At 45.9% G+C, this 57,671-nt stretch carries 58 protein-coding genes, 1 tRNA gene and 2 other RNA genes (1 of these 61 running past the window's edge); 57 read left to right on the top strand and 4 right to left on the bottom strand.

What is annotated here, in order from left to right; genetic code table 11:
* The 17 genes from HMPREF3090_RS03445 to HMPREF3090_RS03365 form a co-directional block, all read left to right on the top strand.
* Positions 1-148 carry the end of a phage portal protein gene (locus tag HMPREF3090_RS03445; RefSeq protein WP_067976448.1) on the top strand. Its footprint begins 1,043 nt before the window's first position, so the window shows 148 of its 1,191 coding nt (coding positions 1,044-1,191); its start codon lies off the left edge, out of view; the stop codon is at positions 146-148.
* Complete coding sequence (locus HMPREF3090_RS03440; RefSeq protein ID WP_067976447.1) at positions 148-747, top strand: HK97 family phage prohead protease; 600 nt, start codon at positions 148-150, stop codon at positions 745-747. The genes HMPREF3090_RS03445 and HMPREF3090_RS03440 overlap by 1 nt, the downstream gene beginning before the upstream one ends.
* Positions 716-1,897, top strand: coding sequence for a phage major capsid protein (locus tag HMPREF3090_RS03435; RefSeq protein WP_070485938.1), 1,182 nt, complete (start codon positions 716-718; stop codon positions 1,895-1,897). Before HMPREF3090_RS03440 ends, HMPREF3090_RS03435 begins: the two co-directional genes overlap by 32 nt.
* A 24-nt stretch (positions 1,898-1,921) precedes the next feature.
* Positions 1,922-2,194 (top strand): hypothetical protein, encoded by a 273-nt coding sequence (locus HMPREF3090_RS03430; RefSeq protein WP_067976442.1) that lies wholly within the window; start codon positions 1,922-1,924, stop codon positions 2,192-2,194.
* Entirely contained in the window at positions 2,184-2,486 is a 303-nt protein-coding gene (locus HMPREF3090_RS03425) for a phage head closure protein (protein ID WP_067976440.1), read from the top strand. Before HMPREF3090_RS03430 ends, HMPREF3090_RS03425 begins: the two co-directional genes overlap by 11 nt.
* Positions 2,476-2,841: an HK97 gp10 family phage protein gene (locus tag HMPREF3090_RS03420; RefSeq protein ID WP_067976438.1), complete on the top strand. Its 366-nt coding sequence runs from the start codon at positions 2,476-2,478 to the stop codon at positions 2,839-2,841. The genes HMPREF3090_RS03425 and HMPREF3090_RS03420 overlap by 11 nt, the downstream gene beginning before the upstream one ends.
* The gene (locus HMPREF3090_RS03415; protein ID WP_067976436.1) at positions 2,838-3,161 is read left to right on the top strand and encodes a hypothetical protein; all 324 of its coding nucleotides are present in this window, start codon (positions 2,838-2,840) and stop codon (positions 3,159-3,161) included. Before HMPREF3090_RS03420 ends, HMPREF3090_RS03415 begins: the two co-directional genes overlap by 4 nt.
* On the top strand, positions 3,151-3,732 hold the full coding sequence (locus HMPREF3090_RS03410; RefSeq protein WP_067976434.1) for a major tail protein: 582 nt from the start codon (positions 3,151-3,153) through the stop codon (positions 3,730-3,732). The genes HMPREF3090_RS03415 and HMPREF3090_RS03410 overlap by 11 nt, the downstream gene beginning before the upstream one ends.
* A gap of 9 nt (positions 3,733-3,741) precedes the next feature.
* Positions 3,742-4,149 carry a hypothetical protein gene (locus HMPREF3090_RS03405; RefSeq protein WP_067976432.1) on the top strand — a complete coding sequence of 136 codons (408 nt, stop codon included), beginning with the start codon at positions 3,742-3,744 and terminating at the stop codon, positions 4,147-4,149.
* Positions 4,150-4,334: 185 nt separating this feature from the next.
* A complete protein-coding gene (locus tag HMPREF3090_RS03400; RefSeq protein WP_070485936.1) occupies positions 4,335-6,542 on the top strand; it encodes a phage tail tape measure protein in 2,208 nt (735 codons plus the stop codon).
* Complete coding sequence (locus tag HMPREF3090_RS03395) at positions 6,539-7,588, top strand: hypothetical protein (RefSeq protein ID WP_067976428.1); 1,050 nt, start codon at positions 6,539-6,541, stop codon at positions 7,586-7,588. The genes HMPREF3090_RS03400 and HMPREF3090_RS03395 overlap by 4 nt, the downstream gene beginning before the upstream one ends.
* Entirely contained in the window at positions 7,588-8,661 is a 1,074-nt protein-coding gene (locus tag HMPREF3090_RS03390; RefSeq protein ID WP_067976426.1) for a hypothetical protein, read from the top strand. The genes HMPREF3090_RS03395 and HMPREF3090_RS03390 overlap by 1 nt, the downstream gene beginning before the upstream one ends.
* A complete protein-coding gene (locus tag HMPREF3090_RS03385; RefSeq protein ID WP_067976424.1) occupies positions 8,661-10,217 on the top strand; it encodes a peptidoglycan amidohydrolase family protein in 1,557 nt (518 codons plus the stop codon). The genes HMPREF3090_RS03390 and HMPREF3090_RS03385 overlap by 1 nt, the downstream gene beginning before the upstream one ends.
* The gene (locus HMPREF3090_RS03380) at positions 10,217-10,417 is read left to right on the top strand and encodes a hypothetical protein (protein WP_067976422.1); all 201 of its coding nucleotides are present in this window, start codon (positions 10,217-10,219) and stop codon (positions 10,415-10,417) included. The genes HMPREF3090_RS03385 and HMPREF3090_RS03380 overlap by 1 nt, the downstream gene beginning before the upstream one ends.
* 1 nt (position 10,418) lies before the next feature.
* A complete protein-coding gene (locus HMPREF3090_RS03375) occupies positions 10,419-12,458 on the top strand; it encodes a hypothetical protein (protein WP_070485933.1) in 2,040 nt (679 codons plus the stop codon).
* Between the two features lie 18 nt (positions 12,459-12,476).
* The gene (locus HMPREF3090_RS03370; protein ID WP_070485931.1) at positions 12,477-12,899 is read left to right on the top strand and encodes a phage holin family protein; all 423 of its coding nucleotides are present in this window, start codon (positions 12,477-12,479) and stop codon (positions 12,897-12,899) included.
* Between the two features lie 8 nt (positions 12,900-12,907).
* Entirely contained in the window at positions 12,908-14,170 is a 1,263-nt protein-coding gene (locus tag HMPREF3090_RS03365; protein ID WP_067976416.1) for a peptidoglycan amidohydrolase family protein, read from the top strand.
* Between the two features lie 276 nt (positions 14,171-14,446).
* On the opposite strand, the gene HMPREF3090_RS03360 is transcribed toward HMPREF3090_RS03365, so the two are convergent.
* A tRNA-Arg gene (locus tag HMPREF3090_RS03360) sits at positions 14,447-14,518 on the bottom strand.
* A gap of 134 nt (positions 14,519-14,652) precedes the next feature.
* Between HMPREF3090_RS03360 and clpP the strand changes: the two genes are divergently transcribed.
* The 36 genes from clpP (at position 14,653) to HMPREF3090_RS03180 (ending at position 50,833) form a co-directional block, all read left to right on the top strand.
* Positions 14,653-15,249: an ATP-dependent Clp endopeptidase proteolytic subunit ClpP gene (clpP, locus tag HMPREF3090_RS03355; RefSeq protein WP_067976413.1), complete on the top strand. Its 597-nt coding sequence runs from the start codon at positions 14,653-14,655 to the stop codon at positions 15,247-15,249.
* Positions 15,250-15,469: 220 nt separating this feature from the next.
* Entirely contained in the window at positions 15,470-16,306 is an 837-nt protein-coding gene (locus HMPREF3090_RS03350) for a helix-turn-helix transcriptional regulator (protein WP_067976412.1), read from the top strand.
* A gap of 43 nt (positions 16,307-16,349) precedes the next feature.
* Positions 16,350-17,519: a Gfo/Idh/MocA family protein gene (locus HMPREF3090_RS03345; protein ID WP_067976411.1), complete on the top strand. Its 1,170-nt coding sequence runs from the start codon at positions 16,350-16,352 to the stop codon at positions 17,517-17,519.
* 15 nt (positions 17,520-17,534) lie between these two features.
* Positions 17,535-18,536: a Gfo/Idh/MocA family protein gene (locus HMPREF3090_RS03340; RefSeq protein WP_067976410.1), complete on the top strand. Its 1,002-nt coding sequence runs from the start codon at positions 17,535-17,537 to the stop codon at positions 18,534-18,536.
* Positions 18,537-19,400: a sugar phosphate isomerase/epimerase family protein gene (locus HMPREF3090_RS03335; protein ID WP_070485929.1), complete on the top strand. Its 864-nt coding sequence runs from the start codon at positions 18,537-18,539 to the stop codon at positions 19,398-19,400. It abuts the gene before it with no gap.
* A 43-nt stretch (positions 19,401-19,443) separates the two neighbouring features.
* On the top strand, positions 19,444-20,526 hold the full coding sequence (locus HMPREF3090_RS03330; RefSeq protein WP_198434454.1) for a Gfo/Idh/MocA family protein: 1,083 nt from the start codon (positions 19,444-19,446) through the stop codon (positions 20,524-20,526).
* A 235-nt stretch (positions 20,527-20,761) separates the two neighbouring features.
* Positions 20,762-21,805, top strand: a complete 1,044-nt coding sequence (locus HMPREF3090_RS03325) for a sugar-binding transcriptional regulator (RefSeq protein WP_070485927.1) — start codon at positions 20,762-20,764, stop codon at positions 21,803-21,805.
* A 51-nt stretch (positions 21,806-21,856) separates the two neighbouring features.
* Positions 21,857-22,849, top strand: coding sequence for a type I glyceraldehyde-3-phosphate dehydrogenase (gap, locus tag HMPREF3090_RS03320; RefSeq protein ID WP_067976407.1), 993 nt, complete (start codon positions 21,857-21,859; stop codon positions 22,847-22,849).
* 82 nt (positions 22,850-22,931) lie between these two features.
* The gene (gene pgk, locus HMPREF3090_RS03315) at positions 22,932-24,125 is read left to right on the top strand and encodes a phosphoglycerate kinase (RefSeq protein ID WP_070485924.1); all 1,194 of its coding nucleotides are present in this window, start codon (positions 22,932-22,934) and stop codon (positions 24,123-24,125) included.
* Positions 24,126-24,128: 3 nt separating this feature from the next.
* Positions 24,129-24,890 carry a triose-phosphate isomerase gene (locus HMPREF3090_RS09530; protein ID WP_083272361.1) on the top strand — a complete coding sequence of 254 codons (762 nt, stop codon included), beginning with the start codon at positions 24,129-24,131 and terminating at the stop codon, positions 24,888-24,890.
* Between the two features lie 30 nt (positions 24,891-24,920).
* Positions 24,921-26,219, top strand: coding sequence for a phosphopyruvate hydratase (gene eno / locus HMPREF3090_RS03305; RefSeq protein ID WP_070485922.1), 1,299 nt, complete (start codon positions 24,921-24,923; stop codon positions 26,217-26,219).
* A 903-nt stretch (positions 26,220-27,122) separates the two neighbouring features.
* Positions 27,123-28,136, top strand: a complete 1,014-nt coding sequence (gene argF, locus HMPREF3090_RS03300) for an ornithine carbamoyltransferase (protein ID WP_067976400.1) — start codon at positions 27,123-27,125, stop codon at positions 28,134-28,136.
* Positions 28,129-29,166, top strand: coding sequence for an N-acetyl-gamma-glutamyl-phosphate reductase (gene argC / locus HMPREF3090_RS03295; RefSeq protein WP_067976398.1), 1,038 nt, complete (start codon positions 28,129-28,131; stop codon positions 29,164-29,166). Before argF ends, argC begins: the two co-directional genes overlap by 8 nt.
* Before the next feature lie 12 nt (positions 29,167-29,178).
* Entirely contained in the window at positions 29,179-30,054 is an 876-nt protein-coding gene (gene argB / locus HMPREF3090_RS03290; RefSeq protein WP_067976396.1) for an acetylglutamate kinase, read from the top strand.
* 10 nt (positions 30,055-30,064) lie between these two features.
* On the top strand, positions 30,065-31,252 hold the full coding sequence (gene argJ / locus HMPREF3090_RS03285) for a bifunctional glutamate N-acetyltransferase/amino-acid acetyltransferase ArgJ (protein ID WP_067976392.1): 1,188 nt from the start codon (positions 30,065-30,067) through the stop codon (positions 31,250-31,252).
* 13 nt (positions 31,253-31,265) lie between these two features.
* Positions 31,266-32,468, top strand: a complete 1,203-nt coding sequence (locus HMPREF3090_RS03280; protein ID WP_070485920.1) for an acetylornithine transaminase — start codon at positions 31,266-31,268, stop codon at positions 32,466-32,468.
* Positions 32,469-32,577: 109 nt separating this feature from the next.
* Positions 32,578-32,805 carry a preprotein translocase subunit SecG gene (gene secG / locus HMPREF3090_RS03275; protein WP_067976391.1) on the top strand — a complete coding sequence of 76 codons (228 nt, stop codon included), beginning with the start codon at positions 32,578-32,580 and terminating at the stop codon, positions 32,803-32,805.
* A 232-nt stretch (positions 32,806-33,037) separates the two neighbouring features.
* Positions 33,038-33,802: an alpha/beta hydrolase gene (locus tag HMPREF3090_RS03270; RefSeq protein ID WP_067976389.1), complete on the top strand. Its 765-nt coding sequence runs from the start codon at positions 33,038-33,040 to the stop codon at positions 33,800-33,802.
* Positions 33,799-36,174 (top strand): ribonuclease R, encoded by a 2,376-nt coding sequence (gene rnr / locus HMPREF3090_RS03265; protein ID WP_070485918.1) that lies wholly within the window; start codon positions 33,799-33,801, stop codon positions 36,172-36,174. Before HMPREF3090_RS03270 ends, rnr begins: the two co-directional genes overlap by 4 nt.
* Before the next feature lie 12 nt (positions 36,175-36,186).
* Complete coding sequence (gene smpB / locus HMPREF3090_RS03260) at positions 36,187-36,651, top strand: SsrA-binding protein SmpB (RefSeq protein WP_067976385.1); 465 nt, start codon at positions 36,187-36,189, stop codon at positions 36,649-36,651.
* Positions 36,652-36,927: 276 nt separating this feature from the next.
* Positions 36,928-38,940: a fructose-1,6-bisphosphatase gene (locus HMPREF3090_RS03255; protein WP_230081926.1), complete on the top strand. Its 2,013-nt coding sequence runs from the start codon at positions 36,928-36,930 to the stop codon at positions 38,938-38,940.
* 19 nt (positions 38,941-38,959) lie between these two features.
* Positions 38,960-39,652 carry a histidine phosphatase family protein gene (locus tag HMPREF3090_RS03250; protein WP_067976383.1) on the top strand — a complete coding sequence of 231 codons (693 nt, stop codon included), beginning with the start codon at positions 38,960-38,962 and terminating at the stop codon, positions 39,650-39,652.
* Between the two features lie 149 nt (positions 39,653-39,801).
* Positions 39,802-40,166: a transfer-messenger RNA gene (gene ssrA, locus HMPREF3090_RS03245) on the top strand.
* A gap of 414 nt (positions 40,167-40,580) precedes the next feature.
* Positions 40,581-40,922 (top strand): DUF2187 family protein, encoded by a 342-nt coding sequence (locus HMPREF3090_RS03240; RefSeq protein ID WP_067976381.1) that lies wholly within the window; start codon positions 40,581-40,583, stop codon positions 40,920-40,922.
* Positions 40,923-41,226: 304 nt separating this feature from the next.
* Positions 41,227-41,454: an acyl carrier protein gene (locus tag HMPREF3090_RS03235; protein ID WP_067976378.1), complete on the top strand. Its 228-nt coding sequence runs from the start codon at positions 41,227-41,229 to the stop codon at positions 41,452-41,454.
* A 27-nt stretch (positions 41,455-41,481) separates the two neighbouring features.
* On the top strand, positions 41,482-42,435 hold the full coding sequence (gene fabK, locus HMPREF3090_RS03230; RefSeq protein ID WP_067976375.1) for an enoyl-[acyl-carrier-protein] reductase FabK: 954 nt from the start codon (positions 41,482-41,484) through the stop codon (positions 42,433-42,435).
* 86 nt (positions 42,436-42,521) lie between these two features.
* Positions 42,522-43,457, top strand: coding sequence for an ACP S-malonyltransferase (gene fabD / locus HMPREF3090_RS03225; protein ID WP_067976373.1), 936 nt, complete (start codon positions 42,522-42,524; stop codon positions 43,455-43,457).
* Between the two features lie 4 nt (positions 43,458-43,461).
* Positions 43,462-44,193 (top strand): 3-oxoacyl-[acyl-carrier-protein] reductase, encoded by a 732-nt coding sequence (gene fabG, locus HMPREF3090_RS03220; RefSeq protein WP_070485916.1) that lies wholly within the window; start codon positions 43,462-43,464, stop codon positions 44,191-44,193.
* 9 nt (positions 44,194-44,202) lie between these two features.
* A complete protein-coding gene (gene fabF / locus HMPREF3090_RS03215) occupies positions 44,203-45,444 on the top strand; it encodes a beta-ketoacyl-ACP synthase II (RefSeq protein ID WP_070485906.1) in 1,242 nt (413 codons plus the stop codon).
* On the top strand, positions 45,444-45,929 hold the full coding sequence (gene accB / locus HMPREF3090_RS03210; protein WP_067976366.1) for an acetyl-CoA carboxylase biotin carboxyl carrier protein: 486 nt from the start codon (positions 45,444-45,446) through the stop codon (positions 45,927-45,929). Before fabF ends, accB begins: the two co-directional genes overlap by 1 nt.
* 11 nt (positions 45,930-45,940) lie before the next feature.
* On the top strand, positions 45,941-46,402 hold the full coding sequence (gene fabZ, locus HMPREF3090_RS03205; protein WP_083272359.1) for a 3-hydroxyacyl-ACP dehydratase FabZ: 462 nt from the start codon (positions 45,941-45,943) through the stop codon (positions 46,400-46,402).
* Positions 46,403-46,422: 20 nt separating this feature from the next.
* A complete protein-coding gene (gene accC / locus HMPREF3090_RS03200) occupies positions 46,423-47,793 on the top strand; it encodes an acetyl-CoA carboxylase biotin carboxylase subunit (protein ID WP_067976363.1) in 1,371 nt (456 codons plus the stop codon).
* Between the two features lie 16 nt (positions 47,794-47,809).
* A complete protein-coding gene (gene accD, locus HMPREF3090_RS03195; protein WP_067976359.1) occupies positions 47,810-48,673 on the top strand; it encodes an acetyl-CoA carboxylase, carboxyltransferase subunit beta in 864 nt (287 codons plus the stop codon).
* Between the two features lie 10 nt (positions 48,674-48,683).
* Positions 48,684-49,496, top strand: coding sequence for a carboxyltransferase subunit alpha (accA, locus tag HMPREF3090_RS03190; protein WP_070485903.1), 813 nt, complete (start codon positions 48,684-48,686; stop codon positions 49,494-49,496).
* A gap of 32 nt (positions 49,497-49,528) precedes the next feature.
* A complete protein-coding gene (locus HMPREF3090_RS03185; RefSeq protein ID WP_067976356.1) occupies positions 49,529-50,431 on the top strand; it encodes a hypothetical protein in 903 nt (300 codons plus the stop codon).
* Positions 50,432-50,833 carry a ribonuclease HI family protein gene (locus tag HMPREF3090_RS03180; protein WP_067976353.1) on the top strand — a complete coding sequence of 134 codons (402 nt, stop codon included), beginning with the start codon at positions 50,432-50,434 and terminating at the stop codon, positions 50,831-50,833. It begins immediately after the preceding gene.
* A 1-nt stretch (position 50,834) separates the two neighbouring features.
* On the opposite strand, the gene HMPREF3090_RS03175 is transcribed toward HMPREF3090_RS03180, so the two are convergent.
* From HMPREF3090_RS03175 to gpsB, 3 genes are all read right to left on the bottom strand, one after another.
* Positions 50,835-51,971, bottom strand: coding sequence for a THUMP domain-containing class I SAM-dependent RNA methyltransferase (locus HMPREF3090_RS03175; protein WP_067976351.1), 1,137 nt, complete (start codon positions 51,969-51,971; stop codon positions 50,835-50,837).
* Positions 51,972-52,116: 145 nt separating this feature from the next.
* Positions 52,117-52,466: RNase P RNA component class B (rnpB, locus tag HMPREF3090_RS03170), an RNA gene on the bottom strand.
* A 41-nt stretch (positions 52,467-52,507) separates the two neighbouring features.
* Positions 52,508-52,864: a cell division regulator GpsB gene (gpsB, locus tag HMPREF3090_RS03165; protein WP_067976349.1), complete on the bottom strand. Its 357-nt coding sequence runs from the start codon at positions 52,862-52,864 to the stop codon at positions 52,508-52,510.
* A gap of 183 nt (positions 52,865-53,047) precedes the next feature.
* On the opposite strand from gpsB, the gene HMPREF3090_RS03160 reads away from it, so the two are divergent.
* The 4 genes from HMPREF3090_RS03160 (at position 53,048) to dtd (ending at position 57,320) form a co-directional block, all read left to right on the top strand.
* Positions 53,048-53,542, top strand: a complete 495-nt coding sequence (locus tag HMPREF3090_RS03160; RefSeq protein WP_067976348.1) for a hypothetical protein — start codon at positions 53,048-53,050, stop codon at positions 53,540-53,542.
* Positions 53,542-54,492: a 50S ribosomal protein L11 methyltransferase gene (gene prmA / locus HMPREF3090_RS03155; RefSeq protein WP_067976346.1), complete on the top strand. Its 951-nt coding sequence runs from the start codon at positions 53,542-53,544 to the stop codon at positions 54,490-54,492. The genes HMPREF3090_RS03160 and prmA overlap by 1 nt, the downstream gene beginning before the upstream one ends.
* Positions 54,493-54,625: 133 nt before the next feature.
* A complete protein-coding gene (locus HMPREF3090_RS03150; RefSeq protein WP_067976343.1) occupies positions 54,626-56,854 on the top strand; it encodes a RelA/SpoT family protein in 2,229 nt (742 codons plus the stop codon).
* Between the two features lie 19 nt (positions 56,855-56,873).
* On the top strand, positions 56,874-57,320 hold the full coding sequence (gene dtd / locus HMPREF3090_RS03145; protein WP_067976341.1) for a D-aminoacyl-tRNA deacylase: 447 nt from the start codon (positions 56,874-56,876) through the stop codon (positions 57,318-57,320).
* The last annotated feature ends 351 nt before the right edge of the window (positions 57,321-57,671 follow it).

Below are 57,671 nucleotides of genomic sequence, written 5' to 3'. Positions count from 1 at the left end.
AATGAATGCGATGCGCCGTAATGAACTGCGCGACTGGGTAGGCTTAGATCCTGACCCAGAAATGGAAGAACTGATTGTTTTAGAGAATTACCTTCCTCAAGATCAATTAGGTAATCAAAAGAAATTGAAAGGTGGTGAGGACCTCTAATGTCTAAGAAAGAATTTCGAGCTGGATATTTTCCTGGTCAATTTCGTGCTGTAGAAGATAATGAAAATCTACAACTTAGTGGATATTTTATCCGGTATAACGAACCTACAGAACTTAGTCCCGATTATATCGAATTAGTAACTCGTGATGCCATTAATCGAAGTTTAAAGGAAATAGATATTCGGTGCCTATTTAACCACAATACTGGTCAAGTCCTTGGTCGGTGTGGAAATGGGACTCTAACGCTTAAGTCAGATGATAAAGGCTTATGGGGTACTGTGACAATTAACCGTGCAGACAGCGAAGCTATAGCGGTGTATGAGCGCGTAAAGCGTGGAGATATCAATGGCTGCAGCTTTGGATTTTATCCCGTAAGCACTGAATATACAGACCGTGAAGATGGGAAAGTTGAGGCGAGGTTAACGGATATTGACCTGTTTGAAGTTTCAATTGTAACCTTCCCAGCCTATCCTCAAACAGAAATTAAAGCACGTAATCAAGATCTTGCTGATTACAAATCTGAATTATTAGAAGCTAAGAAGTTAAAAATAAAGGAGACTTTAAATTATGAACCCAATTATTTTAGCGAATCGCATTAAGTTAAAACGTGATGCTTTAACCCCTTTGAGCCAAGAGTTGAACGACCTATTGGATAAGCGGGAGCAACTGTTAAAAGCAGCTGATGAAGCAGAAAGCGAAAAAGATCTAGATGATATTCAGAAAACTGCGGATGATTTAAAAGCAGAAATTGAAGATAAAAAAGAAGAAAAGTCTAAATTAGAGGATGAAATCAATAATTTAGAAGATCAACTAAAAGAAATTAATGATAAAGCACCAGATACTTTAAAAGATGGTCAAAAAGAAGGAGCACGAGCTATGACAACGCCAACTAAAGAAACCCGAGAAGCCATTAATGCTTATGTTCATACACAAGGAGAAACGCGTGATTTCACTAGTGTAGATGGCGGAGCACTAATCCCTGAGGAGTTACTTTCTCCCAAAGTAGTTGAAACTGAAGCTACCGATTTAAGTAAATATGTTAATCGCGTATCTGTTAATTCAGGTGGAGGTAAGTATCCTGTAATTAAACATACCGATAATAAAATGACTTCTGTTGAAGAACTAGCTAACAACCCTAAATTAGCAAATCCAACGATTCAAAATGTAACTTATGATGTCAGCACATATCGTGGTTATATTCCAATCTCTCAAGAAGTGATTGATGACGCTAACTATGATGTGACAGGATTGATTGCTAATGAGATTAATGGCCAAGCATTGAATACTAAGAACCACTATATTGCTGAAGCGATGAAAGCTGCAACCAAGAAGGCTGTAAAAGGTCCCGATGGCTTAAAGACATTAGTTAATACAGGCATCAAACGTATTTATGATGTGAAATATTACATCTCAGCTTCTCTTTACAATGCACTGGACTTATTGAAGGATAAGAACGGACGTTACTTACTGCAAGATGATATTACAGTGGAATCAGGTAAGCGCCTGTTTGGTAAAGAAGTCATTGTTTTAGATGACACCTTAATCGGTAAAAAAGACGGGGATAAAGTTGGCTTTGTAGGTGATTTAAATAAAGCCATTACACTCTTTGACCGTAAACAAGCTTCAGTTAAATGGGTGGATCATGACATTTACGGTCAATTGCTAGCAGGTTATCTGCGCTTTGACGTTAAACCCACTGATACGGATGCAGGCGTGTATGTGACTTACACAGACGAAGCACAAGCTTAATAATTAATTAGGAGGTGATTTGTAATGGACAAGGAGGCGGTTTTAGGCATTGTTAAATCTCGCTTAGGCATTACAAGTCAAGTAAGGGATACTTATCTCTTACCTATTATCTCTGGAGTAATTAGTGAAATTGAAAATCAGCAGGGGATTACTCTTAAGAGTGATCGCCCTGATCATGTTATGTTTGTGGCTGATTATGCTGAATATCGTTACTCCAATAAAGATGATCCGACTCTCCCTAGGCATTTGCAATGGCGTTTGCATAATTTAGTAGTAGGTGAGAAGCATGTGGAATGATGAAGTAATTTTAATCAAGTCAATTCGCTATATGGACAAGACGAAAAACCATCGCTACAAAGATAAAGAAACTAGAGTATTATGCAAAACCAGTTCAATATCTTCTTCCGAGTTCTATCGTGCAGCAGAGCAGGGCTTTAATCCTGAAATTAATATTGTTGTGCACAGTTACGAATACGATGGGGAACGGCGTGTACGTTATAAAGATGTGGTTTATAAGGTTATTAGAAGCTATCGAGCTTCTTTTGAAGAAACAGAACTTGTCTGTGAGGTGGCTAAAGGTGTCAATTAAAATTGATGAACTATCTAAAAAGTTAGCGGATGAAGTGGCTACTTATACAAATGATGTTGTAGAAGGGATTCAGAAGGATCAAAAAGAAATCGCTAAGGAAACAGCGAAAAAGTTGAGAGCAGCAAGTCCTAAAAGAACTGGGAAGTATCGGAAGTCGTGGGGAACGAAAAAAGAAGGCTTAAATACTTATGTACGTAACAGGAAGCACTACCGACTAACCCATTTACTAGAAAAAGGGCATCGCACGAGGAATAGAAAACGTCAAGCCCCAGCTTATCCTCATATTGGTCCAATTGAAAAAGAAGCCATTAGTAAGTTTGAAAAAGCAGTTGAGAAAAGAGTGAAAAAAGGATGACTTATAGTGAGTTAATCGAAGCCCTGGAAACGTTAGGATGGCCAATTGCTTACAATCATTTTGATGAAGCTCCTAAGCCTCCTTACATGGCTATTATGGATGGTGAGGTTATTGAATTTAAGGCAGATAACATTGTCTACCATATGTCAGGAAAATTTGGCGTGGAGCTTTATACAGAATATAAGGATTTCGAAGCAGAGAAGAAGCTAGAGAAAGTTTTAGCAGATGCTAAATATCCATATGATGTTTTAGGGGATTTTTACAACGAAGATGATAATATTTATCAAAGAATTTATGAGGTGATGATTGATGGCAGATAAGAATAAGGTCCAATTTGGGCTAGAGAATGTACACTATGCGTCAGTATCGTTCAATGATGAAACCGGTCAAGCGACTTATGGAAAAGTCAAGAGTTGGCCAGGGGCGGTAGAACTATCGCTTGAACCAAACGGCGATCCTACAGAATTTAATGCAGATAACACTATTTATTACTACAATCAAAATAACCAAGGTTATGAAGGGTCTTTAGAAACAGCAAAAATTCCAGATGATTTTCGGATTGAACATTTAGGAGAGGTCAAGAATACTGATGGGACGATTGCTGAATTTGGAACTTCTCAATCCCAACCTTTTGCACTAATGTTTGAATTTAGCGGTGATGCCAATCAGAATCGTCACTTACTTTATTATTGCAGCGCTAGCCGGTCTAAGATTGGCTCCAAGACAAAATCAGATGGTGAACCTAATACAGAGACACTTGAATTTAAATGCGCTGCACGGCCGGGAGATAAGCTTGTTAAGATTCGAGCTTCTTCAGATTTAAGCATGTATGAAGATTTCTTCAAAAAAGTTTATGAACCTGTCAAAACATCGGATCCATTATCACGTTAGGAGGACAAGATGTCTAAAATTATTCAAATTGATGGGCGAGATGTAAAACTCGCGACAAACGGAGCAACGGCCATTCTCTATAAAAAAGAGTTTGGTCGTGATTTTTTTAGTGATCTTTTGATTTTAATCAAATCACTGAGTGGAGCATATACAGCAACAGAAGAACAACAAAACTTGAATCTTAACGATTTAACTTATGAAGACCTATCACATTTAGATTTAACAGTTTTATATCGCTTAGTTTATATCATGGCTAAAACAGCGAACCCAGACTTGCCGGATTTAATGACTTGGTTAGCAAGTTTTGAAGAGTTCCCAGTAGCAGATATTCTTCCTGATACTTTAGAAAATCTTTATGGATTGCTGCAGCGCTCAAAAAAGTCGAGAACGATAGGAATGCAGGGGATGAATTATTAACCACTGAATCCTATCTTTATATTTGTAAGCAAATTGGTTTAAGTATTGAAGAGTTGCAATATATGACAATCGGAAGCGTGATTGATTATGCTCATGAGTATGTAAATGCCTTAGATAGTGATCAGTCAGGCTCAAAACGTTTAGCAACTCAAGCTGATTTTGATAGTTTTTAGGAGGTGAGACACTTGGCAAGTAAAGATATTAAAGGGATTACGATTAAAATTGGTGCAGACACATCTGATTTGAGTGATGCCCTTAAGGATGTTGAAAAAGCGTCAATCAATTCGACTAAAGAATTGCGGGCTGTTAATTCTGCGATTAAATTTAATCCAAGTAGTGTAGAGTTGCTGACTCAAAAGCAGCAAATCTTAAATAATCAGATTACTGCGACTTCTGATAAGCTATCGATTCTAAAAGGGGCCCAGTCTGAAGTTGAGGCTCAATTTAACTCTGGAGATTTAGGTGAAGAGCAATACCGTGCTTTCCAGCGTGAGGTGATTAATACTGAAAGTCGTCTTAAAAACTATCAGAACGCACTGGAACAAACTAAAAATGAGCAAAGTCAATATGCCCAAAACACCCAACGATTAGAAACGTTACTGGAAGCCACAGGACGGTCTGTAGAAAGTTTTTCAGGAGTATTAGGGGATAAGTTAACTAATGCTATTAAGAACGGTACAGCGTCATCTAAAGACTTAGAGAGAGCTATAGATTTGATTGGCAAAGAAGCTTTAGGGTCTGAAGCTGATATGCAAAAGATGAAGCAGACTCTAGATTCTATTGACGATGGCAATTCTATTGATAATGTTACTCAAAATCTAAAAGAGATGGCAGATACCAGCTCAGACACCAAGTCTAAACTTGACCGGATTGGAGATATTGCTCAAAGTGAGGCTTTAGGGACGGTCTCTAATACGCTTTCTAATGTTTCAAGTAAAATGTTCGATCTTGGGCAGACAGGGATGGAAGCTGCAGGAAAAATGCAAGCGTCTGAAGCACAGTTTTCGCAAGTTTTTGGGACTTTAGAAGCTGAAGCTACTGCGGCGTTAGATAGAATTTCACTAGAAACTAATATTTTACCCGGGCGGCTGCGAGATTCATTCACTAAGATGGCAGCCTTTGCTAAAACAACAGGAATGGATACTGCCGGGGCATTAAGCCTAACTGAACGGGCGACTAAAGCAGCTGCAGATAGTGCCGCTTTTTACGATGTCTCTATTGAGGATGTAACAGAGAGCCTACAGTCGTTCCTCAAAGGAAATTACGAAAATGACGCAGCATTGGGTATTAGCGCTACTGAAACCACTCGAAACGCTAAAGCTAATGAGCTATACGGTAAGTCGTTTAATGACTTAGATGAAGCTCAGAAGCAATTAACGTTATTGGCAATGGTAGAGGATGGCAATAAAGTATCTGGAGCTTTAGGACAAGCTGCTCGTGAAGGAGATTCTTTTGAAAATACTTTAGGTAATATGAAGCGTGCTCAAGAAGTATTTGCTGCAGCTATCGGTCAGCCAGTAATGGAAATTTTTATTGGATTAATGAAGCAATTAGCTCCGCTAGTCCAGGGGTTAGCGAATTGGTTCAATAACTTGAGTCCTGCGGCCCAAAAAGTGATTGCTGTTGTATTGATTATTATCGCAGTTATTGGAGCTTTGCTACCAATCATTCTGTCATTAGTCAGTACATTTGGCATACTATCGGTTGCTGGTGCAGGAGTATCAGCGAGTCTATTGCCTATTATCGGAACGATTCTAGCGGTTGTCGCTGTAATTGCGGTGATAGTAGCCGCAGGGGTTACGCTTTACAACAATTGGGACACGATTAAAGCAAAGGCAGGAGAGTTAAAGAATAATATCTCGACTCAGTTCCAAGCGATGTTGAGTACCATCAGTCGAATTTTTGAAAATATCAAACAAGCTGTGAGAACTAAGTTTAACCATGCAGTTAATACCGTCAAAAGTGGAATTGATAAAATGAAAAGCTTCTTTAACTTTACATGGTCACTTCCTCGTATTAAATTGCCACACGTTACCATTACAGGAGGCTTCAGCTTAAACCCTCCACGCGTACCTAGTTTTGATGTTGCCTGGTATAAACATGGAGGGATTATGACAAAACCTACTGCTTTTGGTATGAGCGGAAGCACGCTTCTGGCTGGTGGAGAAGCTGGGCCAGAGGCTGTTTTGCCGCTTAATGAGCAGAACTTAAAGAACATCGGTAAAGGTATTGTGGAAGCGCTAGGCCCACTTACTCAATCGCAGGAACCAAGTAAGCCAGCTGATATTGTGTTGCATATTGATGGGAAAGAGTTTGTTCGATTAACGAATGGCTATAGCGACCGTTTGAATGGTCGAAATATTGACTTAGTAAGAAGGGGGCTTAGCTTATGATATACAAAGGAATTCGTTATTTAGGCAAGCACTCCTATGATGATTTTGGAATTACAATTGCTAAGCGAGAAATCGGTTATCCCAAAAAAGTGAAGAGAAAACTTGATTTACCTTATTCAAATCGAGAGTATGATTTTTCCGAAATTTTAGGTTTTCCAGAGTTTACAACAAGGGAAGTGTCTTACTACTTCAATATTGCCAATCGAAGAATTCAGACGAAACACGAAATGTATCGAGTAAAAACCGTCCTTGTCAACTGGTTATTGTTTAGCCATGGTAAGCAAGAGTTGCATGACGATTACATTCCTGACTTTCATTTTTTAGCTGAAGTGGAAGATGCTCCTGAATTCACAGAAAATTGGATAGATGGAACTTTAAAAGTGACTTTTAATGCCTACCCCTTTTTGATTGGAGACCAGTATGAAGGTGATGACATTTGGGATTCCTTTTACTTTGAGGGTGGTGTGGCACAAACAACTTCTGTGTCCTTGCCACGAACGAATGGCCAATCACCGCAATTTAAGCCATTAAAAATAGGAACTCAAGTCACATTAACGTCCTGGGCAACACATACGGTTGGAGAATCAACTGCAAATGCCAGGAAAGATAGGTTACGTAGTAGTCAAACCCGAACAGTAGTCAATGGACCTGTAAAAGAAGTTTTAGAAGTCCCTGATGGCCATCAAAATAAGTGGGTAATTAGTAAAAGAATGTATCGTCTAGGTGGTAAAGATAGTAATCTTTTAATTTACGAACAAGATGCTCTTGAAGCACTGCCCGATATAACTTCAATTACTTTAATCAACACCGGCTCAGTTCCAATTTATCCAGAAATTGAAGTTACAAAATTGGATAATAGTGCTTCCAGAATTTTCCATGAAGGGTTCACGATCGTCAACAATAATGGTGGTCCAATAAGTCTACGCATTGATAAGTCAGGGAAAGTAAAAAATCATTCATTGGTTCTTAATCCTGGAGCTAATAAGTTATCAATCTATGGGTATGATTTATTTCTGAACTTTAAATTTAGAAAAGAGGTTATTTAATGTATAACGTTTTCCTCCTAGACGACTATGAGTTCATCAACTTAAATGATCCAGCAGTTGATTATCCGAGAATTTTAAGCGGTCAAATGAATAGTGAAAGTGATAAAATTGACTCTTTTACATTTACAATTAATCAAGAAAACCCAGGATATGATCGTCTAAATACTTTCACTACCCAAGTTTTCGTTATGTCTTATTATGATGGCCAATACATCTTTTATGGACGTGTCATCAATGTAGAAGAAAAGCAGGATGCAGATGGAATAGGGGTAGAAAAAGCAGTAACATGTGAATCTAATAAAGGTTTTTTACATGATAGTTGTGTGTACACCTTTAATACTGGAACTACCATTACTGGCACACCTAAAGAGGTATTAAGTAAGCTACTCGATAGCCACAACATGCAGGTAAATACTGTTCCAACGTCTAATGAATTTTCTGCCGGATGGTGGAAAAATTTCTTTGTTGGCCAAATTGATGATGATGTGGCAAATATTGTTAAAAGTGTTAAAGAAACTAAAAAACAGACCAAGCATAAAACTTTGTCTGTTGGAGACAGCGCTCGAATCAAATCGAGTGCTGTTTATTTTTCTCCGTCACACCATCCTAGTGGCTTGAGAATTGCAGATTTCGCAAAAGAGCGCGTAAATCGTGTAGAAGCATACGATGAACCAAGAAATGCTTATTTTTTATCTTATCAAGGGGTAAAAATTGGATGGATTAAGGGAGAAGATATCTATGAAACAGAGACAGTTATCACTACTCAATCAGGGAACAAAATAATTTCTGAGTCCAGACAAGTTTCGCTAGAGGTTTCTCTTGAGATGGATACTTTTGAGGCGATTTCTAAGCTTTGTGAGATATGTAATTGTCGCTTTACAACTTCTTATATTGATGGCTATTTAAAAGTTAATTTAATTGGACAATCCCATGGTGATTTTAATCAAACGGAAGTTACTGTTGGTGATAATTTAATAAGTATGTCGCGGTTGAATAAAGTTAATGATGTCTATTCAATCATCATTCCAATTGGACGGTATCAAAAAGAAGAGAAGGAGGGTGAGGGGGAATAGTGCAAGCATTTCAAACCGATTTCTTAAATGCCATTAAGCCTGGGGTAATTGCTGAATGGTCTACTTCTAAAGTGCTTCCGTCAGTTACTGCAGCTCAAGCAATTCTTGAAAGTGACTGGGGGAGGTCAAAGCTTGGAGCACCTCCTAACCACAATCTTTTTGGAGTTAAATCCGGGTCTAATTGGACGGGCCAAGTGGTGTATATGAATACTCGAGAGGTCGGCGCTGGTGGGAGTTATTGGGTAAATGCCGGTTTTAGGAAATACGCCAGTTGGGCAGATAGTATTAAAGACCGGACAAACTTTTTCCAAGGAAGTTCCTGGGCACGAAATAATTATCGTGCAGTAATTGGAGAGACTGACTATAAAAAAGCTTGTTGGGCTTTAAAAAATGCAGGCTATGCAACAGACCCTAACTATGCTCCCTCACTCATTCGAGTGATTGAATCCTATAATTTACAATCTTGGGATAAACAAATTGATAAAACTGGATATGTAGAAGTTGTGTCAGGTAAAATCGACAAATTAATCGAGTGGTTCGAACAAAGAAAAGGGAAAGTAGGCTATAGCATGGTGGCCCGGGGAGGACCTAACTCTTACGACTGTTCGAGCGCTGTATATAGTGCCTTAATCTACGCGGGATTTCTACCCCAAGGTACTGCGCTAGGGTCTACAGAAGACTTGTATGCTCTTGAAGGCAGTCTTCTTATCCCTATTAATGCTGACGAGAAACAGAGAGGGGATATTTTTGTTTCAGGGATAAAAGGAAATTCCGGTTGGTCAAATGGACATACGGGAGTTTATTACGGGAATGGTCAAATTATTCACTGTACAGTTGGCCCTGGCACGCAAGGAATCATGATAACTCCTTTAAGCGGTTGGCTAGGCGGTCCTCCAACGTATTGGTATCGTCTTAAGGGAGCAAGAGAACAAAAAATAGCAGGACCTTCAGTAAGTCCTGGGGCAGATAATAAAACCGAAGAAATTACAGTCTCAGACGTTAATAATAGTTTTACGAACATATTTAACAATGAGTTGCTCAGACGTTACGGTGCTATTACTAAAGTAAAGTACTACGATAATGTGAGTGACCCAGCTTTACTTAAAGAGATGGCAGAAACTGATCTGCTCCAACAATTTATTGATCAGTCAGAAGTGAATTTAAGCGTTGCAAATTTACAATTGCTCTATCCAAGCGAATATAAATCAATCAATCTAAACGATTATGTGGTTGTTAACAATCCTCTCTTTGGAGACCAGGGGGCCACTATGCAGTGCGTGAAGAAAACAATTGACATAGTGAATATTGAAAAATCTAATTATGTCTTGGGGCATAAGATAGCTAATGCATCGGACTATTGGTCAGAGCGAGGGGTTCGAGACTTCATGAGCTTTAAGAATGACTTAGCTTACTTAAAAGGGTACATAGCTACCTTGGAGAGAGGAGCAACAGCATATTCCAATCGGTTTACTGCTATCGATAAGCGCATTGACGAAATCAAAGAATTAGCAGAGAACAACAAAAATATAGTAGAAAGAAATGAGGGTGGTCAGTAATGGCGTATGTGGATGGTTCGCCTATGGATCCCAATAAACTTTATTCCATTACCGATATTGCTAAATTCATTAGAACAAAAAAATATGGGCGTGATGTTAGAGAGGCAATTGCGCAGGGGTTCGAAAGGTGGTACCAAGACGAAAAATCTTGGGACTTAGGTAAGTTGATGACAGAAGACGGTCAGGAATGGAGAGTGTAGAATGGCAGATAAAATGATGAGAATTGCGGGCCGTAGAGATGACGGAAGTGCTAAAGCTATAAGTGTTAATGATTTGGGTGAACTTAGAGTTGAATCAAATCATAAAAATCTTATGACAGAAGTTGTATCTAATAGGGATGTTCCAAAAGGAAAAACACTGTCTCTGGGAGTATTTGAAACTATCGGTATGGATACACTTCGAATCTCAGTTTCGGTTTCTAACGCAGCAGGTTATGAATTGACGGTTGAGGAGCTTCAGTATCCTAATGAATCATCTCCTATAGCCAGAACAACAAAAATATTTAATAAAAGTACAGGCGGATATGTTTTTTCTGGCCCTAATACAGTTGAGATTAGTTTATCTAGCTCGGCTATTGTGTTAAAAGCAAAAAATATTTCTAACTCTATGGATACTAGGATGGGGTTCTTTGTAACGGCTTTAAAATCAGGCTCTAATTCTACTGAAATGATGGCATTGAATACCGCTAGAGACAAAGCTGAAATCTTAAAGACGAATAAAAATGGGCGCTTATTAGTTAATTCAAATTTTAACGTAATTGCTAATTTTACTGCAGAAGATGAAAAAATTTCTTTAGCACCTTCTGCTAGTTTTGAAACTTCTAAAATGAGTATGAACGGGTGCAATGTATTAGATTTATCATTATTCTCCAACTTGTATTATGGATATAAGGCCGAAATTCGAGAATATAATTATAATTTTGAAGCAGAAACTTTTGTTTTAACCAAAACCCATAAAATTAAAAATCCTGAAGAAAGTTTATCTTATAATACTGAGAATAAAAAAATTAAGATTGTGTCTCCTTATGTAAGTTTGTACTTGAAGTCCTTATCATCCAATCTAAATAAGATTGGTGTGGAAATGATGGGGAGTGTTCACAATGTTTCTAGTAATAAACTAGGTCAAATAGAGACAATGCTCGAACAGTTACTAGAGATTCAAAAAAATAGTCAGTTAAATCCTAAGAGGGCTATGCTTACGGATGTCAAACTAAGAAAGACATCTGTAAATTACATCCATGAATATCGTAACGGTAAATTCTATGGGACATATGGCCTAGATGTATATACAAGCGAAGATGGTGAGGCTTGGGAAAAGATAACTTCTCTACCACCTAAGGATGGAGCTAACCGTATTATCGAACATCTATTTGTTGGAGGCTATGGAAATCTTGTAGCCTGTTGTTACGGTGGAGAGGTATTTATATCTGATGAAAATGGTGTTTTTAAAGCAGAACCTGACATCGTATCAGGAATATTTAATCACAATTGGGGTTCAACACGGCATGAAAATGTTATTGCTTTTACGACATATGAGAAAGCTGGAATGGAGACATCTAATCGTCATGAAGCATTTTTATCCACGGACTCGGGAAGAACTTTTAAGAGAATCTTTGATAAAAGTATCATTATTAGCCCAGAATTTCCTCCATTAGAAGATCGCCGTACGCATTTACATGACATTGAATATGATCCTCTATCAGGAAGGCTATATATTTGGGCAGGGGATTTCGGTGCAGCTTCCTTGTATTATTCCGATGATTGGGGGAATACCTGGAATATGTTTGCTAACCAACGCAAATTTGCAGGAAATTATACTCAATTAATATCAGGCCCACGAGGGTTATTCTTAGCAGCTGATACAAGTGGAGGTGGCGGAGATTTCCTAAACATCGATAGAAATCGCGTGATTAACCCTCAATTAGAACTTTCAGATTTCACAGAAGGTTTTTGGAGCATGCAAGATCGTAGCAAACGCTATCTGTCGACAAAAAAATTTGTTAATCGCGCGGAACAGATTTACATGTTTTCAGCATGTCCTGAGTATGACGAAAATGGTCGATGTGGATATTTAGCTTTTTCTAGGGACGGATATAGCTGGCAACTCTTGTGGGAAAGCCCCCATACAAAGCACATGTCAGGATTGGATACGGTCGTTTACGGAAATGGCAGAATTGTTGGTTCTTATAATAATAAAGAAGGTGACGGGTATTTAACTTTTACAGCTTTACTCCACCTTTAGAAAGAAAGTGATAGGAACATGATTAATATTGATATTACAAAAGAAATTTTCTTTATGAGTTTAATTAAATTAAGCCATAGTTTTCTATTTCAATCTCTATTATGGCTGATTTTAGCTGATGTTATTTCAGGTTACGGAAAAGCGTTCAAGCTAAAAGTGCTCGACTCTAGCGTTGGTACAAATGGTTTAATAAAGCATACTTTAGTTGTCTTTATAATGACTATTTCTGGAACATACGCTAAAGCGTTAGGGCTAGATTTTGCTTCTAATGCTTTGGGTTTTTTCTTTATCTCAGGTTACGCTGTTAGCTTTATTGAAAATTTAGATGCCATTGGAGTTCCTATTCCTTCTTGGATTTCCCAATATTTCAATAGAATGCGTTCAGATTATGACGCAAAAGTAACTAAATATTTCAAAGAAGACTTGAAAAATAGAAAATAGGTGATTTAATGGAGCTCAAATATAATGGAGCTGTTCTGAAAGAAGAAACGCTCAATGCTATCTTGAAAAAAGCTAGGGAATATCAAATCCTCCCCAGCTTTCTCATTACACAATTACATTATGAAGGCCTTTGGGGTAACTCTGAGGTGGCCCGATTAAATAGTAACCTTGGTGGCATGACATGGACTGGAACGGCTCAACGTCCATCTGGTGTTGTTGTGTCTAAAGGCAGTCCCCGGCCTGCTGCAGAGGGTGGCCACTACATGAAGTATGCCAGCCTATCGGATTTCATCGAGGACTGGACGTATCTGCTTCGCCCTGATGGCTACTACAATGTGTACCAGGAAAATGACTTCAAGTATGCGGTGAAGGGGATTTTCGTTGTGGGTGGTGCTCAATACGATTATGCGACGATGAACGTGGCCACCAGTCAGCAGCGCTATGAGTTATACCTACAAGGAATGACTGCTCGGCGACAAGCGATTAACGTTGCAAACAATAATAGCTTAGATAAATTAGATCAAGATTATTTACACGAAGGGAAGCAAACAGTTATGAAAATTGATATTGATAAAGCAATTTCTTTCATGAGAGATTTGAAAGCAAAAGGAACCACTTACAGCATGTATGGTAGCCGCACTGGCGCAGACGGCTCTGCTGATTGCTCTGGTGCCATCTATGCTGCTCTGCGGTCTGCTGGAGCTAGTAACCTAGGGCAGGTTGCTTCTACAGAAAGTATGCATGGTTGGCTAGTAGCGAACGGCTTCAAGCGGATTGCAACTAATGCAACTTGGCCAGCTCAGAAAGGGGATATCTGTATCATGGGGCAGATTGGTCACAGCGCAAACGCAGGAGGCCATGTATGGATGTTTACCAGTCCCACAACGGTTATCCACTGTTCTTATAAAGACGGCTGGAATGGCGGGGTATATGAGGAACCAGAAACAAATGTTATGGGGACTTATGACTACCTAGGCTACTGGTATGTATACCGCCAGGAAGCTAAACCAGTCCCTCTTAAATCACCTGCTGAGATTGCTAAGGAAGTACTGGATGCTAAATGGGGTAATGGTGCAGATCGAATTTCTAAATTACAATTAGCTGGGTATGATCCAGTTGCGGTTCAGAATGAGGTTAATAAGCTTGTGGAGGCCCGTGATCAAAAAGAAATCCAAGTGGCTGATCACCAACCAGGGCAGGATGGTAAGGTCGAACTGGCTGACAATGAAGTTCTTCTGAATGGGATTGTTTACGTCATTACTGAAAAATAGTATATAAGATTAAAAGAGGAGGCCGTATTGGTCTCCTCTTTTTTTGTGCTTTATATTAAAAAATAACTTCCCAACTTTGTGAAAAGTTGAAAAGTTATAGATAATTTTGTTCAAAACCTTATAACGATGCTGGCTGACGGTTCAAAAAGTTATAGAAATGTTATAGAATTTCGAGTAAAAACTAGCATTTATTAGACTTCACTAGCCTTTAGTAAGTGCGACAAATGCTGATAAATCAACACTGGCCTTTACTAGACCTCACTAGATTTCACAAAATACGCCCAGAGGGAATCGAACCCCCATCTCAAGAACCGGAATCTTACGTGATATCCATTACACTATGGGCGCAAAAATTAACAACAAGATTATTATACAATTTTTCCTTGGAAAATGCAAATCTTTTTTAGGACTTTTTGCTTGACCATTGTTGACCAACCGTGTATGATAGAATTAAACAATGTATAGGGAGGTAGTTTTAATTTATGAATTTAATTCCTACAGTAATCGAACAATCTTCGCGTGGTGAACGTGCTTATGATATTTATTCTCGCTTATTAAAGGACCGTATTATTATGATGTCTGGGGGAGTAGATGACAATATGGCGAACTCAATTATCGCCCAATTGCTCTTCCTGGATGCCCAAGATCCTGAAAAGGATATCTACATCTATGTCAACTCACCAGGTGGTTCTGTCACAGCTGGCCTTGCCATCTATGATACCATGAACTTTGTGAATGCAGATGTGGTAACCATTGTGACAGGTCTTGCAGCTTCGATGGGTTCAGTGATTGCCATGGCTGGAGAAAAGGGCAAGCGTTATGCCTTACCTAACTCTGAAATTCTAATCCACCAACCTTTAGGCGGGGTCCAAGGCCAAGCGACTGAGATTGAAATCACTGCCCGTCATATCTTGAAGACCAAGAAGAACTTGAACCGGATCATTTCCGAAGCAACTGGTCAAGACATTGAAGTGGTTGAAAAGGATACCGACCGTGATAATTGGATGTCGGCTGAAGAAGCCAAGGAATATGGGATCATCGACCATATTATGACCTCCAATTCAGAATTACAAAAATAGTCGCTTGAGTCAAGCTGTGCGAGCTAAGATTTTCTTGCACAAGTTAACAAGTGAGACGAGTTATAGACTGGAGTTTTTCCAGTCTTTTTTTACAAATATTCATGTTCAAAATATCACAAATAGCACTCTCAGTCAAAAAATAAGCGCTTTTAAACAGATTTATCTAATGATTAAAAGCGCTTTCTCGGGTATAATAAGGATGTACGAGGCAGGTGGCAGAATGGATGAAGAAATTTATGCGGGTTATGACCTGCAAGGCGGCGATGAGTGGTTAGAATTCCATACCCACCGCCAATTGGAGATCTACCAGTTTATTGCTGGTTGCTGCTATTTTCAGATTGGCAGCCAGTTTTATGAGCTGGAGCCAGGGGATATTTTACTGATTGATGGCATGCGCCTCCACAAGGCTTTTGTCAAAGATGAAGGGGAGGTTTACCGACGCCATGTGGTGCATTTCACCAGGGAGTCGATCCAGCCCCTCTTGGCCAGCCTGGACGCTAGTCAGCTCCTGGAGCTCTTCAAGGAGGGTCAGGGGAGTCTCTACCGGATGACAAAATCTTCGGACAAGGAAATCGTGGCTGAGAAGATGCGAGCTCTGGCAGAACTCACCCAGCTGGATTCCTCCTATACTTTCCATGAGCAGCAGGTCAAGCTACAGATTGTAGACCTCTTGATGACCTTGGACCGGATGGACCACCAGTCGATTGTGGAAGTGAGCGCCCGCCAGGAAGAGCCCTTGCTAAGGGTCCAAGAGATTGCCTACTATTTGACCCAGCACTACCAAGAGAAGTTAGACTTGGATAAAATTGCAAGCGGTGTCAACCTGAGTAAGTCCTATGTCTCTCACTTGTTCCGTGAGGTGACCGGGATGACGGTGATCAATTTCCTCATGAAGTACCGCCTCTTACAGGCTCGCTATCATTTGATGATGAGCGATGATTTATCCATCCAGGAGATTGCCTTGGCGAATGGTTTTGAGAGCAATGCCCATTTTTCGCGTTATTTTAAGCAGAGTGTGGGCGTGACACCCAGCCAATTCCGCAAGGCTAACCGCTAAGTCAAAGAATATATTATAGAAGATAAATGAAGGAGATGTTATTATGGCAGACAAATTAAAATTCGCTATTATTGGTTTCGGGACACAGGGTTCAGCATACGGACGCTTTATTGATGAGGGCATGGTGCCTAGCATTGATTTAGTCGCTGTTTGTGATATTGATGAGGAACGTACCAAGTTAGCTAAGGAACTCTACCCACAAGTAGAAACTTATTCTGACTATAAAGAGTTAATCGATTCTGGCAAGGTGGAAGCAATTGTGACCACAGTGCCTCACTACCTCCACCCTGAAATGGCTATTTATGCCTTGAGCAAGGGCGTTCACGTATTGAACGAGAAACCTGCTGGGGTTTACACCAAGCAAGTGAAGGAATTAAATGAATACGCTGAGAAGGCAGATGCCACTTATGCGATCATGTTCAACCAACGCAACAACCCACTCTACCAAAAGATTAAAGCCATTGTAGATTCTGGTGACTTGGGCGATCTCCGCCGGTCAAACTGGATCATTACAACTTGGTGGCGGCCACAAGCTTACTATAACCAAAGCGACTGGCGGGCAACTTGGGGTGGTGAAGGCGGCGGCGTCTTAGTGAACCAAGCCCCTCACCAATTAGACTTGATTCAATGGATTGCAGGTGTTCCTGAATCGGTTTACGCCATGGTTCAAGAAGGTTACCAACGTGAAATTGTCGTAGAAGACCAAGTCCATGCCATGCTCCGCTATGCCAATGGGGCAACAGGGGTCTTTGTGACTTCTACCAATGAAATTGCGGGTTCAGACCGCTTAGAACTCTACTTCGACAAGGGTAAGATCGTTGTGGATGATTCTCAAAAAGCAACGGTTTACCGCTTGAAGGAAACTGAACAAGAAATTAACAAGGAATTCGATGCCGCTAAGGTGAAGAGCATGATGGCTGGGGAAGATGTCTTCGGCGACCTCTTCGAAGCCGTTGATACCATTGAAGAAGACAATGTCTGGGGTGCCCAACACTCAGGCGTTATGGAAAACTTCGCCCAACATATCTTACACGGTAAGGATTTAATTGCACCAGGGGCTGAAGGGATTAATGGCGTGCGTCTGGCGAATGCCATCCAAATGTCAGGCTGGACAGGCGAAGAAGTGTCCATTAAGAACTTCGATGATGAAAAATTCCTTGGCATGTTGAACGAACATATCGCTAAAGAAGGCAAATTCGAACAACGCCAATAAGAAAGGAAGCTAGACATGCTTAAGGTTGGAGTTGTCGGATTAGGAACAGTGTCCGTGGTCCACTTGAGAGCGATCGAGAATGCCCAGGCAGCTGAGTTAACAGCTGTCTGTGACCTCGATGAAAGCCTGAAAACTCAAGCGGAAGGGGCCCGTTTCTATACCGACCTAGATAAGATGCTTGACCAGGAAGATTTGGATGTGGTCCACATCTGCTTGCCCCACCATCTCCACGATGAGGCAGCGCTCAAATGTTTAAAGGCAGGGGTTCATGTCTTCCTTGAGAAGCCGGTAACCATTGACGCCGAGCGGACCCGCCAACTTCTAGCTGCCCAGGAAGACCTGGCCAATGACAGCAAGCTGGCGATTTGCTTTCAGAATCGCTTGAATGCTACGGTTCAAGAGCTTAAGCGCATTCTGACAGAGGAAGATACCTCGCCAGTGATTGCGGTTAAGGGGCTTGTTGCCTGGTACCGGCCGGAAGACTATTACACCATGAAGCCTTGGCGGGGACGGGAAGCTGAAGCAGGGGCTGGGACCATTATCAACCAGTCCATCCATACCCTGGACCTCATGCATTATGTGACCGATACGGACTGGCTAGCTTGCCGAGGCATGCTGGGTAATCTAATGGAATACGATATCGAAGTGGAAGATTCGGCAATGGCCAATTATAAACTAAGCGATGGTAGCCACGGCTTCTTTGCGGCGACCAATGCCTATTACGGTAACGATTCCATTGAATTACAGGTTGTGACCCAAAAGACCCGCTATACCATTAAAGACGACAAGCTCTACGATGACCAAATGAACTGCTTGGCTGAAAACGAAAGCTTACCAGGGACTAAGATCTACTATGGACCTAGCCACCAGCGCTGCATCGAAAACTTCTACCAGGCCATTATTGACGGCACAGACAACTATTGCCAACTGTCCGATGCCTTAACCACTATGGAAATGATCGATGCCATGAAAGCATCATCGAAGACCAAGCAAACCATCTATAAGGGGGATATTTAAATGAGTAAAATTGGCGTTCAAGCAATGATGTTAAAGGACAAGTTTGAGGAATTAGGAGCCTATGAAACCCTGAAAAAAGTTTCAGAACTCGGCTATTCAGCGGTTGAAATTTCTCAAATCCCGATGACAGAAGAGAATGTCCAAGAAATCAAACGAGCTAAGGAAGACTTCGGGATGGAAATTGCTTCCTTATCTTGTAACGTGATCGATGAAGGGGTACCAGGCGGAAACGATGCCTTGGATACTAAATTCGACAAAATTGTTAAGGACTGCAAGACCTTAGATGTGGACTTGCTCCGGATCGGTATGCTGCCCTTTAAGAATATGAAGAACAAGGAAACTGCCTTGGAATTCTGCCGGGAAGCGAATAAGTATGCTAAGCAGTTAAAAGAAGAAGGCATCCGTCTCTTCTACCACAACCACCATGTGGAATTCCGCCGCTATGAAGGCAAGTTCCTCTTGGATATCATTGCCGAAGAGTGCCCAGATCTCGACTTCGAATTCGACTTGCACTGGGTGCAACGGGGTGGAGCCAGCCCAATTTCAATTTTGGAACAATATGCGGACCGGACCGACCTTGTCCATATTAAAGACTACCGGATTGGTGAGATTCCGGACGAAGCTTTTGAAGCCCTCGAAGCTGAAGATGTAGAAACCTTCTATGGTTACTTCACGAATATTGTTGAATTTGCGGAAATTGGCCAAGGCTCCATGGACTACAAGGCGATTATCGACAAGGCGGTAGAATTAAACATTTCTTACCTCTTAGTTGAACAAGATATGCTTTATGGTCGCGATCCTTTCGACTGCTTAGCCGATTCACGGGATGCTCTTTATGACTTAGGCTTCAAAGACTTGTTCTAAAATCTAAGAGACGCAATGAAAGAATGATGAAGGAGGAATAACTTTGGGCGCAAATGATGGGATGAATTATGCACCAAAAGGAAAGGTTAACCATGTAGTAGAAGCTGGCGAATTCCAGGTTGGAGTGACGGCTCTCGACCACGGTCATATCAATGGGATGACTAATGGCTTAATTGAAGCCGGGGCTACGATTAAATACGTTTACGATCCGGACCCTGAGAAGGTCGCTGAATACCGGGAGACCTTCCCAGATGTGGAAGTGGCTGATTCTTTAGAACAAATTCTCGAAGATCCAGAGATCAAGATGGTAGCTGCAGCAGCTGTGCCTAATCTGAGAAGTGCCTTGGGTAACCGTGTCATGAAGGCTGGTAAGGATTACTTCACCGATAAGACAGGCTTTACGAGCCTAGACCAATTGGCAGAAACTCGCCGCGTACAGAAGGAAACAGGGCGCCGCTACTTCGTCTACTTCTCTGAACGCTTGCACGTCGAAGCCGCTGTCCTAGCGGGTCAATTGATTGAAGAAGGACGGATCGGCAAGGTCATCCAAGTAACGGGCTTTGGCCCCCACCGCTTGGACAAGGAAAAACGTCCGGACTGGTTCTTCAATAAAGAAGAATATGGCGGTATCTTAGCCGATATTGGCTCCCACCAAATTGAGCAATTCCTCTATTATACGGGTAATGAGGATGCGGAAGTGATCGCTTCTAAAGTGGCTAACTACGACAATCCAGATGTGCCTGAATTAGAAGACTATGGCGACGCGACCCTAGTCGGGGATAACGGCGCGACCTTCTTCTTCAAGGTGGACTGGTTCACACCAGACAGCTTACCGACTTGGGGTGACGGCCGGACCTTTATCACCGGGACCAAGGGCACCATTGAACTGCGCAAGTACTTAGACGTCGGACGCGAAGACAGCCTGGACCATGTGTACCTAGTGACAGAAGAGGGCGTTGAACACCGCCAAGTGACCGGCGAGATTGGTTTCCCCTTCTTTGGCCAAATGATTCTAGACTGCCTAAACGGAACTGAAGAAGCCATGACTCAAGAGCACATCTTTAAGGCCCAAGAGCTTTGCTTGCTTGCCCAGGAAAAGGCCCAAGTCATCCAAAGCAAAATATAAATTCGATAGCTTGGACTAATTATGTCCAAGCTATTTTATTTTTTTGCCCCATATTTGGGGTGGATTTACATACTTTTCACAAATTTTTGCCAAAGTTTTTAAGCTGATAACTTGCACTTTGGACGGAAGCTTGCTATACTAACGGTGTAAAGAAATTGATCGCAAATTTTTTTACAGACACTTGGTCAGAAATTGTCTACCTGGACAATAACTGTCCAAAGAAATGAGGGAGCTTATGGATCTATCTTTAAGTCTAATTGAAGATGTGGTTCCAGAGCTACACACAACTTACCGCTTGCGGATTCGGATGCTGAGTTTGCTCTTAGCTGAGGGGCCCATGGGTCGTAAGACCATGGCCTTGCGCTTGGATCTCACGGAGAGACGGGTGCGAGCTGAGACAGACGTCTTGGACAGGCAGGGGCTTTTAGAGAAATTGGCCTCGGGCATGGTCCTGACTACTAAAGGGGAGGAAGCAATTACGCTTGCCCACCGTTTATTCAGACTCGAAACCGATATCCAAGTCCTGGAAAGAGAATTAGCTGACCTTCTAGGTATCCAGTCGGCCCTGATTGTTAATGGGGTTCTAGGCTTGGATGATGGGACGGAAGCTAAGATGGCCCAAGCCTTGTCAACTTACTTGGCTAACCATCTGGACAAGGGCCAGCAAGTGATTGCTGTGACAGGTGGATCGACCGTCCAAGCTGTGGTGCCTCATCTCTCCAACCGTCTTTTAACAGATGGCCGGTCCTTTACCGTCGTCTCGGCGCGTGGAGGTATGGGAGATGAAGCGGCTAACCAGCCCAACACCATCAGCGAAAGACTCGCTCAACTCTTGGGTGGCCAGAGCATTTCACTCTACGCCCCTGAAAGTTTGAACACAGCAACTTATCAAATGTTGCTCAAAGAGCCACAGATTAACAAAACCTTGCAACGGCTAAAGGAAGCTAATGTCTTAATCTTTAGTGTAGGGAATGCGGATATCATGGCTAAGCGACGCGACTTGGATGCCAAGGCTTGTGACTTTATCAAGTCCAAGGCAGCCATCGGTGAAGCTTTTGGATGCTTCTTTGATAAGGAAGGTAAGATTGTATACCGGGTTCCACGGATCGGGATTCAAATTGAAGATATCCACCAAGTTAAGTGGCCCATTCTCGTGGCCGGTGGCGAAGTCAAAGCAGATGTGATTACTGCCTTCGCCAAAATCGCCCCCCAGCAATTAGTTTTAATTACGGATGAAGGGGCAAGTCATATGGTATTAAATGGAGCCAAGCTCTATTGATATAAAATTGTTGTATAACTGTTGTAGTTCTTACAAGGAGGAATTTACATTATGGCAAAGAAATTAGCAATTAACGGTTTTGGCCGTATTGGTCGTTTAGCTTTACGTCGTATTTTAGAAAAAGGTTCAGATTTAGAAGTAGTTGCAATCAACGACTTAACTGACAACGAAGACTTAGCTTACCTTCTAAAATATGATACTGCTCAAGGGCGTTTCCCTTACAGTGTTGAAGCTAAAGAAGATGCCTTAATTGTTGATGGTAAAGAAATCAAATCCTATGAAGAAGCAGACGCTTCTAAATTACCTTGGGGTGACTTAGGAATTGACTTCGTACTTGAATGTACTGGTTTCTACACATCAGTTGATAAAGCACAAGCTCACATCGATGCTGGTGCTAAGAAAGTTTTAATTTCAGCTCCTGCTAAAGGCGACCTTAAGACTATCGTTTACGGTGTTAACCACGATATCTTAACTGCAGACGACAACATTGTATCAGCAGCTTCATGTACAACTAACTGCTTAGCTCCAATGGTTAATGTATTGAACAAAGAATTCGGTGTGAAACGTGCATTAATGTCAACAATCCACGCTTACACTGCAACTCAAAAAACTCAAGATGCTCCAGGTGGCCGTAAGAACCGTGCTGGCGCTGACAACATCATCCCAGCTTCAACTGGTGCTGCTAAAGCTGTAGGTAAAGTAATCCCTGAATTAGATGGTAAGATCGACGGGACTGCTCAACGTGTTCCTGTAATCACTGGTTCAGAAGTTGAACTTTACTCAGTTCTTGAAAAAGAAGTAACTGCTGAAGAAGTTAACGCTGCTATGAAAGCTGCTTCAAGCACTGCCTTCGATTACACTGAAGATGAAATTGTTTCATCAGACATCATTGGTTACCCATACGGTTCTGTATTCGATGCAACCCAAACTAAGATCATGGATGCAGATGGTGGCCAATTAGTGAAGACTGTTGCTTGGTATGATAACGAATATGGTTTCACCAGCAACATGATCTCTACTTTAGAACACTTTGCTAACCTATAAGAGAAATCTTTAAACTAGCGGGGAGCTTCGCGCTTCCCGTTTTTTTAAAAGTAAGTAGATAAGGATAGAAAAGGGGTTTAGCATGGCTAAAAAAACAATTGAAGATATCGATGTAAAAGGGAAAAAAGTATTAATGCGCGTGGACTTTAACGTGCCAATGGATGGATCAACCATTACCGATGATAACCGGATGGTCCAAGCTCTTCCTACCATTAAATATGTGTTAGAGCACCAAGGAAAATTAATCCTCTTCTCCCACTTAGGCAAGGTTAAGACCGAAGAAGACAAGGCTTCTAAGACCCTACGTCCAGTAGCTGAACGCTTGGAAGAATTACTCGGTCAAAAAGTAACCTTCGTTCCTGAAACACGTGGTAAAGAATTAGAAGATGCTATCAACAACTTGGCTGAAGGCGAAGTTCTGCTCTTTGAAAACACCCGTTTCGAAGACATTGATGGTAAGAAGGAAAGTGGCAATGATCCTGAATTAGGCAAGTACTGGGCATCCTTAGGCGATGTTTTCGTTAACGATGCTTTCGGTACCGCTCACCGGGCTCACGCTTCCAACGTAGGGATTTCTTCAAACATTGACACAGCCGTTGCTGGTTTCTTAATGGAAAAAGAATTAAAATTCTTAGGCGATGCTGTTGAAAATCCTAAACGCCCATTCGTGGCTATCCTCGGCGGGGCTAAGGTTTCTGATAAGATCCAAGTCATCGAAACCTTGCTTGACAAAGCTGACAAGGTATTGATCGGTGGCGGTATGGCCTACACCTTCCTCAAGGCACAAGGCTATGAAGTTGGGAATTCCCTCTTAGAAGAAGACAAGGTTGACCTAGCTAAAGACTTAATGGAACGCGCTGGCGACCGTTTGGTATTACCAGTTGACGTAACCATTGCAGATGACTTCTCTAATGATGCCAATACTAAGGAAGTCGCTGCGGATGAAATTCCTGCAGGTTGGGAAGGTTTAGACTGCGGGCCTAAGACTATTGAAGCCTTCAAAGAAGTGCTTAAAGATGCGAAAACAGTGGTATGGAATGGACCAATGGGTGTATTTGAAATGCCTGCCTTCGCTAAAGGGACCAATGCGGTCTGCGAAGCCATTGCCCATCTTGACGATGCAACAACTATCGTAGGTGGCGGGGACTCTGCAGCAGCAGCCCAAAAATCTGGCTTCGGCGATAAGTTCTCCCACATCTCAACTGGTGGGGGCGCATCCATGAAATTCTTGGAAGGCGCTGAACTTCCAGCTGTTGCCGCTTTAGATAACAAGTAAACCTTGCCTGAGCTTATACTAGGAAGGATCTGCCAAGCCGCGACTTCCGCGCGTCAGCTTGACCAAGCTATCGCTGGAGTCGACCGGATCCTTGGCCAGTCGGAAGGCGTCCAGCATATCCACTTCCTTCCTGCTATATTTATCAGCCAATTTTGCCCCAGTGCGTTTCAGGCATGCGCGCTGGGCAGCCAAAACTGCTCGGTTCAAAGTGACTATGCCGAATTAGGTGAATCGACGGCCTACCAACTTCACCAGGCGGGTATTACGCATTGCTTAGTTGGGAGTGCTAGTCGTCGCCAAGCCTTCATGGAGGATGATTCCGACTTGTCTAGGAAGATTACGAATTGCTTAGACGTCGGTATTCGTCCCGTGCTCTGCCTAAGCCTTCCCCAGATTAGTCGGGAATGGAACATGCAGAGCGTCTGGCTGGCCCAGCAGATTTGGCAGATTTATTCAAATTTGACGGCAGAAGAACAAGGTCAAGTCTTAATTCTCTTCGAAGGGGCAGAAGGGGACGAGCTCTCGGCTCAAGCCCTGGAAAGGGTGGCCCAATTAATCCGCGATACGGTCTTTGAGATTGCGGGTGAGGCCATTGCCCAGTCCCTTGAACTCATCTACAGCATTAAGGCTTTAGATGGGCTAGACTTGGATCTCCTAGCTGACGGCATCTTTGACGGCGTCTGTTCCAATGACCGGACCCTGTCAGATGACGATTGGCTAGCTGTCATTAAAAATTTGCAAGCCCATCATCTTATGGTAAAATGAATTTAATTTAAAAAAAGGAGCAATTAAAGCATGTCATTAATTACTGATGTTTACGCACGCGAAATCTTAGATTCACGTGGTAACCCAACAATCGAAGTTGAACTTTACACTGAATTAGGTGGCTTTGGCCGCGGTATGGTACCTTCTGGTGCTTCAACTGGGGAATACGAAGCTGTTGAACTTCGCGATGGTGACAAAGACCGTTACCTCGGTAAAGGTGTGACCAAAGCAGTTGAAAATGTAAACACTACAATTGCGGAAGCTATCCTTGGTTTAGATGTACAAGACCAAATTGGGATTGACAACACTATGATCCAATTAGACGGTACACCAAACAAAGCTAAATTAGGCGCTAACGCTATCTTAGCTGTTTCTTTAGCTGCTGCACGTGCGGCTGCTGATGAATTAGGCGTTTCTCTATACAACTACTTAGGTGGATTCAACGCTAAAGTTCTACCAACTCCAATGATGAATATCGTTAACGGTGGGTCTCACTCTGACGCACCAATCGCTTTCCAAGAATTCATGATCGTTCCTGCTGGGGCTCCTTCATTCAAGGAAGCTTTACGCTGGGGGACTGAAGTTTTCCATGCCCTTAAAGATATCCTTAAAGGTCGCGGCTTAGAAACTTCTGTTGGTGACGAAGGTGGTTTCGCCCCTCACTTCAAAGGGACTGAAGACGCTGTAGAAACCATTATCGAAGCTATCAAAGCTGTTCACTTAGAACCAGGTAAAGATGTCTTCATCGGTTTTGACTGTGCGTCTTCTGAATTCTACCAAGATGGCAAGTATGACTATACAACCTTCGAAGGTGAAGGTGCGGCTGTTCGTAGCGCTGCTGAACAAGTCGAATACTTAGAAGAATTAGTTAACAAATACCCAATCATCACCATCGAAGACGGGATGGATGAAGATGACTGGGAAGGTTGGAAACTCTTAACTGAACGTTTAGGTGACAAGGTTCAATTAGTAGGGGATGACCTCTTCGTAACCAACACTGAACGTTTAAGCCGCGGGATTGAAGAAGAAATCTCTAACTCTATCTTGATTAAGGTTAACCAAATCGGTACCTTAACCGAAACCTTCAACGCTATGGAAATGGCTAAACGTGCAGGCTACACTAACGTAGTTTCCCACCGTTCTGGTGAAACTGAAGATGCTTCAATCGCTGACATCGCAGTTGCCTTCAACGCTGGCCAAATTAAGACCGGTTCATTATCACGGACTGACCGTATTGCTAAATACAACCAATTACTCCGTATCGAAGATGAATTAGGTGAATTAGCTGAATACCAAGGTCTTAAAGCCTTCTACAACCTTAAAAAATAAGGTCTGAGATTCCCGTCACTTAAAAGTTAATTGTTCATCCACTATTCTTGTTTGTCTTCTGACAAGCGGGATAGCGCCAGGCTCATTAGGGCCTGGCTTTTTTAATTAAACACATTGTGCTGGTGAGCATGCGTTCCGTCTTGAAAGTGATCGTTAAATGTTCAGCGGATCAACACGGCTGAAGCCGTCTTGTACTTTATCCGTAAGTCGCTAAAACGCCAACGGCTAAAGCATAGCACCGGCTCGAGCAGCTTCAGCTCTTGGAGCGAAACGACTTATGCGATAGCTGTTCGAACAGCGTGAGATTACAGATATCGTATGCTGGCCAGAGATGAAGTTCAAGGCTGCGTCAGCAGCGTTGCGACTTCACAATTTAATATCTGTTCATAAAACTTGCTAATAATTCTACTTTTATTTTTATAAGCCTAGTGGAATGAGATGGCGCTGCTATATCTTTTTTTGAAGAAATATAAAAAAGGCTTGACCTTAATATGAAAAAATGGTTAAATAATACTAATCAAATTCTAAGAAACAAAAAGTAGCAGGGGCTATTCTCTTAAGCGAGCAGCTGGTGGTGGAAGGGTTGTGAGAAGCTAACTGTGAAACGTCTTGTTGAGATGGCTGGTGAAATGAGTAACCGGACCCGCAGAAATTGCGTTAACATTAACTAAGTGAAGCTGACAAGCTAAGAATTAGAGTGGTACCGTGGAATTTTCCGCCTCTTATCGTCTGGGACGATAGGGGGCTTTTTTCATAAGGAGCGACTGGCTGGGCTAGGCTTCTGGGTAGTTTTACTTAAAGCTACCAGTAGAGTGGTACCGTGGTCACACCGCCTCTACTGTCCAAGGACAGGGGTGGTGTTTTTTATTTGAAAGCAAGTGTTGAGTTTAAGGAGGACACAAGATGTTACAAGGAAAAGATTTTTTAAAGATTAAAGATTTTACAAAAGAAGAGTTAACTTATTTAATTGATTTTGCGCTTCATTTGAAGGGGCTGAAGCAAGCGGGAATTCCTCATAAGTACATGGAGGGGCAGAATATTTGTCTCTTGTTTGAGAAAACCTCGACGCGGACCCGGGCTGCTTTTACGGTTGCGGGGGCTGACTTGGGAGCGACGGTTGAATTCCTGGGGGCTAAGGATATCCAGCTCGGTAAGAAGGAATCGGTTGCCGATACGGGACAGGTTCTCGGGCGGATTTTTGATGGGATTGAATACCGGGGCTTTAGCCAGGAAATTGTGGAAGCTTTGGCTGAGGCCTCACCGGCACCGGTTTGGAATGGCTTGAGCGATGTCTCCCATCCTACCCAGATGATCGCGGATTATATGACCATCAAGGAAGTCTTCGGCACCCTCCAAGGGATTAAGTTAGTCTACTGCGGCGATGGGGCCAATAATATGGCCAATAGTCTCTTGATGGCTGGCGCTATTCTCGGAGTGGATGTGACTGTGGCTGCGCCAGAAGGCTACCAGCCGGATCCTGCTATCTTAGCTGAAGTCCAAGACCGGGCCAAAGTATCAGGGGCTAAGATTGACGTGACGGCTGACATCAAGCAGGCTGTCCAAGGGGCCCATGTCATCTATACCGATGTTTGGATCTCGATGGGGGATGAAGCGGAGGCTGACCAACGCTTGGCTGACCTTCAAGCCTACCAGGTCAACCAAGACTTGATGGACCTGACAGACCCCACCTGCATCTTCCTCCACTGCTTACCTGCCTTCCACGATGCTCAGACAGACTTCGCTAAGGACAAGGGCGTATCCGAATTAGAGGTTACGGATGAAGTCTTCAAGAGTCCAGCCGCCTACCAGTTCCAACAGGCCGAAAACCGGATGCATTCGATTAAGGCCATCATGGCGGCTACCAACGGCCACCTCTTCGTGCCTCACTTAGAGAAGGGAGGGGCTCTCCATGATTAAGGTTTCGGTAATCGGAGGCAATGGCTATACCGGTCTTGAGCTCTTACGCCTCTTAGCCAAGCACCCCCAAGTTACCCTCTCCCATGTGACGTCCAGAAGCTATGCCAGCCAGGTCATCGGCCAGGCCTTCCCCCAATTAGTAGACCTGGGGGACTTAGCCTTTGAAAACTTAGACCTGGACAAGCTCCAAGCTTCTGACCTCGCCTTTATCTGCCTGCCCCATGGTCATGCCAAGGCTATTGTGGAAAATCTTGACCTTGAAAAGATCCGGATTATCGACCTGGGCGCTGACTTTCGTTTGAAAGACCCGGCGACTTATGAAGCCTACTATGGGCAACCAGCACCAAGAGGCGACTTGTTAGACCAGGCTGTTTATGGTTTAGCAGATATTTATCCTGAGGCCATTCAAAAAGCCCAACTTGTCGCTAATCCGGGCTGCTTTGTGACGTCTGTCTTGCTGGGGCTCTATCCTGCACTGAAAGCGGGTTTGGTTGACCTTCAAGCGATTATGATCTCTTCCGCCTCGGGCATTTCTGGGGCAGGACGGAATGAATCCCTAGATAATCTCTACGCGGAAATGACGGAAAACTTCAAGGCCTATAAGCCCTTGACCCACCGCCACGTTCCGGAAATGGAAGCTGAACTGGGCCGTTTTGCTAAAGAAGAAGTTAAAGTACAATTTGTGCCTCACTTGCTGCCTATTGCTCGGGGCATCCAATCCACTATTTATACTAAATTGACAGGCAGTGAGGATTTGACAGCCATCCACCAGCACTACCAAGCCGCCTACCAGGCATCTGACTTTGTCCAAGTCTTGCCTTTAGGGAGTCTGCCCCAAGTCAAGCAAGTGCGGGGGACCAACCGCTGCCAGATTGGTCTAGCAGCTGATGCGGACGCGGGTCACTTAATTATTTTCTCAGTGATCGATAATTTGATGAAGGGCGCCAGTGGCCAGGCGGTTCAGAATATGAACCTCTTATTTAATTGGCCTGCCAACTTGGGCTTGGACCAGCTGACGGTTTGGCCCTAAAGGAGGAAAGACATGACAAAAGAATGCGATGCAAGAGTGCAGGTCTTACTTGAGGCCTTGCCTTATGTCCACCAGTTCCACCAAAAAATTGTTCTCATTAAATTTGGTGGTCATGCCATGGTCGATGAAGAGGCCAAGCTAGCCTTTGCCCAGGATATCGTCCTCATGCAAGCGGTAGGGATCCTGCCGGTAGTGGTCCACGGGGGTGGGCCTTTCATAGGCAAGATTCTGGAGCGGATGGGGATCCAGTCACGTTTTGAACAGGGGCTCCGGATAACGGATAAGGAGACCTTGGAAGTGGTGGAAATGGTCCTCGATGGTCAGGTGAATGGCGACGTAGTCAAACGGATTAACCAGATGGGCGGACGTGCCCTCGGTTTATCGGGCAAGGATGCCAAGCTGATCCAAGCCGGTCCCCTTGCCCTAAGAAATGATGAGGGGAAAGTTCTTGACCCGGGCTATGTGGGCCAGGTGCAAGGGATTAATACAGATCTTGTCTCAGAAGTTATCCAAGCAGGCTATGTGCCGGTTATTTCCTCTGTAGGGGTGGGCAAAGACGGCCAGGTCTACAACATCAATGCAGACACAGTGGCTAGCCAGCTGGCCCAAGCCCTAGGAGCGGTTAAGCTGGTGCTCTTAACGGATGTCAAGGGCGTCTACCGCGACCCTGAAGATCCCGAGAGCTTAATTTCGACTCTGACTATTGACGAGTTCCTCCAGCTTAAGGAGGAAGGCATTCTCACCGGGGGCATGTTGCCGAAGATCGAGGCTGCCCTTGCAGCTATCCAGGCTGGGGTCGACCGGGTCCACCTGATCTCTGGGAGTGAACCCCATGCCTTATTGGAAGAATTGTTTTTTGATGCTGGTATTGGCACCATGATTGAATAGGAGGAGCGCTATGAGAGATGTATTAAACCAGGGCCTTGCCAGTATTCCCGGCTTGGAAACTTGCGGAGCCCATCTCGGTTTTAAATATAAGAAGAAAGATATGGGACTGATTTACTTTCCCGATGGGGCGGAAGTAGCGGGCGTTTTCACTCAAAATCCTGTCCAAGCCCATCCGGTTCGTTTTTGCCAGGACCAATTGGAAGCATCGAAGCGTTTCAAGTTAATCGCGGTCAACAGTGGCAATGCCAATGCCTGCAATGGCCCGGCTGGCTGGGAAGCTTTAAAAACTTGTCAAGCTAGCTTGTGTGAGGCTTTAAAGATTGGCGAAGATGAATTTCTGATGGCTTCAACAGGGGTGATTGGGGAAGCCTTTGATGTGAGTCCCTTGGTCTCTGCTTGCGACAGTCTATGCGGTCAACTCGGGACGGCTTCTTCCGATGATTTTGCCCAGGCTATCTTGACGACGGATACCTGTACCAAGCAAGTGGCCTACCAGTTCGATCATTATCGAATTGCTGGGGTGGCTAAGGGATCGGGGATGATCCATCCGAATATGGGTACCATGCTGGCCTTTATCGCAACGGATGCTGACCTCAGCCAGGTCCAGCTCGGCAAGGTCCTCCACCAGGTGACCCAAACGACTTTCAACCGGATTACGGTGGACGGGGACACGTCGACTAATGATTCGGCATTCTTAGCCGCTACCGGTCAAGCAGGTCCAGCTGATGTCGACCAATTCGCCCAAGACTTAGAAGTGGTCATGCGCGACTTGGCGCAAATGATTGTACGCGACGGGGAAGGAGCGACTAAGTTTGTCACGGTAGCCGTTGAAGGCGCCCAAGACGAAGACCAGGCCGTGTCCGTGGCTAAATCGGTAGCCACGTCCAACTTGGTTAAGACAGCTCTCTATGGCGAGGATGCCAATTGGGGTCGGGTCTTAGCCGCAGCTGGCTATGCCGAAGGTCTGCCCATCGATCCGGACCGCCTGACCATTGCTTTTGCATCAGCAGGGGGAACGATCACCCCCTACCAAGCTGGGCAGGGGCAAGGCATGGATGAAGACCTGGCGCGGCAGATTCTCCATGAAGAAGACATTCAGATCCACTTAAGTCTCGGTTTAGGCCAGGCTCAGGCCAGGGTTTGGACCTGTGACTTCTCTCACGATTACATTAAGATTAATGCGGAATACCGCAGCTAGAAAGGATGGTTGGATGACGAGTCAAGCAGAATGGAGCCAACGCGGGCAAGAGGTTTTATTGAATTTATTTAACCGGGAGGACCGGGTGATGGTGAAGGGGGAAGGGTCTTATGTCTATGATGCGGACGGCAAGGCCTATCTGGACTTTATGTCCGGCATTGCGGTTAACGCCCTGGGGCATAGCCATCCCGCCCTCGTCCAGACCTTAGCTGACCAAGGTCAAGTCGGCATGCACTTCTCTAATTATTACTGGAACATGCCCGCCATCGAACTTGCGGAAAAACTTGCCGCAAAGACGGGCTTGGGCCAGTCCTTCTTCTGTAATTCGGGGACGGAAGCTAATGAAGCGGCGATCAAGTTAGCCCGTAAGTGGGGCCGCCAGCACAAGGGCGAAAATGCTATTCAAATCATTAGCTGCCAACAATCCTTCCACGGTCGGACCATGGGCTCACTTGCGGCAACGGGTCAGGCAAGCTTGCAGGCGCCTTTTGCGCCCATGCTCGAAGGCTTCTCCTATGTTCCCTATAATGACTGCCAGGCTCTCAAGCAAGCGGTGACCAAGGAGACCTGCGCCATCATTGTCGAAGTGATTCAAGGGGAGGGTGGGGTCCATCCGATGACCCAGGCCTATGCCCAGACCTTAAAAGACCTCCAAGCGGAAGCTGACCTTCTGCTCATTATTGATGAGGTACAGACAGGGGTCGGTCGGACCGGTCATTTCTTAGCCAGTCAGGGCTATGGCTTACAGGCGGATATGGTGACTTTGGCCAAGGGGCTAGCGGGCGGTTTTCCGATTGGGGCCTTGCTGGCGGGAGAAAAGATCCAGGCCAGTGTCCAAGCAGGGGACCATGGGAGCACTTTTGGGGGCAATCCTTTAGCCTGCGCCTTAGCCAACACTGTCCTCGATGTTTTGGACCAGGACCAATTATTGGCTAATGTCCAGGCACGGTCTAAGCAATTACAGGAAGGCCTAAATCATATTCGTCAAGAAGTCGGCAGGATTGTTGATGTCCGGGGTCAGGGCCTCCTGCTCGGCGTTGAGCTCAGCTTACCAGTCGCAGATCTTTGCCAAGCTTGTTATGAAGCAGGACTGCTCTTAGTGAGTGCTAAAGGTAATGTGGTCCGCTTCCTGCCCTCCTTGAATGTTTCTCAGGCAGACTGCGACCAGGCTTTGGCGATTTTTGCCCAAGTCTTAGGCGAGCTCCAGCCTGCTTAAGTATTTTGTCCGACTAGACCTCTGGATCTGAAGAGAAAGCATTGTTTGCTAGACCAAGTTATGGTAGAATAAGGGTTGTATAATTTTATTTATGAGATGAGGGGATGTATTGTACGATATTTTACTAACAGCAATGATTGTCATTGCGATTCTATTAATATTAGTCGTTATTGTGCAACCATCAAAGAATAATCCGAGCAATCTAACGAGTTCTGATGCCTCTGTCGGTAAACGCAAGAAGGCCCGCGGTTTTGAAGCGGCCATGAACCGTTTTACCGTTGTACTTGGTTTTGTTTTTATGGTAATTGCATTATTAATTGCTAAAATTTCATCATAAGATTGACAAGAGCCAGGTTCAACCTGGTTTTTCTTTTGCATTGGAATCCTCGCATGTGTTCTGCTTTTGAATTTAGATAAGATCTCGTCTCGATGCTCGACAAACAGTCATCGATAATCGCAATTAAATTAAAAATATCGAAGCATTCTTTTTTCCTGAAGGCTATGGGTTGTTTTCCCTAGGCAGTCTTCGGTAAAATGAAAGTAAGTGAAAGATCTTGAGGAGGGGTATTGTGAAATTACCTGGACCATTCTATTTTAAAGCCGGTCCCCGTGCGGTTCTCTTACTGCACGCTTATACAGGAACGGCTAATGACCAACGGATGCTCGGTCGCCGACTCAACCGGGAGAATTATACGGTGCTAGGCCCTAACTTTACGGGCCACGCTACAACAGATGTCGACCAATTAGTGGACACGCCTTGCAGCCAGTGGATTGAAGATGGCCGGCAAGCGCTGGCCCAGCTGCGTGCTGACGGTCATGAGGAGATTGCGGTCTTTGGCCTGTCGCTAGGCTCTAGCATCGCGACCCGGCTGCTCTTAGATGACGACGCGCTCTTGGGAGGCGGGGTCTTCAGCTCGCCCTTGATGCTCGATTCGATTAGCGAGAGTCAGGTCCCCCAAGCCTTCATGACCTATGTGAAGAAGGTCTGGCAACAATTAGGCGAAGACCCAGAAGCAATTTCTGCCAAAAGTCAGGCTATCCAGCCTAAGTTGGCCAAGCGTTTAGAAAACATCGACCAAATGAACGCTCAAATTTGCCAGGATCTTACGACTTTGGACAAGTCTTTCTTTATTGCCCAGGGCGAACAGGATGAATTAATCGACGGGACGGCGGGAAGCCAGCTCAAGGCCTATATGGAAGATCTGGGTAAGACGGTTGATTTTGTTTCTTATCCAGATGCAGGGCATGTCCTCACCGTTGGCAGTAACCATAAACATTTAGAAGACGATGTCCTTGATTTCTTAGAAGGACTAGATTGGAAAGATAAGGCATGAATAAAGAACAAGTAAAAGACCAACTTTTACAAGCCATAAAGACTAGTGACCAGGGGCAGACCGCTTCGGATTACAGCAAGCTTTTAGGCTATGATGCGGCAAAGGATTTTACAGATTTTGTCAACCTGGTAGCGGAATTGGAGCGCCAGCACGAGATTGTGATCCTAGAAGACGGGACGCTCGGTTTAAGCCAGGACTATGACCAGCTGACCGGTCGGCTCTCAGTGAATAAGAAGGGCTTCGGCTTTGTGAGTGTGGAGAATATGGAACGCGATATTTTTATCCCTGCCAAGGACCTCAATGGGGGGATGAATGGGGATACAGTCCAAGTTGAGATCACCCAGGAAGCCAAGGAGTGGGAAGATAAGTCGGCCGAGGGTAAGATTAACCAGGTCCTGGAACGGGCCAACCAACAAGTTGTTGGGGAATTCTATCCCTTCTCCGATGACGACCAGAAGAAATACCAAGCGATCGGTTATATCAAGCCGCTCAACCACTCTTTGGGCCAAATGACCTGCCTAGTGACGGACCAGGGCCTCAAGCCTGTTGAAGGGGAGATTGTCCGGGCCGAGATTGTCGCCTATCCAACAGCCAAATTGGCGATGACCTGCCGGGTTCTAGTTAAGGAAACGGTGGGCCACAAGGATGCGCCGGGAACGGATATATTGGCGGTTCTCGCCATGTTTGACATCCCCCATGAATTTCCAGAAGAGGTCATGGCGGAAGCCGAGGCTGTCTCCGAAACGATTAGCTCCGAGGATTTAGAGGGGCGGATGGATTTAAGGGACCAGCTCACCATCACCATCGATGGGGCCGATGCCAAGGACTTGGACGATGCCATTTCCCTCAAAACTTTAGTGGATGGGGGCTATGAGCTGGGGGGCCATATTGCGGACGTTTCCTACTATGTTAAGGAAAACTCTGCGATCGACCAGGAAGCCTTCGACCGGGGGACCTCTGTCTATTTGACTGACCGGGTGGTTCCCATGCTGCCCCAACGCTTATCGAATGGGATCTGTTCCCTCCAAGAAGGGGTGGACCGCCTGGCCATGTCCTGCTTGATGACCTTGTCTAAGACGGGTCAAGTGACGGACTATCAGATTGGGCCAAGTGTCATTCAATCCGACCACCGCATGACCTATTCTGATGTCAATGCCATCCTCTCGGGTCAGGGCCAAGACTTGCGTGGGCAATACCAAGATATCGTGGCCATGTTAGAAGGAATGGCAGACCTCCACCATATCTTAGAAGCTAAACGTAAGCACCGGGGCGCCATTGATTTTGATACATCGGAAGCTAAGATCATTGTGGATGAGACAGGCTTCCCAGTGGATATCCAGCTCCGTGAGCGTGGCCTGGGTGAGCGGATGATTGAATCCTTCATGCTGGCCGCCAATGAGACGGTTGCTAGACACTACACCCTAGCTAAGAAAGACTTTATCTACCGGGTCCATGAACATCCCGATATGGACCGGATGCAGAACTTCCTCCAATTCGTGACGGCCATGGGGGTTAAGGTCAAGGGGACTTCTTCTGATATCAAGCCTAAGGAATTGCAGCAGATCCTCAAGAAGATTGAGGGCGAATCCTATGAGCCTGTCGTTAAGATGATGATGCTCCGGTCCATGCAGCAGGCCCACTATGATACCGAAGCTCTGGGTCACTTTGGCCTAGCAGCGGAAGACTATACCCACTTCACCTCGCCTATCCGCCGCTATCCGGACTTGATTGTCCACCGGCTTATCCGCCAGTATGCTAACCATGAAAGTAATACGTCGACCCAGAAAAATTTAGGTGAGATTGCCGAGCAATCGTCCAAGCGGGAGCGGCGCAGTGTGGATGCTGAGCGAGAAGTGGATAGCCTGAAGAAGACCGAATTTATGTTGGACAAGGTGGGCGAGACCTTCCCAGCCATTATCAGCTCGGTCACAAATTTTGGCCTCTTTGTCCAATTGGAGAATACCATTGAGGGCATGATCCATGTCTCCAGCCTCAAAGATGACTACTATAACTTCATAGAAAGTCACCTGGTTCTGATCGGTGAACGGACGGGACGGACCTTCAAGATTGGCGATCCGATTGAAGTGAAACTGATCAATGCGGACGTGGACTCCCGGCAACTGGACTTCCGCTTGGTAGAAGAGGAGGCTGAGTCCAAGCAAGGTAAAGACCAGCAAGCTGGCCAGTCTAAAGCTAAGAAGAAAGGCAAGGGCAAGCACCACAAGGCCAAGCCTAAAGACTTCAAGTCCCCTAAGAAGGACAAGAAGGGTCATCCTAAGAAGAAACATGGAAAAGGCAAGAAAGGCAAAAAGTCTTCCCAACATAAGCACAAAGGCCAGGGAGATTTTAAGATTCGTAAACGTCAAAAGTAAAGGAGCTATCAAATGGCTAAAGCAAAAGATAACAGTCATGTGGTGGCCCGAAATCGCAAGGCCAACCACGATTTCACCATTGAAGATACTGTCGAATGCGGCATTGTCCTGACGGGGACGGAGATTAAGTCCGTCCGCCAGTCCAAGGTTAACCTAAAGGACGCCTTTGCCCGGATTGAACGGGGGGAGGTCTGGCTCTACCAATGCCATATCAGCCCCTATGAGCAGGGCAACCGCTACAACCCTGATCCTATGCGCCGGCGCAAACTGCTCTTGAAGAAGCGGGAGATCGCTAAGTTAGAAAAGGCGACGGAAAGGGACGGCTACACCTTAGTCGCCCTCAAAATGTATATCAAACGGGGCTTTGCTAAGGTTCTTATCGGCACAGCCAAAGGGAAGAAACGCTACGACAAACGCCAGAGCCTCAAGGAACGCGATATGAAACGCGACATCCAACGGGCCCTCAAGGTGCGCTAGACTTTTCTTCAGGGCAGGCAATTCTGCCGGACTAGCCTTTCGAAATAGATTTTCAAGCTGGGCTGAGCCCGGCTTTTTCTTTTTGGAAAGGCGATTTTATGTCCTCTAATCCTCAACACTAGCTTGATGACCAATAAAAAACTTTATACCGATTCAAAAAGTTGAGCGGATACTGGCCAATACAATTCGCTAAAGAATATTTTTATTGGAAAGTTTCTAGCAGAAAACGAAAAGCATGCTATAATGAATAGAAGATGTAAGTGTTTTCTTACAAATATGTTTGAAGGGATTAAGCGTATGGATACAAAAGCCTCCTATACACATGACCGTTACTTGCAATTACTGGCCCAAAAATTTCCTAACCAGGCTGCTGCAACAACTGAAATCATCAACTTGGAAGCCATTATGGAGCTACCCAAGGGCACGGAACATTTCATGAGCGACCTCCATGGGGAATTCAATGCCTTCAACCATGTCTTACGTAACGGCTCAGGGAATATCAAAGAAAAGATTTCTGAAGTTTTTGGTTCCTTGCTCAGCCAGGAACAGCGTAATGAATTGGCGACGATTATTTATTATCCTGAAGAGATGTTGGCCCACCTCCTTCCTCAATTCACCAGCGAGCGGGAAGTAGTTGATTTCTACTATACGATTATATCCCGTTTGGTCAAACTGGCCCAGTTCGTGGTGTCTAAGTACACCCGGTCTAAGGTGCGCAAGGCTATGGCTAAGGACATGGCTTATATTATGGAAGAGCTGATTTTTAAGGATTCCGTTGTGACCAATAAGGAATACTATTACCATAATATCGTAGAGAATATCATTGAATTGAATGAAGCTGACCTCTTAGTGGTACGCTTGTCGGAGTTAATCCGTGAATTAGTCGTGGACCACCTCCATATTCTTGGGGATATCTACGACCGGGGTGATAGTCCAGATAAGATTATTGACCTCTTGATGGAAAAGAAGTCTCTTGACATTCAGTGGGGCAACCACGATGTGATCTGGATGGGAGCTGCCAGTGGGTCTCGGGTCCTGATTGCCAATGTCATCCGCATCTGCGCCCGCTATGATAACTTGAATATCATTGAGGACGCTTACGGGATTTCGCTGCGCCAATTGGTTTCCTTTGTGGACGCAACCTATTCAGATGATGATTTAGGGATTTTTATGCCCAAATTAGACCCAGATATTGACCACTTCCCAGCTGAAATCGTCCAGATTGCCAAGATGCAACAAGCCATGGCCATTATCCAGTTCAAGTTGGAAGCGGCCATTATCAAGCGCCATCCTGAATTCAACTGTGACAACCGCCTGCTTTTAGATAAGATTGACTTTGACAAGGGCCAGGTCTTCGTCGATGGGAACTGGCACCGCTTGCTCAATACCCATTTCCCCACTGTTGACCCCGATGACCCCTACCGGCTGACGGAAGATGAAGAGATGATTATGGACCGGCTCCAGGAAGCCTTCCTCAATTGCGACCGGCTCCATAAGCATATTGCCTTCCTCTACCGCAAGGGGGGGATCTACAAGTGCTACAACGATAACTTGCTCTTCCACGGCTGTATTCCTTTTAATGAGGACCATTCCTTTAAGGAGCTGGAAATCGATGGCAAGTTCTATGGGGGACGCACACTTATGGATAAGTTCGATAAGCAGATGCGCCTGATGTATAGTTTCCGCCAGGCTGATGAAAGCAAAAATCCCTACTTGGACTATTGCTGGTATCTCTGGCAGGGCGAAGCCTCCTCGCTCTTTGGCAAGAAGCAGATGCGGACCTTCGAACGCTACTATGTCAAGGATAAGGACACCCATGAAGAATATAAAAATACTTACTACAGCTGGCGAGAAGAGGAGGCCTGTGTGGATACCATCCTCAAAGAATTCGACCTGCCCGTGGAATGCGGCCATGTGATCAATGGGCACACCCCCGTCAAGGAAATCAAGGGGGAAGACCCTATCAAGGCTAATGGAAAGCTCCTGGTTATTGATGGGGGCTTCTCCAAGGCCTACCAATCCACAACAGGACTTGCAGGTTATACCCTGCTCTTTAACTCTTTTGGTATGCAATTGGTCTGCCACCAAGCCTTCAAGGGGGTCGAAGACGTGGTGATGAACGGAACGGATATTATTTCCACCCGGCGTGTGGTCGATAAGGAACTGGAACGTAAGACAGTGGGGCAGACGGATGTCGGCCAAGCATTAAAAGCCAATGTCCAAGACCTTAAAGATTTACTTTGCGCCTTCCGTTCTGGTAAGATAGCAGAGAAGGAAGTTAACAATTAATAAGGGAGAGATTGAAGCGATGTCCAAAGGTGTCAGCATTTACTTTATGCGCCACGGCCAAACTTATCTGAACAAGTATAACCGCATGCAGGGCTGGTGTGATGCCCCCTTAACGGATCAGGGGATCCGGGACGCCATGCGCAGCGGCCGGGGCCTAGCGGAGATTGAATTTTCCGCTGTTTATACCAGTGACCTGCAGCGGACGGTTAAGACAGCTGAATTGGTCTTAGATCAGAATAAGCAGGGCCAGGGCCTAGAAATTCAAAAACGCCCCGAATTCCGCGAGCAGTTCTTTGGCAGCTTCGAAGGCCTGGATGCTAAGGAGATCTGGGACGGCGTGAGTCGGCATGTCCACCAAGACTTGAGCCGGGGCTATGAGGGATTGACCTCTCCTGATGCGGTTAAAGTTGAGATGGATGCCTTCCATGAATTGGACCCTAGCCATGATGCCGAGGACTTTATGACCTTCTGGCTGCGGGTGGAACTGGGCTTGATCGATGTCATTACTAAGCACCGAGAGACCGACCAGAATATCCTCATTGTCTCTCACGGCATCACCATTCGCAATATGATCCATGAACTCATTCCTGATTTTGAGATCGACCAGATGTTAGACAATGCCAGTGTCAGCATCCTCCGCTACCAGGATGGTTTCTACCACCTGGAAGCTTACAACCAGACCAAGCATTTCGTAGAGCTTGCTGAGGATTAAGCTCTTAGAGATTCGCCCTGATGACTGGTCTAAGTAATAACTAAAAAAAGCAGGCTCTCTTACAAAAGGAGGGCCTGCTTTGTGGTCGATAGGGCATGAGGCTTGCACTGAGCCTTAGTATTTGTTATAATTATTTTTGCATCACATTCGGGGATGTTCCGGAATTCGACAGGCATGCCCCGATGTATGACTACATTCCGAAGCGACGACTTCGTAAAAACGTCAAACAGTTTAAATATAACTGACAAACAAGAAAATCAAACTTTAGCATTCGCTGCCTAGCAGCATGCTAAGATCCGCCTAGTATCGCCCATGTATTAGTTTCGGGTCCTATTGAAGTGGGATACGCTCTAACTTTCCACCTGGAAGTTAGAGAAGAGATTCACCAGGTTCGCTAACCAGATCGGTTTGTCATAAGACCCCTGGGGCGCTAAAATGAATCTTATGACTATGAGTGTAAACGTCATATAATCGGAATGTCTGGACAGGGGTTCGACTCCCCTCATCTCCATTGAAGGGGCTTAGATGATTTAAAAATGGCTCTCAAACGTTGATATGACAATGTTCTTAGAGAAGTTTAAAGTGTTTAAAAGCATACCCCTCCAGTATAAAGCTTGAGGGAAAAAGCCCCGCAAAAGTTGAGGAGGGACTGCATTAAGCCTCCTAACAGATATGAAGCCATGGTTCAGCCGTGGCTTTTTTCTTTTGTCTCTCTCAGTAATGTTTAGTGGGTAGACCATATGCGCATGGGAAACCTTTATGTCAGGTTTTCTTGACTAAATAACATCGCATGCACATGCAGAGGCCTTTTTTGTGTTGCTAAACAAGTCCTCAAGCAGTCAAAAATGCAAATATTAGCAAAAATATTAAAATGATGTTAAAATAAGACTAGTAGCTATTATTTGTTTCCAAAGAAAGAGGCGTAAGTATGAAAATTAAGCTGACTCCTGAAGTTCAAGCGTTGGTTGAAACGGAGCTAAGAAGGGGAACAAACAAATCTCGGATTGCGAATTTGATTGACCTTTCCTATGAAGAAGCCTGCGCTGTCATTGATCAGGTAAAGAAATCGGTTCGTCCTGATGTTGGAGATGAAATAAAATTTCAATTTAGAGACTGCGATATGACCGGAATCATCGAAAAATTGCTCACCAATTCAGCTGTTGTCCGTATCTATTGGGACTATTCTAATGAGAAGATGCTGGATATCTGTGAAGAGCGAACCATTGTTAACTTCAAAGATATTGATGAATTTGTAAATATTTACCAATAATCGACCTGTGCGACAAAAGTTAAACCGTCCTGGCTGTCTCACTGTTTTTTGCAGGGGAGGCTGGGGGGAAGTCTTTTGTTGCACTTTTAATTTATCTAAATAAAGTATATTATAATTTGACAAATTAAAAACAATAAGTTATCATACTTTTTGTTGAGAATTTGAAGAGCTGTGATGGCTTTAAAAAATTCTTTAAGTCTAGCTGACTTAAATTGACAAGTCCATGGACTTAGTTTAAGATAGCTCTAATCGATCCATTCAATGAATGGTAAAAATTTTCTTATAAAATAAAGGAGACAGAATAATGACAACATTTGAAAAAATCCAAGAAATTATCGTTGACCAATTAGACGTTGAGGCAGAAGAAGTAAAGGCTGACACTAACATCCAAGACGGTTTAGATGCAGATAGCTTAGACATCTTCCAAATCATCAATGAAATCGAAGACGAATTCGATGTTACCATCGATGAAGATGAAACTAACATTGCGACTGTTCAAGACCTCGTTGACTTTGTTGACAACAACCAATAAGCCGACAGTTAAGAGAGTAGGCGCTTAATGAAAACTGATTTATGGAAAGAAATGGGTGTCACTTACCCCATCGTCCAAGGCGCCATGGCATGGGTGGCAGATGCAGACCTTGCATCTGCTGTCTCTAATGCCGGAGCTTTAGGTGTGATTGGGACGGGACATGATCCTGTTGAACTCGTCCAAGAAAAAGTCGAGAAGATGCAGGCCTTAACGGACAAGCCCTTTGCGGTTAATGTCATGTTACTCAATGCCCATGTGGATGACTTGGTTGACTATCTTTGCCAATCTGGCGTAAAGATTGTCACAACTGGTGCTGGTTCACCAGGCAAGTACATGAAACGTTTCAAGGCAGCAGGCATTAAGGTGATTCCCGTGGTTGCTTCCGTTGCCCTTGCTAAGCGCATGGCCCGTGAAGGGGTCGACGCTCTGATTGTGGAAGGCATGGAGTCGGGTGGACATATTGGTAAATTAACCACCATGGCCTTGGTTCCTCAAGTAGTTGATGCCGTCGATATTCCGGTCATTGCAGCCGGTGGGATTGGTGACGGCCGGGGCATGGCAGCTGCCTTGATGTTAGGTGCTTCAGGGATTCAAGTGGGGACGCGTTTTGTGGTCGCCAAGGAATCGAATGCCCATCCTAATTTCAAGGAAAAAATCATCAATGCTAAGGATATTGATACAGTGATTACAGGTGAATCGACTGGCCATCCAGTTCGTGTCTTACGTAATAAACTGACCAAGAAATATCTTAAGCTGGAACATGAAGAAGCGGCCAAGGACCAACCTGATTGGACCAAGCTAGAAGCTTTAGCCAAAGGGGCCTTGAAACGAGCGGTTGTTGATGGGGATGTGGATAATAGTTCATTAATGGCCGGTCAGATTGCCGGACTCATTCACCAAGAAGAGACCTGTGAAGAAATTATTCAGTCCTACATGCAAGAATGTCGCGAGCTGATTCAGCAGCATGCCAGTATGAATTAAGACGGACAGTGAGGGCTAACTTTTTTATTGCTTTCGCTGTTTTTATTTTAACTATAAATAATAAACAATAAAGAAAGAGGGATTCCATGTCAATTGCCTTCATGTACAGTGGCCAGGGCGCCCAGTTCAAGGGGATGGGCCAGGATATCTTAGCCCATTATCCTCACTTGGAGACATTTTTTGAGGAAGCGAGCGCCGTCACATCCTATGATATGAAAGCCATCTGCTTTGAGGACGACGAGAAGATCCATGAGACCCAATATACGCAGCCTGCCTTGATTACGATTGAAGCCATGCTGACCCAGGTCCTCCATGAAGCGGGGATTCAGGCGGACTATAGTCTGGGACTTAGCCTCGGGGAATATGCGGCTCTGATGGATGCAGGCGCTTTGTCCTATGCCACTTGCTTGGATTTAATCCGCCAGCGTGGCAAAATCATGGCCGAAGCCGTACCATCCGGCTTAGGTAAAATGGTGGCTGTGATGAACACGCCCCGCGAGACCATTGAAGCAGCCTGCCAAGAAGCCCGCGAAGAAAGCGGCGCTTATGTGGCCCCCGCTAACTACAATACCTCTAAGCAAGTGGTGATTGGGGGCTATGAAGAGCCCGTTGACCTAGCCTGTGAGAAACTCAAGGCACGTGGGAGCAAGAAGCTAATCCCTCTCAAGGTCTCTGGGCCCTTCCATACGGCCTTGATGGAGCCTGCTAGTGCGGACTTTAAGCAGGCCCTGGAGGCGGTTGATTTTGACCACATGCAGTATCCCGTCATTTCTAATACCACAGCCCAAGCCCATGATATGGCGCATTTGAAAGAAAACTTGGCCAAGCAGATGTACCGCCCCGTTCGCTGGGAGGATTCGATCCGTTATCTCTTAGACCAAGGCGTGGATTGTTTTATTGAAATCGGTCCAGGTAAGACCCTGTCTTCCTTTATGAAGCAGATTGACCGCTCGGTAGCTTGCTACCGGGTGGGGGACCTCGATAACTTACAGAAAACCATTAATGAATTATCAGGAGAATAAGCATATGTCTAAAGAAGAAACCCTTATTATTACGGGCGCTAATCGCGGTATCGGCACTGCGACGGCGCTCGCCTTTGCCAAGGCTGGCTACCGCATTGCCATGGTCAACCGGTCCCAAGCGGATGAATCGCTCTTGGAAGCCATCCGGGATTATGGGGTAGAAGTGAGAGAGTACCTGGCTGATGTTTCAGATTTTGACCTGACTAGCCAGGTGGTTAAAGCCATTCACAAGGACTTTGGTCAAGTCGATGTCCTAGTCAACAATGCCGGGATTACCAAGGACAGCCTCTTGATCCGCATGTCTGAAGAAGATTTCGACCAAGTCATTGACGTGAACCTTAAGGGAAGCTTTAATTTGATCCGTCAGGTGTCAAAAATAATGCTAAAACAACGTAGAGGTGCTATCATAAATGTATCGAGTTTATCCGGTATTATTGGAAATATCGGCCAGGCTAATTACTCGGCTTCCAAGGCTGGTTTGATCGGCCTGACCCGATCGGCAGCCCGCGAGCTAGCCAGCCGCCAGATCACCGTTAATGCCGTGGCACCTGGTTTTATTTCTAGCGACATGACCGATAAATTATCAGACAAAACAAAAGAAGCCATGCTAGATGAAATTCCGCTCAAGCGCTTCGGCGAGCAAGAGGAAGTAGCAGAAGCGATCTTATTCCTAGCAAATAGTAAGTATATTACCGGAACCACCCTTGAAATTAACGGTGGTCTCAATATGAACTAGGAGGTTCTTATGACGAGAAGAGTTGTAGTGACAGGTCTAGGGGCTGTGACCCCCTTAGGAAATTCAGTCGAAGATTTTTGGACCAATTTAAAAGCAGGCAAGCATGGCATTGGACCGATTACCAAGTTCGATGCTAGCGGCCTGGATACCCAGTTAGTAGCTGAAGTTAAAGACTTCGAGCCCAAGGATTATATGGACCGCAAGTCAGCCAAACGGATGGAACCTTACGCCCAATACGCGATTGCAGCGTCAAGCGAAGCTCTCAAAGACGCTGGCTTAGACCTTGACCAAGTGGACCGCGATCGGGTCGGTATTTATTTTGGGACCGGTATCGGCGGGGTTCAAGAAATGGAATCAGGGATCCGCAAGATGATTGCTAAGGGGCCAAAACGGGTGAATCCTTTATTCGTTCCGATGGCCATCTCCAACATGGGTGGGGCCAATATCTCTATGCATTTTGGTATCCATGGCCCAGCCCAAACCGTATCAACAGCCTGTGCTTCAGCTAACAATGCTATTGGTGAAGCCTTCCGCTATATCAAGCACGGCTACGCCGACTATATGCTAGCTGGTGGGGGCGAATCATCCATCTGTGAGATTGCCATGTCCGGCTTTGAAAACCTCACCGCGATGAACACCACTTCAGACCCTGACCGTGCCTCCATTCCTTTCGATAAGGAACGGGCAGGCTTCATTATGGGCGAAGGGGCTGGCATCTTGCTTCTTGAAAGCTTAGAATCTGCCCAAGCCCGGGGTGCTAAGATTTACGCTGAAGTGGCTGGCTACGGAGCAACTTCCGATGCCTACCACCTGACAGCTCCTCATGCAGAAGGTCAAGAAGCTGTCAAGGCTATTGAACTTGCCCTTAAAGAAGCTGGCCTCGGCCAAGGCGACGTGCAATATGTCAACGCCCATGGAACGTCTACGCCAACTAATGACCGAGTAGAAAGCCATGTTATCAAAACGGCTTTTGGCGATTATAGTCAAGACGTCGCAGTGACCTCAACCAAGGCAGCAGTCGGCCATCTCTTAGGGGCTGCTGGTGCTGTTGAAGCCATCGCCAGTCTGAAAGCCATGGAAGAAAGCTTTATCCCAGGCATGGTCGGCTACCAAGTGCCAGATGAAGACTGTGACCTCCACTTGGTAACTGGCCAAGGGGAAGACCGCCAAATTGATGCTTTAGTTTCTAATGCCCTTGGTTTCGGTGGCCACAATACGGTGATTTGCTTTAAGAAGGTGACTCAAGACTAATGGAAACAAAAGAAATTAAGGCGCTTATCCAAGCCGTAGATGCATCCAGCTTGCAGCAATTTGTCTTCAAGAATGAAGACCTAGAGATTGTCATGTCCAAGTTGGAAACTGATGCCCTGAATGCCAAATTGACTGACCAAGCGGCCACTTCCGTCGACGCCTTGGCTGCTGAAAAAGCAGGTCAAGAAGAGGCTTCGCCTGCTCCTGCGCCAGCGGCAGAAGAAGCAAGTAAGGAAGAAGAAAGCTTGACTGGCCAAGTTGTGACCAGTCCTATTGTGGGTGTGGTCTACCTGGCGCCAGGTCCTGACCGTGACCCTTATGTGAGCTTGGGTCAGACCATCCAGGCGGGGGAAACGGTATGTATCGTGGAAGCCATGAAGATTATGAATGAAATCCCAGCTGAATACTCAGGGACCATCAGTCAGATTTTAGTCAAGGACGGCGAAGTCGTTGAATACGGCCAGCCTCTATTTGAGATTAGTTAAGGAGAGATCTTGTGGAAAATAATGAAATTATCTTAGATGCCCAAGAGATTATGGACATCATTCCTAACCGCTATCCAATTTGTTTTATCGACCGGGTAACGGAATTAGAGGTTGGCAAACGCGTGGTGGCACGCAAGAACGTGACCATTAACGAACCTTATTTTGTCGGCCACTTCCCTGGTGAACCAGTCATGCCAGGTGTCCTTCAAATTGAAACCATGGCCCAGGCTGGTTCGATTCCGCTCTTGATGACGGACGGCCTCACCAAGCGGACCGGTTACTTAGCAGGGGTGGACAAGGTTAAATTCCGCCAGAAGGTTGTTCCAGGCGACGTCCTTACCGTGACCGTTGATATCTTAAAGATTAAGCGGAATATTGGCTTGGCTAAGGCTACTATCCACCGTGAAGATGGCGTTCTATGCAGTGAATGCCAAATGACCTTCGCCGTATCAGATGTTGAACGCGATATTTAAGTAATAAAGAAAGTGGTCAAATGTTTAAGAAAATACTTATTGCCAACCGTGGCGAAATCGCCGTTCGAATCATTCGAACTTGTAAGGAGATGGGCATCCAAACAGTGGCTGTATACTCCGAAGCGGATGCCGATGCAATGCATGTCTCCTTAGCTGATGAGGCAGTCTGTATTGGGAAAGCATCCGCAGCTGACTCCTATTTAAACATGCCCTCTATCCTCAGCGCAGCTGTCGTTACTGGGGCCCAGGCCATCCATCCCGGTTTTGGCTTCTTATCGGAAAATAGTAAATTTGCCCGCCTCTGCCGGGAGATGAATATTGTCTTTATCGGACCGGAAGCGGATGTGATTGACCAGATGGGGGACAAGCAACATGCCCGGGAAACCATGCAGGCCGCTAAGGTTCCAGTTATTCCTGGGAGCGAAGACTCCGTTAATAGCGCCGAGGAAGCCCTAGCTATCGCTGAAGAAGTGGGTTATCCGGTCCTCTTCAAAGCCACAGCTGGAGGTGGGGGCAAGGGCATGCGCCTAGTCAAGGAGGCTAGTCAATTGCAGTCGGCCTTCGATGAGGCCCGCTTGGAAGCCCAACAGAACTTCCAAAATGACCAGCTCTACATGGAGAAGGTCATCCATCCTGCCCACCACATTGAAGTTCAAATCCTCGGTGATAACTATGGTAAAGTGATCCACCTAGGGGAGCGGGAATGCTCCCTCCAGCGCAACCACCAAAAAGTGCTCGAAGAGAGTCCAAGTCCCTTTATCAGCCAAGCGATTCGCGAGAAGATCTGTGCAGCAGCAGTCCAAGCGGGCGAAGAAGTTAACTATACTGGGGCTGGGACCATAGAATTTTTGGTGGACGAGGACCAGAACTTCTATTTTATGGAGATGAATACCCGGATCCAGGTCGAACATCCGATCACGGAAATGGTTACTGGCGTCGACTTGGTCAAAAAGCAAATTGAAATTGCGGCGGGGCAACCCCTGAGCTTGGACCAGGAGGATATTCACTTTGAAGGCCATGCCATTGAGGTCCGCTTGAATGCGGAGCGCCCAGAGCAGCACTTCTATCCTTCAACCGGATCCTTTGACTTTATTCATTTTCCGGCAGGCAATTTGGGCTTGCGACTAGAATCAAGTGTCTATAATGGCTATCAAATGCCGCCATACTATGATAATATGTTTGCTAAATTGATTGCTTATGGGGCGGACCGAGAAGAAGCTGTGCAACGGATGAAGCGGGCCCTAGGCGAGCTGCGGATTGAAGGCATTGCCTCTAACCAGGCCCTCCTCCAAGCCATTCTTGAGGATAAAGGCTTTCTTTCTGGGGATTACAGCAATGACTACCTTGAAGCCAGCCTCCTACCTGCCTGGCTAGCCGCACAATCAAACTGAGAAGGGAGCTGAGCTGATGGCTTTCAAGCGGAAAAAGAAATCTTATATTCATGTGCCCCAGGCCAGCCAGGTGGACGTCGTTGATCCTAACCACAAGCCCTATATTCCTGACGGCATGTGGCAGAAGTGTCCCCAGTGCCAGCAAACCATCCTGACCCAGGATATGAAACCGGCCTATGTTTGCAGCAATTGTGACTATCATTTCCGGATTTCAGCCCAGGAGCGGATTCGTTTGATCTTGGATCAAGATTCTTTTGAGCCTCTCTTTGAAGACGGAGGACATGCTAATCCCCTGGACTTTCCAGGCTATGAGGAGAAGCGGGCCAAGGCCCAAGAACGGGCTCAGACGGATGAAGCCATCACCACGGGCCTAGGTAAGCTCAATGGACAGAAACTTGCCTTTGCCTGTATGAATCCCTTCTTCATGATGGGGTCCATGGGCGCCCGGGTGGGGGAGAAGTTAACTTCCCTCTTCGAGTTAGCTCTTAAAGAAAGCCTGCCAGTTGTGGTCTTTACAGCGAGTGGGGGGGCTCGGATGCAAGAAGGGATTGTCTCCCTGATGCAGATGGCCAAGATTTCGCTGGCTGTGGAACGACACAGCGAGGCTGGCCTCTTCTACCTGGCTGTTTTGACTGATCCAACAACGGGTGGGGTAACGGCTAGTTTTGCCATGCAGGCTGATATTATCTGTGCCGAACCGGGCGCTTTAATCGGTTTTGCCGGCAAGCGGGTGATTGAACAAACTATCCACCAGGCTGTGCCTGACAGCTTCCAGAGTGCCGAGCACCAATTGGCCCATGGTTTCGTTGACCGGATCATCCCCCGCCAGCAATTAAGAGAGGAACTATCTGCCTTGCTGTCCATCCATTGCCAAGCTTAAGGAGTGTATTATGCTAGAAAGTCATTCAAAAAAGCGATCTTCTCTCCATCCAAGTGAGGTTGTAAAAGCTGCTCGGGATACCCAGCGGCTGACTACTTCGGAACTGGCCAATTACATCTGTGACGATTTCTATGAACTCCACGGCGACCGGGCCTATGGGGACGATGCCGCGATTTATGGTGGGGTCGGTCGTTTAGATGGCCGGCCGGTGACCATTATCGGGACAGAAAAGGGTCACACCACTAAAGAAAATGTGGAACGTAACTTTGGCTCTCCCCATGCGGAGGGTTACCGCAAGGCCATCCGCCTAGTGGAACAAGCTGATAAATTTAAGCGTCCAGTCATTAGCTTTATCAATACTTCCGGTGCCTTTTGCGATATGGAAGCGGAAGACCGGGGGGTTGGTGAAGCTATTGCCCGGTCCATGCAGGCTTTGGGGCGTTTATCTGCTCCTAATATCTCCGTCTTAATTGGGGAAGGAGGGAGCGGTGGGGCCCTAGCCCTGGCAGTGACCAACCGGGTTTGGATCCTAGAAGACGCCATGTATTCCATTCTTTCCCCAGAAGGCTTTGCGACTATTCTGTGGAAGGATGTTAACCGGGCCAATGAGGCAGCGGAACTGATGAAGTTCACCGCTAAAGACCTCTATGAATTGGGTGTAGTGGATGAAATTATTCCCGTCCGCCAACGGGGAGAGGCGATCACCAAGGAACACTTAGCTGATAATATCAAAACCATGCTCATCAAGGAATTAGAGGACTGGGATGGTAAGTCAGCTGAAGCCATCCGCCTAGCCCGCGAAGCGCGTTTTCGTCAATTTTAAGGAGAATGTGACAACAAAGGGAGGCATGCGCCATGTCAATGGAAAGAAATGCTGACTGCCGGTCCCTGATCGAAGAAGCCCTAGCGCTTAAGGCAGCAGGGGGCCTCAGTCAGGGCCTGGCCGCTATCCGCCAGGCTCAGCGACAGGCCGGAAATTTTTCCAAGTTTTTCCTGGACTTAATCCAGGTTTTGCTGGACCAGGACCAGGCTGATCGAGCTCTGGCTTTGACCCAGCAAGTTTTAGAGGAGCTTGACCAAGACCAAGCCCTCCTCTTATATGAAAGCGCCATGTCCCTATTGGCTCAGACTGCCCCAAGTACTTTGAAAGAGTTTTCAGAGCTGGGGCTTTTTGTGCGTCAGGGACCAGCTATCGACCAGGATTGGATCGATTTTATCTTCTATCCCGATCAGACAGCTGCTAAAGAAGCGGCTGCTAGTCAAAAGGCGCTGACCGCTTACTTAGATAGCGACCTAGGCTCGGATCCGAGCCAGGCTATGGCCTGCTACCAGGTCTTAGACAGCTTAGCAGCTGACCAGGTTCAAGCTTTCATCCGAGCCTATCTGACTAGACATCCTGGACCTAGTCTGGTACGGACGGATTTCCTGGTGCGCTTGTTGGAGGCTGGAGACCAAGGCCACTTAGTTCTAGAGGGGCCTTTTGGTAAGCGTCATGAGCTCCATTTAGCTACTTTAGACCAGCCCCAGGACCGGTCTTTCTTCCAGGCTGGCCAAGACTACTTGGAGGCTTGTTTCTTTAAGGAGCCCTTGGTTAAGGCCTATCTGGAGGAGGAGTGGGTGCTTTTGACGGGCTTGCTCTATCCCTTCGAAGGAGACCTCGACCAGTCACCCGCTGACTTATTGACTGCTCTAGCGGCAGCTGACCCAGAAGACGACCTTTACCGTCTACTTAAAAAAATTATGAAAGGAGTGATCTAGGTGATACGTCTCGCCATCGATGCTTCGGTCAATGTCAAGGACGGCCGGGTGGGGGTCGGAATTCTCTGGCTGGAAGGGGGCAAGCAGCACCCCCTCAAATTCTCCCTGCCTCAAAAAATGGACAACCACTTAGCTGAATTCTCTGCCCTTAAAATCGCCTTAGAGCTGCTCGAGGACCAAGGGCGTACGCATGACCTGATCATCTGCCAAACGGACAGCCGGGCCGTTTATGACGCCATACGCAAGAAAAAAAGCAAGAACAGTCCCTATAGCCAGGCCATCCAGGCTATCTTACTTGCTCTTGCTAAATTTCCTCAATTTCATTTGAACTGGGTGCCGGAAGCTGACAACCGGGGGGCTGACCAGCTCGCCAAGCAGGCCATGCGCCAGGCCCCGCTTTAGCTTAATGTGATTTCTTCTTCTTGCCCCAGAATTGGAAGAAGTCGGTCCGCAAAGCGCCGTTGTAAAGCTTGCGCTTCTTGGTGGCCTTCTCACCGTAATAGTCTTCAAAGGCCAAGTCTGAAGTCAGGATATACTTGCTCCAGGTCTCGAGGGGACGGAAGACCTCGCCCATTTCTTGGTAGAGTTTGTGGACACTGTCTTCATCATTGAGCCGCTCCCCATAAGGCGGGTTGCTGATCATAATGCCGAAGTCTTTATTCGTTGTAAAGTCAGCCACTTGCATCTGCTTAAAGGTAATTTGATGGGCAACTCCTGCCGCTTGGGCATTGGCTTTGGCAATTTCAACCATGCGGTGGTCAATATCCGAAGCCTGGATGTCCAGTTGGATGTCATGGTCAATGGCCGCTTTAGCAGCAGCCCGCTCCTTGTCGAACTCCTGGTCCCGGAAGATATCCCAGTCCTCGCAGACAAAGTGCCGGCGCATTCCCGGTGCGATATTCATCCCAATCATAGCTGCTTCAATGGCGATAGTCCCTGAGCCACAGGTAGGGTCCACCAAGGGCCGGTCGGGGAACCAGGTCGTTAGTTTAACCAGGGAAGCTGCGAAGTTTTCCTTGAGTGGTGCGCCTCCTTTAGCCTGGCGGTAGCCCCGCTTGAACAAGCTATCTCCCGTCGTATCCAGGGTTAGGAGGGCTTGGTCTTTGTGGATGCTGACCTCAATGGGGTAGCGGGCACCGGTTTCGGGCAGCTGTCCGCGCCGGAAATAAGCTTCTTTTAAGTGGTCTACAATAGCTTTTTTGACCATCTTTTGGCAGGTGGGGACGGAGTGGAGCTGGGACTTGACGGACTTGCCGGAGACAGGGAAGTTGGCGTCGAAGGGCAGGAGATCCGACCAATTGAGGGCCTTGACTTGGTCGAAGAGAGCCTCGAAAGTTTTGGCTTCAAATTCACCGACGATAATTTTAACCCGGTCAGCTGTCCGCAATTGGATATTGGTCCGGGCGATGTCTTGGGGGCCCCCTTCAAAGCGGACCCGGCCGTTCTCGACCTGGCAGTCATAGCCCAGGGCCTTTAATTCATTCTTCACCAGGGCCTCGATCCCGCTCGCGCAGCTGGCCATTAACTGATACGTCTTCATGGAATCCTCCTTATAATTTTTTTAGTTATTATGTTGGTAGTCATTGTCTAGTCACCAACACAAAAATAATCCATATACAATATAAAAAATCCAAGCCTGGGGATAGACCACACAAGCTTGGATTCTTTACAAACCTGATGTAAATTTCTATAAGCCATGTTCTGTTCCCTTGCATCCCAGGTTGTTTGCAAGTTCGGTAATCATCTATCTGCATTGCTGCCTCGGCTCACATTCATTTCTGCTTGCCAAGTGCCCCTACCGAATTTGGGTTGCTCACTCGAGGGGTTTACCTCGTTCCACTTAGCTGGTTTCCCAACTAACTTCGTCACTGTGGCACTTTTCAGGGATACTGGGGCATAGCCCTAGGGCTGAAGCCGTTTTTCCCGCCGTCTCTGCCTTAGCTTATGCTTTCGCTAAGCACGAACACTACTGACCTCTCAGTCAGTGTGAGCATGGACTTTCCTCAGGTATGACTACCCGCGATTACCCGAAATTTACATATGATAACTCATTATAACGCATGTCGGCGTAAAATGCTAATAATTTTGGCGAATAATGGTATCGTCCATATGGTCCTCTTCATCATAGCTTTGGGAACCAAAGACCGCCTTCTCTAATTTGGATAGGCGGCGGAGAATATCATAATTGGTAGTTGCACCGGTTTTGTTAGTTCCGGTAGCCTTGGACCGGCTTTGCCGGCTCTTATCGTCGCCAGTCTGCCGCTTGGCTTTCTCCAATTCAGCTTGTAAGTAGGCAATTTCTTTTTCATAGGACTCATAGTCCCGCATGATGATATCTAGAAATTCATCCACTTCTTGCATGTTAAAGCCGCGGATGGCTGGTTTAAATTCTTTTTGTAAAATATCTTTTGTTGTCAGATTACGTTCGGACATCCTTACACCCCATTTTTATCACTGTCTTCCAATAGTATAGCATATCTTCTTTCGTCAAGGTCAGTGAAAAGAGGGCTTTAGAGAACTTTTAATAAATTAGGAGAACAAGGATGGATGGGCTATAATAGAGAGAAGTGAAGGCCCCAAGATAGGGCAAGCAATGACCAAAAGGAGTGTGGACAGATGACCGAAAAGAGCTTATTTGAATACTTATACCAGGAGTGGCAGGGCATACGCTTCCAGTTTCCCTGGCAATTAACCTATGATGAGAGGAGTACAGGGATTATTCTCCAGGTCCACCTGCCCAGTCGGCAGGGCCCGGCTTCGGATCATATGATGCGAGATGCTTTAAATAAGCAAAGTAATGAATTTGCATATTTAAGTTTAACTTTTCGTTTTGGTTATTATAGCAAAGATATTAGTTTGCAGCCGGGGATTTTTATTCTGGCACCTAACCTAGGCAATGGGACTTATACGGGCGACTATGTCCAAGTGCTTCTCAAATGGATGCGCTATACCCTCCGCCAAGCTGACCAACAGTTGCGCGAACTGGACCGGGGTGAGCGGGAGACGCTCGATTTGACCTGGCCTCATGAGGCAGTGAGGCAAGATGTTGCCCAGCGTCAGGCAGTCAACCGCTATGGAAACAAAGAACGCTATTCATTGGAGGTATATTAATGGGATTCTATGAAGTGACAATCGACGTCAAATACGGAGATTCCGACCAGATGTCGGATAGCTTGCTGGCACTGGGCTCACAGGGGGCTCTGATCCAAGATGTCAAGGATTTTGATGCGCTAGAAGAGGAAGGATCAGTGGTTAAGTTAGAGGCCAAGCGCCAGGCTTATCCGTGCTTTCCCCAGGTGGTGGGCTATTTTTCTGATACGGCTTGGTCCAAAGAAGATCTGGGCCAGGCCCTCCTAGCAGCTATGAGGGATTTAGACCCAGCCTATAGCGAAGAAGAGATCGCGATTGGTCAATTGGCGGAGACCAACTGGGAGGAAGAGTGGAAGCGTTACTACCAGCCCACAGTGATCAGTCGTTTTATTCATATTATTCCTTCTTGGCAAGAAGAAGAGAGCCAGGCCTTGATTCCTATCTATATGGACCCAGAAATGGCTTTTGGGACCGGGGACCATGCCACTACCCAGCTCTCCCTCCAACTTCTGGAAAGCTATCTTGAAGCAGAGGACCGGGTCTATGATGTGGGCACCGGTTCAGGGATCCTTGCCATTGCAGCAGCTAAGCTGGGGGCCCGGTCCGTCCAGGCCTTTGACTATGATGAGCAAGTCATTCCCATTGCCCAGAAAAATTTTGAAGTCAACCAGGTGGCCGACCGGTGTTCGGCTCGGGCTAATGATAAGCTAAGCGGGATTGCTGACCCCGTCGACCTGATCACGGCTAATATCTTGGCTGATATTTTGATCCCGCTCATCCCCCAAGCCTATGACTGCCTTGAGCCTCAAGGGAAGTTCATCCTCTCGGGCATCTACTATAAGGAATTTGAAGCGGTCAAGGCGGCCCTGATCCAAGCAGATTTCCGTATCGAAGAGATCGTCCGCCGGGGCGACTGGTTTGGTATCTATGCCATTAAGGGGCGGGCGGAAGCGACTAAGGATTCCATTTAAAGGAATACTTCTCATTATCCTCTCAGATATGGTAAAATATGAGTTAAACCATTCATCAAAAGACATCTAAACTGCCATAGCTTACCTAAGACTGTCCGCGGTATTGAGATGTAATTAGAAAGGGGTAGGTTTGATGTCTGAAAAACAAAATTATACTAAAGAAGAAGTATTGGACCTCTGCAAGTCCTATATGCCAGAAGATAAGCTGGCCTTTGTCTCTAAGGCGGCTGATTTTGCTGAGCGGGCCCATCGTGACCAAGTTCGCAAATCGGGAGAGCCTTACTTTACCCATCCTATCCAGGTGGCTTCGATTCTAGCGGAACTGCACATGGATCCTGACACGGTGGCGACCGGTTTTCTCCATGATGTGGTGGAAGACACGGGCATTTCCTTGGATGATATTGCCTATTTCTTCTCCGATACAGTGGCGACTCTGGTGGACGGGGTAACCAAATTAGGGAAGCTGAAATACCGGTCCCAGGAGCAGCAGCAGGCGGAAAACCACCAAAAAATGCTCCTCGCCATGGCCAATGACCTCCGCGTAATTATGGTAAAATTAGCTGACCGGCTCCACAATATGCGGACCCTCAAGTGGCATAAGCCCGAAAAGCAAGTCAGTATTTCCAGAGAAACGCTGGAGATCTATGCCCCGCTGGCTGACCGCTTAGGGATGAGCCAGATCAAGTGGGAATTAGAAGATACCTGCTTGCGTTATATTAATCCGGAAGCCTACTATCAAATTGTTCACTTAATGAATGCCAAGCGGGATGAGCGGGAGAACTACATCAATGAAACTATTGAAAAACTCCAAGCCCAGATGGAAGGGGTCATTGCGGAACCCTTCGAAATCTATGGGCGGCCTAAGCATATCTATTCCATCTACCGGAAGATGAAGAAGCAGAAGAAGGAGTTCTCGGAAATTTACGACCTCCTAGCTATCCGGGTTCTGGTCGATACGGTCAAGGATTGTTATGCCGTCCTGGGGGTTGTCCACACCAACTGGAAGCCCCTGCCTAACCGCTTCAAGGACTATATCGCCATGCCCAAGGCCAACATGTACCAGTCCCTCCATACCACGGTATTAGGGGATAAGGGAGTCCCGGTTGAAATTCAGATCCGCACCTACCAGATGCATGAAGTTGCCGAATACGGGGTGGCTGCGCACTGGGCCTATAAGAAGGGCGTTACCGGTGAAGTAGAAAAGGATGACTTAGACGACCAGATCGCCTGGTTCCAACAAATCCAAGACCTCCAAGATGATTCGGTTGACGCAGAAAACTTTGTAGAAAGCGTCAAGGAAGACATTTTCAAGGACAAGGTTTACGTCTTCACCCCCCAAGGCGACGTCCAAGAGTTACCGTCAGGGGCAGGACCGCTGGACTTTGCCTACCAGATCCACACAGAGGTAGGGAATAAAACTATCGGAGCTAAGGTCAATTCTAAAATTGTCCCGCTCAACTATAAGCTAGAGAATGGCGATATTGTGGAAATCCTAACCTCGAAGAATTCCGCTGGTCCTAGTCGAGACTGGGTCAACCTAGTGGCAACCAACCGGGCCAAGAACAAGATTAAGCGTTTCTTCAAGCTCTTAGACCGGGAAGAGAACCTAGAAAAAGGTCGACAAGCAGTCGAAGATGCGGTCAACGAGAGCGGCTTTGCCTTCAAGGACCTCTATACCAAGACCAAGCAGGCTGACCTCTTGGAACGCTTTAACTTTTCTTCCTTAGACGACCTCTTTGCGGCAGTTGGTTTTGGTGAACTTTCGGCTTCGGCTGTGGCCAATCGTTTAACGGAGAAGGCTCGGGCCAAGCGCCGGGAAGAGTTGCATAAGAAGGATCTGGAAGAAGTCATCCATGATGAAGAAGAGAAGGACCGCAAGCCCGCCATGACGGTCCGTCATAATGATGGTGTCTTCGTGGAGGGGGCTGACAACCTTCTCTTCCGCCTGGCCCACTGTTGTACACCGGTGCCTGGGGATGATATTGTTGGTTATATTACCAAGGGACGGGGCATTTCTGTCCACCGTCGCGACTGTAAAAATGTCGACTTGGATGATGAACTCTCTGACCGCCTGATTGAAGTCGAGTGGGAGAATACCCAGGATGATGCGGATATCAGCTTTGAAGTGGAACTGGTCATCGAAGCTTTTGAGCGGAGTGGGCTCTTGAATGAAATCATCCAGGTGGTCAGTCCCTTGACCAAGTCGATATCTAATATTAATGGGAATGTGGACCACAAGACCAACATGGCCAAGATCCGCCTCCGCCTGGCTATCCAAAACATTGACCAGTTAGATAAGATCATTGATAAGGTGAAGGATATCCCTGACGTCTATGTGGTGGAGCGGGCCTCCACCCAGTAAAAAGAAAGGAAGAGTGACTGTGCGAGTAATTATTCAACGTGTTAGCCAAGCCTCTGTAAGTGTTGACGACCAGACTTTGGGCGCTATTCAAGAAGGTTTCATGCTCCTAGTAGGTGTCCATGATGACGACAACGAGGAAACAGTGGACTATATGGCAAGGAAGATTGCTAAAATGCGGATTTTCGCTGATGAAGAGGGCAAGCTCAACCTGGATATTAAACAGGTAGGCGGTAAGATCCTCTCCATCTCCCAGTTCACCCTCTACGCCCGGACACGCAAGGGCAACCGACCTTCCTTTGTCGACGCCGCCCAACCTGACCACGGCGAAAAAATCTACTTGGCCCTCAATCAAAAACTGCGCGAAGCCTATGACCTCGACGTTGAAGAAGGCCAATTCGGGGCCGACATGCAGGTTAGCCTAACTAACGATGGCCCAGTAACCATCATCTTAGACTCTGAAGAATAAGGGTGTGAGCAAAGGCGGTTAGAAAGGGAGCTCTGGAGTAAAAGGCCTGAGAAGGCTGAAAGCCTTCGACGGACATTTGCGAAGAGGAGCCCTTTCTGCATCCTCGAACCCGACTAGCTAAGGGTGTGAGCAAAGGCGGTTAGAAAGGGTTGACTGGAGGCAAAGAGGATAAGAGCGGCTTTAGCCGGTCATTCCACTTTGCTGAAGTCACTCCCTCTCTGCCTTTGCGACCCCGACTGTGTAGGGTGTGAAGGCTAGCGGGAGAAATAGAACTCTGGAACCAAAAGCCAGAGAAGTCTGAAGGACTTTGGCGGATTTTTGCGAAGAGGAGCTATTTCTGCTAGCCTGAAC

Origin of the sequence: Aerococcus sp. HMSC23C02 (genome assembly GCF_001806805.1) — a bacterium.
GTDB classification, from domain to species: Bacteria; Bacillota; Bacilli; order Lactobacillales; family Aerococcaceae; genus Aerococcus; species Aerococcus sanguinicola.
This window is presented reverse-complemented; position numbering and strand designations above follow the sequence as displayed.

Excerpts from the sequence above, each read along its gene's own strand:
- HMPREF3090_RS03415 (WP_067976436.1), top strand. The coding sequence starts at position 2,838 with ATGACTTATAGTGAGTTAATCGAAGCCCTGGAAACGTTAGGATGGCCA.
- HMPREF3090_RS03440 (WP_067976447.1), top strand. The coding sequence starts at position 148 with ATGTCTAAGAAAGAATTTCGAGCTGGATATTTTCCTGGTCAATTTCGT.
- gpsB (WP_067976349.1), bottom strand. The coding sequence starts at position 52,864 with ATGTCCGAACGTAATCTGACAACAAAAGATATTTTACAAAAAGAATTT.
- accA (WP_070485903.1), top strand. The coding sequence starts at position 48,684 with ATGCTAGAAAGTCATTCAAAAAAGCGATCTTCTCTCCATCCAAGTGAG.
- HMPREF3090_RS03390 (WP_067976426.1), top strand. The coding sequence starts at position 7,588 with ATGTATAACGTTTTCCTCCTAGACGACTATGAGTTCATCAACTTAAAT.
- eno (WP_070485922.1), top strand. The coding sequence starts at position 24,921 with ATGTCATTAATTACTGATGTTTACGCACGCGAAATCTTAGATTCACGT.
- gap (WP_067976407.1), top strand. The coding sequence starts at position 21,857 with ATGGCAAAGAAATTAGCAATTAACGGTTTTGGCCGTATTGGTCGTTTA.
- HMPREF3090_RS03375 (WP_070485933.1), top strand. The coding sequence starts at position 10,419 with ATGGCAGATAAAATGATGAGAATTGCGGGCCGTAGAGATGACGGAAGT.
- HMPREF3090_RS03240 (WP_067976381.1), top strand. The coding sequence starts at position 40,581 with ATGAAAATTAAGCTGACTCCTGAAGTTCAAGCGTTGGTTGAAACGGAG.
- rnr (WP_070485918.1), top strand. The coding sequence starts at position 33,799 with ATGAATAAAGAACAAGTAAAAGACCAACTTTTACAAGCCATAAAGACT.
- HMPREF3090_RS03365 (WP_067976416.1), top strand. The coding sequence starts at position 12,908 with ATGGAGCTCAAATATAATGGAGCTGTTCTGAAAGAAGAAACGCTCAAT.
- accD (WP_067976359.1), top strand. The coding sequence starts at position 47,810 with ATGGCTTTCAAGCGGAAAAAGAAATCTTATATTCATGTGCCCCAGGCC.
- HMPREF3090_RS03280 (WP_070485920.1), top strand. The coding sequence starts at position 31,266 with ATGACGAGTCAAGCAGAATGGAGCCAACGCGGGCAAGAGGTTTTATTG.
- HMPREF3090_RS03255 (WP_230081926.1), top strand. The coding sequence starts at position 36,928 with ATGTTTGAAGGGATTAAGCGTATGGATACAAAAGCCTCCTATACACAT.
- HMPREF3090_RS03430 (WP_067976442.1), top strand. The coding sequence starts at position 1,922 with ATGGACAAGGAGGCGGTTTTAGGCATTGTTAAATCTCGCTTAGGCATT.
- HMPREF3090_RS03345 (WP_067976411.1), top strand. The coding sequence starts at position 16,350 with ATGGCAGACAAATTAAAATTCGCTATTATTGGTTTCGGGACACAGGGT.
- HMPREF3090_RS03405 (WP_067976432.1), top strand. The coding sequence starts at position 3,742 with ATGTCTAAAATTATTCAAATTGATGGGCGAGATGTAAAACTCGCGACA.
- accC (WP_067976363.1), top strand. The coding sequence starts at position 46,423 with ATGTTTAAGAAAATACTTATTGCCAACCGTGGCGAAATCGCCGTTCGA.
- HMPREF3090_RS03150 (WP_067976343.1), top strand. The coding sequence starts at position 54,626 with ATGTCTGAAAAACAAAATTATACTAAAGAAGAAGTATTGGACCTCTGC.
- HMPREF3090_RS03325 (WP_070485927.1), top strand. The coding sequence starts at position 20,762 with ATGGATCTATCTTTAAGTCTAATTGAAGATGTGGTTCCAGAGCTACAC.
- HMPREF3090_RS03235 (WP_067976378.1), top strand. The coding sequence starts at position 41,227 with ATGACAACATTTGAAAAAATCCAAGAAATTATCGTTGACCAATTAGAC.
- HMPREF3090_RS03425 (WP_067976440.1), top strand. The coding sequence starts at position 2,184 with ATGTGGAATGATGAAGTAATTTTAATCAAGTCAATTCGCTATATGGAC.
- HMPREF3090_RS03350 (WP_067976412.1), top strand. The coding sequence starts at position 15,470 with ATGGATGAAGAAATTTATGCGGGTTATGACCTGCAAGGCGGCGATGAG.
- argF (WP_067976400.1), top strand. The coding sequence starts at position 27,123 with ATGTTACAAGGAAAAGATTTTTTAAAGATTAAAGATTTTACAAAAGAA.
- fabD (WP_067976373.1), top strand. The coding sequence starts at position 42,522 with ATGTCAATTGCCTTCATGTACAGTGGCCAGGGCGCCCAGTTCAAGGGG.
- clpP (WP_067976413.1), top strand. The coding sequence starts at position 14,653 with ATGAATTTAATTCCTACAGTAATCGAACAATCTTCGCGTGGTGAACGT.
- smpB (WP_067976385.1), top strand. The coding sequence starts at position 36,187 with ATGGCTAAAGCAAAAGATAACAGTCATGTGGTGGCCCGAAATCGCAAG.
- argB (WP_067976396.1), top strand. The coding sequence starts at position 29,179 with ATGACAAAAGAATGCGATGCAAGAGTGCAGGTCTTACTTGAGGCCTTG.
- HMPREF3090_RS03160 (WP_067976348.1), top strand. The coding sequence starts at position 53,048 with ATGACCGAAAAGAGCTTATTTGAATACTTATACCAGGAGTGGCAGGGC.
- HMPREF3090_RS03395 (WP_067976428.1), top strand. The coding sequence starts at position 6,539 with ATGATATACAAAGGAATTCGTTATTTAGGCAAGCACTCCTATGATGAT.
- HMPREF3090_RS03185 (WP_067976356.1), top strand. The coding sequence starts at position 49,529 with ATGTCAATGGAAAGAAATGCTGACTGCCGGTCCCTGATCGAAGAAGCC.
- HMPREF3090_RS03410 (WP_067976434.1), top strand. The coding sequence starts at position 3,151 with ATGGCAGATAAGAATAAGGTCCAATTTGGGCTAGAGAATGTACACTAT.
- HMPREF3090_RS03435 (WP_070485938.1), top strand. The coding sequence starts at position 716 with ATGAACCCAATTATTTTAGCGAATCGCATTAAGTTAAAACGTGATGCT.
- pgk (WP_070485924.1), top strand. The coding sequence starts at position 22,932 with ATGGCTAAAAAAACAATTGAAGATATCGATGTAAAAGGGAAAAAAGTA.
- HMPREF3090_RS03380 (WP_067976422.1), top strand. The coding sequence starts at position 10,217 with ATGGCGTATGTGGATGGTTCGCCTATGGATCCCAATAAACTTTATTCC.
- prmA (WP_067976346.1), top strand. The coding sequence starts at position 53,542 with ATGGGATTCTATGAAGTGACAATCGACGTCAAATACGGAGATTCCGAC.
- accB (WP_067976366.1), top strand. The coding sequence starts at position 45,444 with ATGGAAACAAAAGAAATTAAGGCGCTTATCCAAGCCGTAGATGCATCC.
- fabK (WP_067976375.1), top strand. The coding sequence starts at position 41,482 with ATGAAAACTGATTTATGGAAAGAAATGGGTGTCACTTACCCCATCGTC.
- fabG (WP_070485916.1), top strand. The coding sequence starts at position 43,462 with ATGTCTAAAGAAGAAACCCTTATTATTACGGGCGCTAATCGCGGTATC.
- HMPREF3090_RS03370 (WP_070485931.1), top strand. The coding sequence starts at position 12,477 with ATGATTAATATTGATATTACAAAAGAAATTTTCTTTATGAGTTTAATT.
- fabF (WP_070485906.1), top strand. The coding sequence starts at position 44,203 with ATGACGAGAAGAGTTGTAGTGACAGGTCTAGGGGCTGTGACCCCCTTA.
- HMPREF3090_RS03250 (WP_067976383.1), top strand. The coding sequence starts at position 38,960 with ATGTCCAAAGGTGTCAGCATTTACTTTATGCGCCACGGCCAAACTTAT.
- HMPREF3090_RS03335 (WP_070485929.1), top strand. The coding sequence starts at position 18,537 with ATGAGTAAAATTGGCGTTCAAGCAATGATGTTAAAGGACAAGTTTGAG.
- HMPREF3090_RS03175 (WP_067976351.1), bottom strand. The coding sequence starts at position 51,971 with ATGAAGACGTATCAGTTAATGGCCAGCTGCGCGAGCGGGATCGAGGCC.
- HMPREF3090_RS03340 (WP_067976410.1), top strand. The coding sequence starts at position 17,535 with ATGCTTAAGGTTGGAGTTGTCGGATTAGGAACAGTGTCCGTGGTCCAC.
- argJ (WP_067976392.1), top strand. The coding sequence starts at position 30,065 with ATGAGAGATGTATTAAACCAGGGCCTTGCCAGTATTCCCGGCTTGGAA.
- argC (WP_067976398.1), top strand. The coding sequence starts at position 28,129 with ATGATTAAGGTTTCGGTAATCGGAGGCAATGGCTATACCGGTCTTGAG.